We start from the raw sequence: 57,671 nt of genomic DNA, 5'->3' as shown, positions 1-57,671 counted from the left end.
ACATCAGCATCATCTGCGTGGTCTACGATTGCCAGTGTACTATCCAGATATTCAGAAAGGCTTCTAGCACGTTGGACACCACTATTTTTTGGTGAAACAACAACAATATCATCCCCCGTCAAACCAAGTTGACGATAATAATGAGCAAACAAAGGCATTGTAAATAAATTATCAACAGGGATATCGAAAAATCCTTGTACTTGGACAGTGTGCAGATCCAAAGTCAACACACGAGTTGCACCAGCTTCTTCAATTAGATTAGCAATCAATTTCGCTGTGATTGGTTCGTGTGGTTTTGCTGTGCGGTCTTGTCTTGCATACCCATAATAAGGTAGTACGACATTGATCGTTTTGGCGCTTGCACGTTTCATCGCATCGATCATGATCAATAATTCGAGATAGTGATCATTTACAGGCGCATTGGTCGACTGTACGATGTACACATGATCGCCACGGATACTTTCTTCAATATTGATCGAAATTTCACCATCACTAAATTGTTTTACGACACTTTTTCCTAGTTCTGTCCCAAAGACCTTCGCAATTTTTTCTGCTAATGGACGATTCCCATTCAAACTAAAGATTTTCAACGTGTCATCCTGATACTTTTTACTCATGTAGTCCTCCCCAAACTTCTCTATTCTTCGATAGTTTAACATACTTTGCCAATATTTTCTGGTAATTTCTGCAAATAATTACGGAAGGGAGACTGTTCCATTCCCCCAACTTGCAGGAATTATTCGTTGATAATCTCCCCAATTATCGTGGACTTTATAAAAACGTTCACCAGAGACAGATTCATAATACGCATATGCTGTCACCCAATGATTACCATAAGGACTGCCAAGTATCTTCAAAATCCCAACCATCACTGGTTTTCCTTGACGAATTCTTTTGGTGGCCCGCTGCCAAGAACCGATGATCGTATTTCTAGCAGAAAAAGGATTGTCTGTTTTTTTCAAGAATCTCGATAGCCCACCACTTACTTGAAGTGGAATGGTCGGTAATCCTAAAGGCTGGATCATTTTTTTCAATTCACTGCTGAGGGGCTCATCTATCGGTGATCCTTTTTTTCGAATCTCTTCAGGAAGTGATAACTCATTGCGAAAGTCTTGATAATAAGCAAGTAAAACAGCTGCTGCATAAGTTCCGCAAAGATAGCCCGAAGGTGTGCGCCATTTTTTATAAGAAGCGAAACGTTTTGCGGGTACCCCCACCCAACAATCGAGCAGATATGCTTTGCCTTTTTTTGTTCGATTCCATTCCAGTGCTTTTTCTAGCAAATCATTTTCTTCAGAAAAACAACTTGTCTTTTCTGCCATCGCAGTAAAAATGGTCGAACGCCCAATAGCATCAACGTACGTATCTTCTGTCGGGCAATACTCTACTGGCTTTCCAGTCTGATCAACAATAAGATAGCTTTCATTCTGAAAGATCATGGCTAGATACACCTGTCCCTGATCCGTGAGCAACTTTTCTGTCGCCGCCACGCTCTTTGCTTCACCATCTATTATAAGATACGCAGATCGTTCGACTTTATTTTTCAAGCTCAATCACCTCCGTTTCTTTCATTATAAGGGAAATAGGGGCAAAAACAAATCAGTTTGACTAGGGAACAGTGCCTTCTCTTTTCATAGAAATCCCCATTATTTCTAAACTTCTATTCCTTTCCATTGTTTATTCAGTGATTTTATACGATAATAAAAACATTAAATAAAAAGGAGCGATGAGTAAATGAACAAAGAACTTTTAAAACAAGATTTTTATGAAGCAGTAAATGAAGAATGGCTCAAAACTGCCAAAATACCAGCGGATAAACCCGTTACTGGCGGATTCCAAGAATTGGTTGTTGGGATCGATGACCTATTAATGAATGAAATTGACGAATTACTCGCACACCCCGAGTTCGTTCCATCTGAAAAAATGGCTCATTTTCTTCGCTTTTACCAAATTGCAAATGATTATGATAGAAGAAATCAATTAGCAGAAAAACCATTACTTCCACTGCTTGAACGTATTGAAAAAATCAACTCATTTGATGCATTGAACCAACAACTTCCAGAATGGGTACTTGATAGTTTACCCCTCCCATTTTCACTTGACGTAGATGCGGATATGAAAAATGCACAAACAAATGCCTTTTTTGCTTATCCACCTTCTTTATTCTTACCTGATAAAACATATTACGCACCAGAACATCCAAATGGTGCAGAACTATTAAACGTGTTCTTTGATATGATGGTCCAATTATTGGAGCTTTCTGGAAAAGATAAAGGTCAAGCTGAAGCAATCGTCGAACAAGCCATTCAATTCGATAAACTGATTGCTCCTCATGTAAAAAGTGCGGAAGAAAATGCGGACTACAGTAAAATGTACAATCCTCAATCATTTGAAGAATTTATTGGTCATACAGCTACGATCGATTTAAAAAAACTATCTGTTGGCTTACTTGGAACAACACCAGATAAAGTCATCGTGACTGATCCAGGATATTTTGACCATTTAGCTGAACTATTAACGACTGAACATTTTCCACTGATCAAAAGTTGGATGATCGTGCGAACGGTTCGCTCTTTAAGCAGCTATTTATCAGAAGAATTCAGACAAGTCAGCGGCATTTTTTCTCGTACACTTTCCGGTACCGAAGAAGCAATGGCTCCAAAGAAAGCTGCGTACTATTTGGCTTCTGGACAATTCGACCAAGTCGTTGGTGACTATTATGGGAAAAAATATTTTGGTGAGATTGCTAAAAAAGACGTAGAGAATATGATCAAAGAAATGATTCGTGTGTATAAAAAACGTCTAGAAGAAAATAGCTGGCTTAGTCACGCAACCAAAGAAAAAGCTATAATCAAACTAGATAAATTAGGTGTTCAAGTTGGTTATCCTGAGAGCATCCCCGCTCGTTTCGATGCATATAAAACAGTCACTGCAGAAGACGGCGGCACACTACTCTCCAATGCCTTAGCTTTTAGTAAAATCGAAGCTAAAGATCGTTTTAGCAAATGGAATAAACCTGTTGATCGTTCAGAGTGGGAAATGAGTGCAGATACTGTGAATGCTTACTATCACCCATTTAGAAATGTCATTGTTTTCCCTGCGGCTATCTTACAAGCCCCATTCTACAGTTTAGAACAATCAAGTTCCGCAAACTTTGGTGGGATCGGCGCAGTGATCGCCCATGAAATTTCACACGCTTTTGATAACAACGGTGCCAAGTTCGATGAATTTGGTAATTTGAATAACTGGTGGACAGAAGAAGATCTGGAACAATTCCAAAATAAAGCCCAAGCGATGATTGACGAATTTGACGGTTTATCACTTGCAGATGCCACTGTGAATGGTAAGTTGACCGTTTCTGAAAATATCGCTGATGCTGGTGGTTTAAGCTGTGCTTTAGAAGCTGCTAAATCTGAAAAAGATTTTTCATTTGAAGAATTTTTTGTCAGCTGGGCAACGATCTGGCGTACAAAAGCCAAAAAAGAATACCAACAATTACTTTTACAAATCGATGTCCATGCGCCAGCTAAACTAAGAGCCAATGTCCAACTACAAAACATTGATGAATTCTATGAAACTTTTTCAATCACTGAACAAGATGAAATGTACCAAAAACCAGAAAAACGCGTGCATATTTGGTAAAATGGTGAACAACATGCCTTGACCAAAAAGAGAACGAGGGACAAAAGTATTCTGTACTTTTGCCCTCGTTCTCTTTTTTAACAAATTTTATTTTTTCAAAGTTATTCGTATCATGCCTTCTTTTTTTTCCTTGTCATGTAAAGCACGACTGCACAAATGAGCGTTACGCCCAATGCTGTGATGAAGTAATTCGTTTTTTCACCAGTAGTTGGCAATTTATTTTTGTCTGTTTCATTTTCTTTAGATTGCCCTGTCTCTTTCCCTTTATCTGATTCATCGGTAGTTGATTCTGTTGTTTTTCCTGCTAAGCTATTGATTTTTTTCTCTTGACTTACTCTATCAGCGTGCTTGATCCATGTCATTCCATCAAATATTTCTGTACGGTACCACACAGAAAGAACATATGCCCCCTGCCTAGGCGCAGATATTGTAGCGAGTGAATCCGAAAAAGCTCCGGACATACCAGCTTCATCGATACGCCATTCAACAGGAAAGTAACGCATGTCGCCTTTAACTGCTTCTAACGGATCCGCTGGAGCAAAATCAGCTACCCACACTGTAAATGGTTTCTGTTCTGTAATATGTTTCTCCGCTTCTTCTCGTATCCCATTGGCTTCTTTTATGATAATGGGATTGTTCTCTTCTGTCGGCTGTGTCTGATTTGGTTCGCGCTCCTTTTCCAGTTCAACTACTGGATAATCCGAGAATGGTGAACTTGTTTCGTCCAAAATAGCTCCCACAGAAAGAGGAACACCGTTGTTTTTCTTTCCGTCTGTTCGTCGAAATTCTGGCTTTATCTGCATCAATCCAAAGACGTTGATGCTCCCATTCTCATATCGAGAAACCGGTTCTTTCGTTTCATCTGAAGTGTCTAGATGGTCGAACCACTCCTCTAAAATTTGACTGCCTAAATGATTTTCAGAGCGCTTTGTCTGTTCATTCCATAAATAGTTCAATTCATGGAAAACATCCTCTTTTTCTTGCTTCAATAGTTGGATCTGTTCCCTTATATCTAACCCTGTTGTTCGAAATGATAGAATTCCTGATGTTTCGAAAGCCGTCTCACTGGCTGACGAAGTATAGAGCGCAACATTGTATGAACCATTATTAAAGCTTGTGCTGCTTTTGACGATGATGTCCGTTCCGCTATTGGAATCGATTCCTTTCGCCAAGTTTTCAAAAGAAAGACTATTGATCAATTCGTGCTTTCCAGAGAGTGAGGAACCTCCCATTTTAAAGCCGTTCCCATTCCCTTCTCCGTTGACCCCAGGAATCCAGCCATTTCGATAAGCAACCGAATTTTTGATCACTACTTTCCCGATTGAGCCTGTTTCATTTTTCGCAAATAGATCCCAACCGTCATCAGCATTATGGTAGGCAATACAGCCATCAAATAGATTGCCTTCTCCAACTGTCAATTTTGCCGCAAACCCATCTGCATCTTCAAATCCTGGGTCAGCATTTTCGAAAGAAGTACAATTTTTGATCAAGTTATGTGCTGGCCATGCTTCAAACGGGTCGTTTGAGCTGCCGCTGATTTGAATTCCTGTATTTCCATTGCGGTATGCATGGATATCCTCAACTACATTGTAATTACCAGAGATTTGCATCCCTTTTTGCATCGCCGCACTATTTGTAATGTCAAATCCTCTTAGTATCCAATGGTTGCCCCAAACAGTCAACCCATTACCCGTGCCACAAAAATCAAAAATAGGGCGCTGATTCTCCTTATTCTTTTCCGCAATCAAATAGATTGGTAATTCCTTTGTGCCATTGATACCTTTTGGGATACTGAGTCCGTTAGGTAAAGCATATGTCCCTGAACTTAGGACAATGATTTGGCCTCCACTAGCATATTTGAGTGCTTCCGTTAATGAAAGGGGATTTTGTTTACTTCCACTCCCAGTTGCTGTCCCCGTTGGTGTGACATAGAGCGTAGAGTAGCTGTGCTGTTGATGGACCACGGTATGCTTGATTTCTTGAGTATCATAATTCGCCAGCACTGTATAATCTTCCGGCGGAAAGTTTTTGTCTGGTGTAAAACGAAAAGTAAAATGATTTTCTCCGGTCATTAATTTTGTTTCAAATTGTTGTTCTTTATTTGCTTGAATGGCAATATCTTTCGCCTCACCAATGATTTCATTGGTTTGTCGATTCACGATCGTCAGCTGTCCGTCCGCATTCGTTTTAAAGGATAGCACGTGGTTCGCATCTCCTGAATAGTTGCTTGACGTGACACTATAGATTGGCTCGATGATTTTGTTTGGTCGTTCTTTTGCTGGAGGATCGGTTGCTGGATCTGAAAAAGTCAGATCGATCTCATCCACTTTGATCGTCATATTTCGTGCTGCTGCAAAACCGACATAGATTTCCTCTTCAGAAGAACCATACAATTCTTCCCAATCGTACATGATCTCGTTTGCCAGTTCTTTGCCTGTGCTGCTGTCATAGTAATAGGCTTCAAACCCTGTATTCGTTTTTTTCATTTCTACAGAGATTTTCGTTAGATTATCGGTTGCTGGAAATAGATTACCGTTGCCATTACCAAAAATATTATACGAGCCAGCTTCTTTTTCCTGTAGCCCAGCCGAAGTTTCCATTGGTGCTGTTTCGACTTTGACACTGCCAGGGGCTGGGGCTGATTCTGGACTATCAGGAGATATCCCTGTGATCGTCCTGCTTCCCAAGCCTAATCGCATGGTGTATTTACTGCCATTTCCACTAACTACTTCTTTTGTATCTGAATTCCAAAGATACTCGATTCGACTTCCCAATAAAGAAAACGAATTAGAATAAAATGATTGCCCGAATAGATTTGATTTTGGGATGCTATCTCTGACCATGACCGCAAAACCTTCTTGGGCATTCGTGTATGTCCAAGACTCGATCTCAATCGTGGCCTTCAATGAAAAATTCGTTTCTTTGCTTACTGGATGATAATAATACGTGATACCATCTGACCCGCTAGATTGGAATTTTCCCCCGTTATTCGTGGAAGATAACCGCACGCTATTATCCGTTGACTCAATCTGATATTTGCTTGCACTAGTACTTTCACCGAAGACGACTCCTTGCCAACGTTCCTCAACAACCGACTCCTGTTCAAGATTTGGTTCTGTTTCAAGATCTGGTTCTATTTCAACTTTCTGTGTATTTTGGTCATCTACTGCTTGTTGATTCGCTTCTTCCATTTTTTCCCCTTCATCGCTATACCTTTCATTGTTCACGTGTGCATTATTTTCAATAAGAATAGGATCTTCTGTTAAAGCTTGTGTGGCACTGGTTATCATAGGTGTCGTTACCAAAAGAAAAGTTGAAGCTAGTATAACTGTTGTTTGCCATTTAGTCTTCAAAAAATAACCTCCCTGAAAATTAGTAAGCGCTTACTCTAGGAGTATTACGTACTTTTCAGTTTATGTCAACAAAAAATAGATTAGTAACAACAGTTATATTTCCGAAAGATTTAAACATCACAAAATAAGCTTTATAAAGACTGTGTACCCTAGAAAAACATAACAAAAGAGGAAGAATGTGGGACAAAACTAAAAATCAGTTTTGCCACAGACTCTAACTCCGAATAAACGGTGGGAGCAGAAGTTCAAAAAAATAATTCAAGTTTCACACTTCGATCCTAATTTCTTCCATTTCATGAAATCCGTTAACTATTTTCATTCCTCTGACAATTGAATGCAGCGTGGAAGAACCTATTTTCGGATGATTTTCGCCCCTAAAGTAGTCTCAAAATGTTTCAATGCCCACGCATGTCCGATTGGATCAAAGCTTGCAACAGCATCTTCATAAATGAATAATTGATAGCCTAAATTATAAGCATCCACCGCTGTATGCAAGACACAAATATCTGTACAAACACCAGTCAAATAAAGGTCAGTGATTTTTCTTTCCCGTAAACGGATATCCAAATCTGTTCCGCTAAAAGCAGAATAATGTCGCTTATCTATCCAATAGACATTTTCTCGTTGCTTATTTTCATCATACAGATCCTTCAATTTGCCGAACAAATCCCGGCCACTAGTGCCTATCAGGTTATGTGGTGGAAACAACTGATTTTCCGGATGAAAATGATCTGCACTATCATGTCCATCGATTGCGAATACGACAAACTCTCCCTTATCGATAAAGTCTTTCGTGTGTGCAACCAGCTGGTTTTCAATGGCTTGGCCATCTTTAGCGGTCGTCAGCTTTCCATCATCTGCAACAAAATCATACGTGTAATCTATCGAAATCAAAGCTTTCATATTAGCCTCTCCTTATACAAGATGTTTGACAAATTCAATAACCATCTCAGCTGAACGTTTCCCGGCATCTTCGATAAATTCGTCAAAGCTTTGTGTCGCTGAATGATCTGCTGTATCACTCATTGCTCGAACGATTAAAAATGGGATATTGAACTGGCGAGCTGTTTGTCCAACCGCTGCCCCTTCCATTTCACAAGCAAGTGCCTCTGGGAAATTAGTCAAAATTTCTTTTACTTTATCTGGCGAGTCGACAAAAGTATCCCCTGTAACGATCAACCCTTCTTTAACATTAAGATTCGCTGATTTGGCTGCTTTAGCCATCTCTGTTCGCAAATAAGTACTTGCTTCATAATATAGCGGCATGCCTGGTAATTGTCCCGGTTCGTAGCCAAATCCAGTTGCATCCGCATCAAAATAAGCTACTTTATCAGATATAACAATATCACCAACACTTAAGCCTTCACCGATTCCGCCAGCAGAACCAGTATTGATCACCATATTTACACCATATTGTTGGATCAATAAACTTGTTGTCACTGATGCCAATACTTTACCAATTCCTGAACGAACAACGATTACCTCATGTCGTCCGAGTGAGCCTGAAATAAATAATGCTCCTGCTCGTTCCCAAGATAATGGTTCACTTAAATTTTTTCTTAAGATTTTTACTTCTTCTTCCATAGCGCCAATAATACCGATTTTCATTTCATTTCCTTCTTTCTAAATAAATGCCACTGCTAAAAATACAGCACACAATAGTACAATAACAATAATCAAGGATTTCATCAAAAATGAATTCCATTTTTTTGTTTTTTCACGTTCACTGACACGCGTTTTTGTTATGGGTTTATTTTTTTTGTTTTCTTTACGATAAAAACTAGCGATCTTCTTTTCTTCTTGTTGGTACGCGGCCTCTTCTTTTCTTTGCCTCTTTAGTGATTCTTGGGCTTGCGTCTGCTGTCGTCTACGTAGTTCACTTCTCGTAATCAGCGGTCCTTTGGCCATCAACCGATCCCTCTTCCCTTCATCAATAATTCCCAATATTGAACAGCATAAATCGTTTTTGCATCACAGATCACTTGATCCGCCATTGCTTGCTTTGCTTCTTCTAACGTAAGAGCATATAATTCCAAAACTTCATCTTCATCTTGCGCAAGTGGCTGTGCTATTTTTTCTAAATCAGTTGCATGATAAATATGCAGCAGTTCATTTGCAAACCCCGGTGACAGATACATAGACGTTAAATGCGTCAGTTTTCCAGGGCGATAGCCCGTCTCTTCTTCGAGCTCTCTGGCAGCTGTTCGCTCCGGTTCCTGTCCTTCACCTGGATCTATTTTGCCTGCTGGAATTTCTAATATCACTTTTTCTAATGGTTTACGGAATTGCTTTACTAAGAGCAATCGGTCAGCTGTATCAAAAGCGATGATCCCCACTCCGCCAGGGTGAAAAACCAATTCACGCTTTGCCGTTTTTCCGTCTGGTAATCTAACATCATCCAATGCCACGTCGATGATAGCACCATGATAGATTTCTTTACGATTGATCGTCTTTTCTTCAAACTGTTCAAATTTAAGCATCGCTTTCCCTGCTTTCTTTTGTAATGATAACTGCTTTCGTTTATTTTTTCAATTTTTCTTGAATCGTCCTATTTAGTTTACCATAGCAAAGCTTAGAAATTCTCTAAATCTTTAAAATCCTTCTTTAGTCCGATACTATTTATGACAGCTATTGTGCTAAAATAAGGATGTAGATGATAAGAGGAATTCAGTTACTCATGAATGTAAGAAAAGATGGAGGGCTTAATATGTTAAAACGAAATTGGCGATGGATAGTAGCTTTACTAATAGCTTTTTTTTATATCCGTGTGAGTGGTTATTCTTTGATCACGCTACTGCTGGTAGTAGGAACAGTTTTTATCATTTGGGGACTATTCGGTTCTAGCAAAAAGAAAAAAAGACCGGCAGAAATACCTGATCTTTCAAAAGAATTAGAAGCACATTACGAAGAAAGCGGGATGACCCCAAGCGAAATCACTTTTTTCAGACAAACAATGAATCAGACAAAGACAGAGATCAGCCAACTACAACAAAATATGCAGCAAACAGCAAAACTTAAATCAATCGATCTTCGACATGATACGGTCAAAGCAGCCAAGGCACTCTTTAAAGAATTAGTGAAAGAGCCCCATCGTTTGCATGAAGCAAGTCAGTTTCTTTATACACACTTGCCAAATCTAATTGATTTGACCAATAAATATATCGAGATCAATGATCATGAGATCAAAAATAAACAGACTTATGCAAAACTAGAAGAAAGTGCAGTGATCATCGATCAATTAGCTAGTCTGATCGCGCAAGATTATCAAAAATTCGTATCCGATGATCTAGATGATCTAGATGTAGAGCTATCAATTGCCAAACAAAGCTTAAAACGAGATAATGAACTAGAACGAGAATCGAATCAATAGAGGCAGTACGTTACTCTTTAGCCCCTAAATCAGAAAGAGCGTGGGACAAAAGTAAGAAACACTTTTGTCTCATTCTCTAAAAACGAATAAACGGTGGGAGCAGAAGCAACTCCTTCTTAAATAAGCCGAAATTCACAAAAATTTGAAAAGCAATTTTCGTGAATTTCTTCTTATTTCTCGGAGTTAAACACTTCTGTCCCAGCCTCTTCTCTTATTTATTCTATATCCGATTCGCCCGTTATGCGCAAAAATATGTCACTTAAATCCAAAATAGGATGTTTGATCCACTATCACGTGATTGCATTCCTATCACTTTATTTATATGATGAAAGAAAGTAGTTTCAATGAACCACAAGGAGGAGTTTTAATGGTAAACAATCATCCAAGCGAACCGAAAGATATTACCCCTGTCAATGATACGTTAGAAGACTTATTGAACAATCCGTTTTCTACTCCGACAGATAAATTGACCCAAACGCAACAGAACGAAATCAATGCGCTTCAAGAACAGCAAACAGCGACACGGCTAATTGATAAATTACCTGCTGAAAGACAAGAACAAGCCAAAGAATTAGCAGCAAAAATCGATGCAAATGATGCGCAGTCAGTCATTAGTTATGGTTCTGCCGCCCAAACAAAATTGAGTGAATTCTCGCAATCGATGCTGAACCATGTCCAAGCACAAGATATTGGTCCGGTTGGTGATTCTTTAACGGAATTGATGTACCGCCTTCAAGAAGCAAATCCAGATGAACTGCGTGCAGGCGAAGGAAATATTTTTCAGCGGGTCTTCGGAAAAGTCAAACAATCCATTTATGAAGTCACTGCAAAATATCAAAAAATCGGTGCACAAATTGACAAGATCTCTATTAAATTAGATAAAGAAAAAGATGGCTTATTAAAAGACAACTTGATGTTAGAGCAACTTTACCAAAAAAATAAAGATTATTTCGATGCACTCAATATTTATATCGCTGCCGGTGAATTAAAGATGGAAGAACTTCAAACAACGATCATTCCTGAAGCAATGAAAAAAGCGGAAGAAACAGGAGATCAAATGGATGTACAGATTGCAAATGACTATACGCAGTTTCTAGATCGTTTAGACAAACGCACACACGACCTACGTTTAGCAAGACAGATCACGATCCAACAAGCACCACAGATCCGTTTGATCCAGAACACGAACCAAGCATTGGCAGAAAAAATCCAAGCATCGATCGCTACAGCGATTCCTCTATGGAAAAACCAAGTGGTCATTGCCTTAACGCTTCTTCGACAAAAAGATGCGGTGACTGCACAAAGACAAGTATCTGAAACAACAAACGACTTATTGAAGAAAAACTCAGAAATGCTTAAAATTTCTGCTATTGAAACTGCAAAAGAAAATGAACGTGGGATCGTTGATATCGAAACATTGCAAACCACTCAAAATGATTTGATTGAAACAATCCAAGAAACCCTACGTATTCAACAAGAAGGAAAAGAAAAACGTCGTCATGCAGAAGTTGAATTAGGCAACATGGAAGATGACTTGAAACAAAAATTATTGGATCTGACACAATAAACTCGCTCCTCTTCCTTTGAAGAAGAAAATTCAATCTAGTAATAAAAAGAAGGAGAATGACAAAAAACTTGTCGTTCCCCTTCTTTTTTCGTATAGTTGGCGAGAAATAGCTTTTTCGAATCAGCACTAATAAGGCATCTCTTTTATTCATTCATCTTACTGTGTTTATACCCGTAACCAAAATAAATGATCAAACCAAGCACCATGACGATGCCAAAAACAAGCCAAGTTATAGGTTGTAATCGTAGCATCAAAATGAAACACGTGAGAATTGAAATGAGTGGCAGGATAGGGACAAAAGGTACCTTGAACTCACCTGCTTTGGGTTTTCCAAACATTTTTCTTAATTTCAAAAGTCCCAAGCTGACTAGCATCAAATATGTCAGCGCCATGATGTTCGTTAATTCAGCTAAGATGTTCAAAGGGAAGAAGCCCGCAAAGAATAATGCTGCAACCCCTGCTACATACGTCGCTTTTCTAGGCGTTCGATGCTTCTCATCGATTTCTGTCATAAATTTAGGTAATAGTCCATCTTTACTTACAGCAAATAATAAGCGAGCTAAAGAATACATCATCGAAATCGTTACGGTGAGTAAGGTCAAGATCGCGCCAACCGCGATGATTGCACCGATCGTTCCATGACCAACATAGCGCATCGCAAATGCCACTGGGTCTGTTACACCTAATTCTGTGTAAGGTACGATCCCAGTCAAGATCAACGTCACGATAATATAGAGTGCCGTAGCAATCAAGATCGACCCAATAATACCTCTAGGTACATCCTTTTGCGGATTCTTCACTTCCTCCGCTGCCATCGCCACAGAATCAAATCCTAAAAAGGCAAAAAAGACTAAAGCAGCTCCATCTAAGACACCAGAAAAGCCAAAAGGTGTAAAAGGCTGCCAATTTTCAGGTTTAACGAAGAAAATACCAACAACGATGAATAACGCGATGATGCCGAACTTCACGAATACCATCAGGTTGTTCAATCGTAATGCTTTTTTCGCTTCTAAAGAAACGATATACGTGACAAAAATCACGACAAGCACTGCAATCAAATCGATATAAGTTCCATTCTCAGAATTGTAGCCCCCAGTCAATGCATGTGGCAAGCCGACCCCTAAACTCTGTAAAAAGCCTTGGACATAGCCTGACCACCCTGAAGCAACGGATGAGACAGCTAATAAAAATTCACCAATCAATAGCCAGCCTGTTAGCCAAGCAGCAAATTCACCAAATACCACATATAAATAGGCATATGGTCCACCGATCACTGGGACTCTTGAGGCAAATTCAGCAAAACTCAGTCCTGATAAAATGACAACGATTGCAGCCAAGACAAATGAAAGTGACAGTGCTGGACCCGCATTTTGATTGGCCGCAACCCCTGTCACTACAAATATTCCCGTACCGATGATTGCACCGATACCTAACATGATCAAATCCGTTGTTTTAAGATCTTTCTTCATCCCACTCGTCTGATTGAGATTGATTTCCTTCTTACGAAACAAATCCATTGAAGTTCCTCCCCATTTTAGGTTGGAAAACAGCAATTAAGCCGTTTTCATATACCCTAAAAGGATACCACCTAAAATGACTAAAAGGCAACCAACAATAACATAAACAAGTTCTTTTTTCGTTTTCTTTTCTCCTAAAATGAAAATACCGCCTAGAGTAGAGATGATGATCCCCATTTGAGAAAGTGAGAAACCTACAGCTAAACCAAGAGATTTCACTGTTATAAGCATGCACACGTTCCCAATTCCCCACAGCAATCCGCAGATCATGTTTTTCCAAACAAATTGATCGACTTTTACTTTACGGAAAGCAAAGAAACTTGCACCTAAAATCATCCCGATGCTTTGAGGAAGGATGATTGACATCGCATCCAAATTAGCCCAGTTGACAATGATCGTATACACACCGTAACCAATCGTAGAATAGATCAATGCTCTAAAGCCTTTACCAAAATCAAGCATTTTATTGTCTGTATCTACTTTTCCTTCATCATCTTGGCGCGCGGTTAAATAAGCACCGCTTACAAGAAGAGCTAAAGCAATAATACCGTATACATAATCTTTCGTTTGTGTCCATTCATGGAAGAAGACAGCGCCCGCAATCGTATTCAAAATCAATTGAAAACCAGTAGAAAGTGGTAATCCAACAGAGACGCCCATAAATTTCATCCCATGGAATTGACCGTTTTGTCCAACACTCCAAGCAAGACCAGATAAAAAGCCGATCAAGAAAATCCAAGGTGTGATCGTAGGACTAACAATGAAAAAGACAACTAATGAAAAAATGAATGCGCCAATCGTCATTCCTAATGTTTGCTGATTGGCATCGCCACCAATTTTTCCACTTACTAAACCGATACTACCCCATGCTACCATAGGGATTAATGCTATTAAAATTTCCATAACTAATCTCCTTTTATTTCACATGATAAGAAACTTATCAGCGAAAACGTTCACAACACAAGAAGTTTTTTTCGATTCTAACTGTTTTCTAACGTTTCTCATTATAGAAATTTAAAATTGGGAAAAATAGGGTCATTGTCGTCCCTTCTCCTTCTGTCGATTCAGCGATTAGTTCAATACCGATTTTTTCAGCGAGGGATTTGGCTAAATAAAGACCCAATCCAGTGGAATGAGTTTTACTCAGTCGTCCGTTTGTGCCAGTGAATCCTTTATCAAAGATACGAGCTAAATCTTCTTTGGGAATCCCTATTCCCGTGTCTTTGATGGCTAAAGACACGCCACTTTTGCCTTTTTCAATTGAAATAATGATTTCTTTGTTGTCAGGAGTGTATTTGATCGCATTACTAAGGATTTGTTTGAAAATAAAGGTCACCCATTTCGCATCAGTCAATACTCGCTGATCTTCGCCCACGATTTCATAGCGCAAGTTTTTTTGGATAAAATAATTGGCTTGGCTACGCATCACTGGTTGGATAATGCTCTTCAATTCATACTCTTGGATCAAATAGTCCTTTGAAAAACTATCTAATCGGGCATAGTACAGTACCTGCTCTACATACTCATTGATTTTTGCCAATTCATTTTCTAAAAGTGTATATTTTTGATCGTCGATATCAAATTCGATCGAGCGTACTAATAATTCAGAGGCTGCCAAAGGTACTTTTATTTCATGGACCCATGAATCAATATAATCCTTTTGATCTTGTTGGTTGGTGATCGCTTCTTGCATAACTGTTTGGTGTTCACGGATCAGTTGATTGATGTATTCTTCCACCAATTTTTCTTCTTCTGTATGGCTACCACTCAAGTAATTTTGTAATGGCGATGTCTGCTGTAAATTAGCTAATTTCCCCCACCAACGGCGTTTACTCAAATAATTGACAAATAAATAAAAAATCAAAAAGACTCCTTGGATCAAGGCGAGATATCCCACAGTTCCCCAGTCGATCATAATGTTCGGTGCCAACCACATGACGAAGATCGTCAGTCCAACAAAAAAAAGCCAGCCTAAGATCATAGACCACTGATCTTTTAAATAACTTAAAAATTTCATCTTCTACTGCTCATCCTTTCAGGGAACGATATACCCCTGGCCGACTTTTGTTTCGATATATCCATTGATACCCGCTTGTTCGATTTTTCTACGCAACCGATTGATGTTCACCGTCAATGTGTTGTCATCAACGAATCGTTCGTCATCCCACAATGCTCGTAACAGTTTTTCTCGGCTTAGGATCTTTCCATGTTGTTTCATGAGAATAAATAGCAAGCGATATTCATTTTTACTCAAATCGATGATTTCTCCATTGATTTCCATGCTTCCGTTATCGACATTCAGTGTGATCCCATTGTGGCTCATCATTTCACTAGACAGTTCAGCATAATTATAAGAACGGCGAAGTAGTGCATTGATTTTAGCAATCAATACATCGATTTGAAATGGCTTGGTCACAAAATCATCTGCCCCCATATTCATTGCCATGATCATATCCATATTTGTATTTCTGCTTGAGATAAAAATGATCGGTACTTTTGAAACTTCCCGGATTTTCTGACACCAATAATAACCATCAAATACAGGTAAATTGATATCTAATAACACTAGTTGTGGTTCTTCCTGTTCAAAATCTGTAAATACTTGATTGAAATCGGTTGTACCATATGTTTCGAATTGCCATTTTTCCAACTCTTCCATGATCAACTGCCGAATGATTTCTTCATCCTCTACCACCATAATTTTCGCCATGATGTAGCCCCCCTACTTTTTGCTTATTTTTACCATATCAAAGAAGACGTGATACGACAAGCAAGTTTCTTTTTCTATTTTCCTGATTGTTCAAGAATAAAACAAGAGACTTCAGACCGATTTTACTTTCTCCTATTCATTTTTAGATTTTTTTAATTTCTTGATTTTTCTAAAAATAAAATAGCTGAAAAGTAGCAAAAATAATAATGCTCCAGCCGAAAGCAAGACGGCTAGCCAAAATTGATAGTTTTTTGTTCTTTTGATTCGTTCATTGGCAGATCCATCCATCTGCGTTCTTTTCGCAGTGACAAGTAAGCGATGGGTGTTGACCGCATAAGGGGTACAGGTAACTAGTGTGACCAAATCTTGATTTTTTTTGATCGATAATTTTTCCACGTTTGTAGGTAGCACAACGGTTTTTTCAACGACTTTATACGCTAATTTTTCCCCCATCACGTCTAAATAGAAAACGTCCTCTTTTGCTAATCTATTTAAATCAGTAAACAGCTTCTTTTTACCCATTCCACTATGGGCAGTAATAACCGAATGCGTTTCATTTCCGCCAATTGGAAATGAACTACCTTGTAATACAGTGGCACCTTTTTCCAATAATTGGTCATTCGTTTCATCAAATAAAGGCAAACTCACCTTGATTTTAGGAATATAAATCGCTCCGATCAAATGCTCCTTGTAGAGATTTTTTTGGGATCCTTTTTCATTTTTCACCGCTTGTTTAAACGGATCTTTGACTTTACCCATGCCTAAAAAGCGCCATTCTTCCGCAAGTTCTTGGTTTTTAGCTTGGTACTCTTCTAGTATTTTCTTTTGTGTCGCATCTTTTTCTTTTGCGATTTGTTGTTGGTAGCTTGCAATTCGTTGCTGATCCCAATAATTACTGATTGCATTTGCCAAAAAAGGATATGTAAAGACCGCTGCACCGATAAAAAAGGTCACTGCCATCATCAATTTTAAACATATTGTTGCTTTTTTTTCTCGCTGCTTTTTTTTCATTTCAAGCACTTCCTTAAAAAATCGCAGCAGCTAATCACTTTAACTGCTGCGACTTCGGATTTATCATTTTTTTCAATAGTAGCCGATTATTCTGTTGCTTTTGATTTTCTATACCATGTATAGGCGCCGATCATTAGACTCAGTCCAACCAGTAAGAAGGCGAAAATACCATTGCCCCCAGTTGATGGTAGATACCCTTTTTTAATGTTCGGAATACTTTCTTCCCCAGGATTTACTTGACCTGAAACAGATACACTTTCATCGTAGCTTCCAAATAAAACCGTGAATGTTGTAAATGCTTTATCCCCAGCCGGCAAAGCATAGCCGCTTGGTGCTACGACTTCTTTTGCATGATACGTACCGTAATCCAATCCTTGTACTTCAAATTTCCCTTGGTTATCAGAAGTGAACTTCGTTGCAGCAACTCCTGATCCTGAGTCTGACCAAACGATTCTATCTGCATCCGCTGCATAGGTTTCTAGTGCTGTTGTTCCTTTGTAAAAGACCGCAAATTTATCCTTGTTACCATTCCAGATCTCAAATTGGGCACCACTCAGCGTCTGTTTACTTGAAGCATCATATTTTTCAAACTTTCTACCGCCAGTGGCTACTTTTTCGTCTGGAATCACTTTTTCATTGTAATCGTAGGCATCATTACGTCCGATCAAGATCGTTGCAGTGTTATTATGAAATTCATCTGCTTTAATCGTTGCTGTCACTAGCATATTGTAGGTGATCGTTAAATCGCCTCCACGTCCTTCGGCTAATTTAGCTAACGTTTCTGCATTAGCCGCACCATTTGTTTCTGTTAAGATCGTTACTGCAAAACCATTACCGCTTTGTGCGACAGAATAATCTGTTCCCTTAACTAATTCTTCCTCTCCGACTTTTACCTCTATCTCTTGATCAAAGTAGCTTAATCCTGCTGTTGGTGTATCTGTTATTACGAAGTTTTTAATGACAGCAGACGAATCACCATTGATCGAATCAATAAAATAAGGAATCGGTGCAGTGATCGTATATGAAACTTGTTTTCCTTTTTCTAAATCAAGATATGAAATCGTTTCTGTACCTTCGTCACCTTTATCGAGGATAACTTCTCTTAGTTCATCACCAGCAGGTACATTCATTTTTTTATCTGCTTCTCGTACTTCATTTTTGGGGTAGAGATGGACATCTGTGTTGAATGTGTCTTTCCAAGAGCTACCATCCCACGTGCCATCAACCACATTTGGCATCATCACTGGCATCATCACGACCATTGGCGCAGCAACTTTAGAAATATGGGCTGGCGAATAAGTTTCTAAAAACAGATAGACTTTATCTTTCCCATCGTCATCACTGACTTGTACATTGTTAAAGACTGCTGTTCCATTATCGGTTGTGGTATGACTATCAATTGGGTCTACACCATTAAGGATCGTGTTCCAATCTTTGTAATCTTTTTTTTGCATCCATGCAATTGCTGCAGCAGCAGTCATCCCATCATCAACATCTTGCGTATCTGGATCATCCTTTAACAAGCCGTAATACACCGCAGACACATCGAATTGCTCAAAATCCACGCCAGCTATATTCTCTTCTCCAAATTTATCCGAAACCAGACCACTATTCGCTTGATCAGCTGGTAAGGACTCAAAGCCCTTTTTGTGTAATGTGATCGTGATCTCACTTGGTTTTTCTGACACTTCTGCGGCTTTCGTATCCTGGCTATTCCCAAATCCCACAGTTGCAAGTAACAATATACTGAACCCTTTTATCAAATTCAACTTATTCATTTTTTTCTCCCCGTTCCTTTTTTAGTTTTAAACCCGCACCTATGATCAAGACTATTCCGATTAATGAAATCAATGATTTTGTCTCATTTGCTTTTGGATAACTCAACCAAGTGGATTCCTTCGGTTCTTGTCGATCTGGTGTAAGATTCGCTTGCTTGTTGCTGTCTTCGGTAGTTTTTTTGTTCGTTTTTTCATTGTATACCCGTGGCTTGGCTTCGGTATAAGCTACTTTAGGCACATTCCCGGATTCTAGTTCTGCCATTTCTTGTCCATTGACTGTGACATAGTTTGGTTGTCCATCGGCATTCTGCCAAGACCTTGGAATCACTACTTCGATTTTTTGATTTTCTTTACTAATGGTATAATCATCCACACTTTTCAGTTCTTCAAAATAGTATGTGCCTGCAGGTAATAATCGCCCACCTGTGGTGACTAGACCATCTTTATCAGAAATGAATTTACTAACGTTCACATCCCCCAATGGATCGTTAGCTTGTGGCTCAATCCATTTATTCTTCAAATCAGTCGAAGGTGACATATCTAAATAGTATTTCTTCCCCTCAATCAGTTGATACAATGCAAAGACCACGCCTTGCAATGGAACTCCCGTTTCTTGTGATCCTTGTTGACGCCCGTATTTAAAGAAATACGGATCACGTAGATAGCCGACGTTTTTCGGATAGATATGAATCTGTGATAGTTCATTTGTGTGGTCCATTGGATCCACGATTGGCAAAACGGCAACAATTGGGATTGCATGTTGATCCAAGTCAACATTTAAGCCAGTTTCTCGGTCGATCGATTCTTCAAAAATCAGATACACAGCATCTCGGTCTTGATTTTTCTTAGGTGCAGTGATTCGAGCAATCCCATCCCCTAAATTTCCTACCTGATCGAATGCCGTGGTAACTGGCGGACCTACTTTTTCTAAATTTTCGCTCGCAATCAGTTCGTTGATCGTTGAGCGATCCATTGCAGCAAAATTTTGTACAAATTCTTCGCTCGTCATTTGGCCTTTTTGCTTCTCATAATAATCAGTCAGTTCGTACATCTGGAAAATTGCACCATTCAATGGCTCAGTTTGCGAGAGTAACGTGTCTTTTTGGTCAGTAGCAATCTCTAATCCATCATTTTGATGAAAGACTTCTTCTGTGTAATCCACATCGCGGACCATTCTCTTATGCAAAATGAATTCAACCGTGTTTCCCGTATTTTCTTGCGCATGACTCTTAATAGAAAATAACGTTGTTATGATTGGCAAGAAAACAAGTATTGGGAGAAGTAGCATGCCTACTTTTTTCATGATCAGACCCTCCCTTTCCTATGACTCTTAACATACAGTACGCCACCAATCAGCGCGGAGACCCCTATAAGGAGTGCCGCAATGATGAAATAGAGGTAAGGGCCTGTTCCACCAGTAGCTGGTAATGGCTTCTCTGGGTCATTTCCAATATTCACTAATAATTGGATGCGGTTGTCTGTTGTCAACTCATAGGTTACTTCTTGCGTAACTGACGGGTCATCCGTTCCACCATCTGGATAATAGGCTATTTCGGCTTTCAAACTGCCTTTTTCTTTTCCAGGGATAACTTCTCCTCCTGATGTTTCCGCCGTTTCTCGATAACTGATGGTCAAAATAAAATGTCCCGGCAAACGCATGTATCCGTCTGGAGCTGTTTCTTCTTTGATCCGGTAATTTCCTGCAGCTAAATCTTGTGAAAGAAACTTCGAAAGGTCGGCTTGATCTGGTGTCAAGCCATCAGCAATCAATTCATAGTCTCCAGCCACTTCACGTTCAAGTGAGAATGCAGCTCCTGGCAATTTTTGATTATTCGTACTATCTAGCTTGAATAGCGTTAAATCAAGCGGTGCGAGTTCATTTTTCAGCGTAACTTGTAATACGCCATCAATAATCGCATAGTCCTCTCCTAAATCGGCTGTCTCATCAGTGATCGCCACTCCATTGATCACAAATTGACCTTCTTCATTCAATCCAAATGAAGCAGTCTGACCAGAGAGTTGGTAGCCATTTGGTGCAACTGCTTCAGAGATTTCATACTTACCCACAGCTAATTTCAAAGGATCGGTATATTCAAGATCCTCATATTTGTCGAGACCAACTCTATAAAGATAGAAGGAGCCAATGCCTGGTTCTTGAGGAGTTGGATCGCGTGGATTGCCTGTATAAGCTCGATACAGTGGGAATCCTAGATCGTCTGTCTTTTTGATATCGAAGCCCGCCCCATCTAATGGCTCACCATTTTGATCGACTTTTTTCACTTTGACTTCACGGTATCTAAAGGTGTTATACACCTCATAATCGATCCACAGCAGCCCGTCGTCGTCCTCGGTAAATGTTAAGTAGTGCCAACCTTCTTCATTTAACCGCTGATATTTGATCGTTCCCTCACTGTTTCCATAGATTTGCAAGAGCCAACCATCATTTTCTGTAGGATCTTCGAAGCCTTCTGGACTTTTTGTTTCTATAATCTTGTATTCTGCATACTTATCGCCTTCATCGCCATGTTCAAATGAATCGGGATCACCAAATGGATTAATAATTTTATTATTAGTTTCATCTAGGATGTAGTTTCCTTCTCCATTGACACGATAGAGCGTCAAGAGCCCTTTTTTGTCTTCTTTTACATTAAATCCAGAAACACCTTTAGCAATCGCATTTCCTTGTGCATTCCCTTCGCCATTTGTCTTGTAGACTTCAAATTCTGCGCCATTGATTGGTACGTCACTATCTTTGACCAGCTTTTCAATATTCAAGTGAACAGGTTTGAACTCATTACGTATTTCTAGTTTGACGTAAAGATCTTTATAATCTGTTTCCTCATCGTTTGGTTCTTGCACAACTGAAAATGTGTGGTGTGCTCCTTTATTAGTAGCATTTTTGTCTTCGCCTTCAGGACCACCAACTCGTTCTCCTGAAGTACTCGCATTCACCAATTCATAATGTCCTAATTTCTCCCCCACACCTGCAATGTATTTTTTTATTTGAAACGAATACGTCTCATCAATCAATTGATAACGTGGCGGACCTGAGATTTCTCTTATCCAATAAACATCACTGTCTGCGCCGCCTTCATCTCCAAGTATAGGAATCTTGGTTTCAAAAATAGCCAGTCCGTCATTCGTCGTCCGTCTTATTTCAATCGGTTCTACTTCACTTTTATCAGGATCTTCATCATATAAAGCAAAATCTACACCCGCCAGTGCTTCACCATCTTGCCCAGTCTTTTGGATTTGCAGATTTCGATCCTTGTGTTCATATCGAATCGACGGAGCTGGCAGATACATTCGCCCTGTCGCTCGATCGTTTTGATAATCCTCTAGATTTTGTAGATAAGCCATATTATTCACTGTGTAGAACTTACCATCTTGTGCCCCCCCATCTAATTTGACTTGGTACTTGATCCGAACCATTTCGCCTTCTCCTAACGAAATCGGAGAAAACGCATATGCATGATTCTCATGTCCTTGATATTGTGTTGGTGTTGCTACAACATCTGGTGGCTTCGTTCCATGTTTTGATACATCCCAAACTTCTGGTGCTTCATATTTTGTCCCTGATTCGCTGTTCTCCAAATGGTAATACTGGATTTCTGCCGAATTCCCGCCCCCAAACAGTGAAACATTGAATCCCGTTTCATCATATAGCGTCGCCTGTTCGATCGTTTTTTTGAATGTTGCAGAGATATTTTCTAAAGCATCTACAATTTCTGCTTTGTTATTGGCATTATAATAATAAGGATCTGTCCCATTCGGCTTCGTATCAGCAATATTTTTCAACACATTTCGACCAATCGCATCTAATCGCTGTCTACCAGAAACATTTCCTTCAATTCCTAAACCAATCGTAAAAATATTTGGCGGCGATTCATAGGTATTTTTTAGCCAATGATGATACGCCACGGTATTGATTGCTGAAGATTTTTCTTGAGTAGTAGCCGCTCCAGTCGTATCATTATCTGCGCCTCCAGTTCCTGCCCAATGCGTTGCTTTACTGTCGCCATCTTTTACTTCTCCATAACGATATTGAATTTGATTCGTGTTAGCTGGCCGGTTGAAATCTGTCGCATAGGTTACAGGATACGTAAAACCAGCATTAGAAGTATTTCCGGAAAAGGTTTCAAAATTTTTAAAGAGGGTCCCGTTATCTATTGCCAGTTTATCTGGCATCACATTCCAACTGTTCCAATTATTGCCTCCCCTCGAAGTTCTTGACTGAATCGGTGCATAGCTAAAGGTAGGGGTACCATCCCCCACAACAATCAAAATCTTCTCAGCATTCCGTTCTTCGTCCGCATCATTCTTGTAGAGAACCTCATAGCCTTTTCTCAACCCTAATGTCAAAGGCGTTCCTCCAGAAGGTGTCCTTGTCAGTGCAGTGCTACTAGCTATTGAATTGATGTTATCTGTCATCGCTAAGGTATCTGAATTGATCATATCCTGATTATTAATCGCTGTACTTGAATGATAAAAATTGACTAACCCGATGCGGACATCCATTTCCGGAGCAGACAACAAATTTCTACTGATTTCAATAACTGATTCGCGTAATGCGGCATCTTTACTTTGACTTCCTGCTGAACCTGTCGTTCCTTCACTCATACTTGCTGATTTATCAAGGACGAATACTACATCGACCGGTGTGATGCTTTTATCTTCTCCACCAATCACATCTAAATAAACATTGTAAAGTGTGGTTGCGTCTTGTGGAGAAACACCCTCTTCTGTAGTACTTGGTAAAACTGGTTCCACCCATTTTTTCACATACGCACCATTATAATCTAAATAACTATTGGCAAAATTCCGTTCCGTTCCCCAAAGCTGAACTGTTTGAGCAGGGAGATTTGTATCTCCTTCGGTGGCAGTAGAACCATTATCCGTTGCGTAATTATAATTCCGCCAGTTTGCGCCCCCAATCGAATAATCAGAATCATCGATCAATTGATTATTATCGTAAAGCGAACCTTTATCTCCACTGTAGACTTTGCTGCTTTGACTCCAGTTATCTAACACACTAGTGAAGTCATTCGTGGCAAACAATGGATACCGATTTTGTTCGCTAGTTGCGGGACCTTGTGGATAAACATAGGTATATGGATCGTCAGTCGCAGTCGGACCAAGACGCGCTAAAATACCACTGAACAATGGACTCTGGATTCTAGCTAAGGGTTGTCCACTCGGAATGATCGGTTCGTCTGATTCTACAGATGTGTCATCTCGTTGCGTTTCAGCGGTTTCTTCTTTATTTTCAACAGCTTCTTGATTATCAGTTCCTTCGTTATTGTCAGCTGCTTCATTATCAGTTACCTTAACTTTCTCATCTACAACGACTTGAAGAGGCAACTCTCCTTCTTTGGTGTCTGGTAATTTTTCTGTTTCAAAAATCAACATTCCAGTTTCTTGATTCTTTGAATACACTTTTCCAACATACCATTCTTGTTCATTGATCGTTTCGGTTTTTAATTCTGCTCCCTCTTCGTCATAAGAGGCTAATCCGCTCCCACGGATATTGGTTACTGTGCCAATACCAGCTGCAGCGGTATCGATGGCAATACGGATCCTCCCTTCATTGTCACTTTTTTTCTTTTCAAATTCCAATGTCCATTCTAGGGTGTCTTCTTTTTCAACATATTTTCCTTCAATCTTCGCATAATCTTCATCTAGATAAACTTTCTTTTCTGTATTTGCAACGGTATCTGCAATTACATCTCGATCAGCTAGATGAATGATCGATTGAAAGGAGGGGCTCACCAACATACACATAGCAACAAACTGTAGCACCTTCAAGCCGATTTTTTTCACTTTTTTTACTCCCTTCCTCATAATTAAAAAACATGCGTGTTTTTTTACATAAATTAAAATGAATAAATACATAAACTTTCTCTTTTAATTTTAATTCATTTTTAATCATTATTCAAATGATATCCTAAACGCCGATACCTTCGCATTTATAACCGAGCAAAAATGAAAATAACTCTAACTATATTAAAACACCTTAGTATAAGGAATTAAAACCTAACAACAACAAAAGAATAATAGGCGTTTTATAGAATGTTCCTCATCAATAATATTAAAAAAGAAAATCAGTAAAAAAACTAAAATGAGAATAAAGAATAAATGATTAGAAAAATAAAATAACAATAATTCAAAAAGTTTGATAACTATCAATTTTATAAAATTTTTTCTATATTTTTATATTCGTTCTATCTACTTTCTTTACACGCTTCATAATCCTCACTTTATTCTTGCTTTTACCACTCAGTTCACCCTCAAAATTATTTATAAAAAAAGAAAAATAACTTTTTTGTTTCCAGATAACATGTTTTATACTACAAAAATGATTTAGCAATCGTTTTCTTTGATATTTTCCTCCATTCGTATCACAATAAAGAGGTATCAAAAAAAGATTAGGAGGAATTTTGATGTTCAGACACCAAAAAGAATTGCAGTTTGAAGCAAAACCAGATCGTCCCAATCCGTTGATCGCGAAATATTTACAAGAACTTATCGGTGGACAGTATGGAGAAATGAGTGTGGCAATGCAATACCTTTTCCAAGGATGGAGCTGCCGAGGAGAAGAAAAATACAAAGATATGCTGATGGATATTGCTACCGAAGAACTTGGCCATGTGGAAATGTTGGCTACGATGGTCGCACGTCTATTAGAAGATGCACCTGTGGAAGATCAAGAAGAAGCAATGAAAAAAGATCCAACGATTGGTGCGATTATTTCAGGAATGAATCCGCAACAAGCAATCGTTGCCGGCTTAGGACCACGTCCAGCAGACAGCGTTGGTAATCCTTGGAGCGGTAGTTATATTATTGCAAGTGGCAATTTACTTGCTGATTTCCGTGCCAATCTCAATGCGGAATCACAAGGACGCTTGCAAGTCGCGCGTATCTATGAAATGATCGATGACCGCGGCGTGAAAGATTTACTCTCTGTGCTACTTGCACGAGACAGCTATCACCAAAATCTATGGGCTAGCGCAGTAAAAGAATTAGAAGAAAATGAAGGTTCGATTCTTGTTCCAAGTACCTTCAATCGTGAAAATGAACGTAAAGATATCGCCTACGACTTTTATAATTTTTCCGAAGGTGATGAAAGCAGTAAAGGCCCTTGGGCTAATGGTAAAGCATTAGACGGTGAAGGCGAATATCAATGGTTGGATGAACCAAAGATCGAAGGAGCTAAGCCTAAGCTAAAACGTGTCACACCGAAAATGTATGGCACCCCTCCAGCTAAAAAGTAAAAAGAACGCCTCTAGCAATCGGTTTCTGATTGCTAGAGGCGCTTTTCTTTTATTCATTTATGATCAAACGACCGTAACTTCTACATCGATATTTCCTTTGGTCGCCTTGGAGTAAGGACAATAGTCGTGCGCTTGCTCTGCTAATTTCATTGCTTCTTCTTCACTGACATCCTCTACACGGACTTCTAGTACCACCCCGATTTTATATCCGCCTTCGTCAAGGGTATAAAGGGATACACGTGCCTTGACAGTAGAATCAACAGTTAGGTTCGCTTCTTTGATCATATGCTGTAACGCACCGTTAAAACAAGAAGCATATCCTGCTGCAAATAATTGTTCTGGGTTGGTTCCGTCCGCGTGTATGCCTGGGGGAGTGATCTTCATGTGCATGGAACCATTCGGTGCTTCAACTTCCCCTTCTCGCCCACCGTGATTGATCATCGCTGTTTCGTATAATTTTTTCATTGTACTACTCCTTTCGATAGTTCACTTCATATTACTAGTGTAAGTATATTCAGGAGTTTATACAAAGATTCTGCTTGTTATTCGAAAAGTAAAATACCATCTTCCACCAATTTTCCAAAGAATAGAAAGATGCCACTTGTAAGCAGCAATGTCATATTTGTTCCAAAATAAATGGCGATTTTTTCTACATAATCCTTGATATGATTGATTTTAAGATACATGAAAACCAAAAAATTCACCCCGTAGACCAACACTGTTAAAAAGATGATCATATTCATAACCATTTTTATCCCTTCCCCTCACTTTTTACCCTTCATCCTCCGCTAATATCAGTGGCTCAACATCTGGAAATGTTGCTAATTCTCGCGAGAGCACTTGTAACGCTGTGCTATTTTTTCCCTTTATATCATTTTCAATTTGTAAAACTAATAGAGGTTCATGGAGACTTGGACGAAGTAAGAACCAACCGTCGCCATAAACTCCTTTCAAATCATAACGAATGCCTTCTTGATTTTCTGGCTGTAATTTCATTCCCGGATATTTTTTTAATGCATCGGACAAACGCTGAATGATTTCTTTTCCTCTTTGTTGTGGATGATCGCTAGTCAACCCTAAGCGAATTTCTTGCACTTCAACCGGTTGCCTTAATCCTTGAATGATTGCTTCTAATGTCAACTGCTCCTCTTTTAATCTTGGGAGAAGCATCAATATTTTGGCGATCACGTAGGCACCATCATCTAAAAAATAATTTTCTTTAAACGCCGCATGTCCACTTGTTTCAATGGCTAACTGTGCATCGACACCTGATTCATTTAATGCCAACGCTCTGTTGATAACATTTCGATAGCCTGAGATATAGCGATCTTGTTTTCCCCCTTTTGATTCAATAAATGCTTGTAAATGTGTCGATGTTGGAGAATTCGTCACTATCGTCGTTCCTGGATGCTCATTCAAGACAATCATACTTAATAAGGCAATCAAATTATTTCGATTGATCACTTGGCCATTCCCACTCACTACTGCTGAACGATCCACATCTGTATCAAAGATCACACCTAGATCCGCTTTATTTGCCAACACTGCTTTTTTGATACTAGCCATTGCTTCTTGATTATCAGGATTAGGGATATGATTTGGAAAATGACCATCTGGCTCTAAGAACTGTGAACCAGTCGTATCCGCACCCAATTCTTCAAGAACAAGTTCAGCGAAAAAACCACCTGACCCATTCCCAGCATCCACAATGATTTTCCAACCGGCTAATGGTTTTTCATTTGTCGTTCCGATACCGTTCCTGATTTTCTGGACTAGATCTTTGGCATAGATAGTTACTAAATCTGCTTTACGTACCGATCCTGTATATCCATTTTTATTCTTTTCAGTGGCTTTTGTCAATATGAAAGCGATATCTTCTTTTTCGGCTCCACCTTGCATTGTAAAAAATTTCATGCCATTGAAGTAAAAAGGTAAATGACTTGCCGTCAACATGACACTCGCATCGCACTGGAATTGTGAGAACTGAGTTGCCATGAACATGGCAGGAGTAGTGGCTAAGTCAAAGTCGATGACATTGACTCCCTGATCGACTAGTCCTTTAATCAACGCTTCCTTTAATAGTGGTCCACTGATTCTGCTGTCACGCCCAATGCCGACAGTCAACTTTCCATCTTGATACTTTCGTCCATTTGCTTTTTTTAGCCAGGTAACAAATCCACAACTGATTTTTTCCATCTCTTTCGCTGTTAGATTTGCATCAAATTCCTCTGTTGAAATAGCAATCCCTCGAATATCCGAACCACTCTGCAGCGCTTTCATAAAAGACATTTCGTATCTTCCTCCTTTATTCTCTCATTTTTTCTAACTTTTCTGCAAATGCTTGTGCATCTTCTTCAGAGCGACAAATCACGATAAATGTGTCTACACCAGCAATTGTTGCAGCAACTTCTGGGTAGGCTGCTTCATCTAACCAATTCGTTACGACATCTGCGCCATCTTTTTCTGTTAACACGACAATCATGAATTGTACGATTTGAATTTTTAACACTTCTCTTTTGACAGCTGACTTTAGTCGTTCTTCATTCAATGTTTCAGATGGTTGACTAAATAATGCATAACGTACTTGCTTATTCTCATCATGGGATTTCACCAGCTTCATTTCTCGAATATCGCGGGAAATCGTCGCTTGAGTTGCTTTAACACCAACTTCTTGTAATTTAGCTAAAAGTTCTTCTTGGGTACTGACCGGTTGTTCCGTAATGATTCTGCGAATCAATGATTGTCGTTGGATTTTTTTCATACTGGACACCTCTCGTCTTTATTATAGCAAAAAAAAACTGATTTTTTTGTTCTTTTTAGTATTTTTTACTTTTATTTTCTATGAATCAACGAATCGATTTTGGAGCAATTGACACACGCAAAATCGTCTTCATTTTTTCTGGATTTGCTCTACGTGGATCACTCATATAGATTTCTTTATGCTCTTTAGACGTCCGTTCATAGCCTTCTTTTTGAATAAAATCAGCCAACTTTTTAAATGCTGCGGGTTCATCATCATATGGACCGACGTGTACCATTTGCGCAGTCAATCCCTCTTCGATCGTTACAAACTGCAATTGGTCTATCAGCTCGGACGGTAGTTTATGCGCACTTCGGACAAGAGCCTCCTGTGCCACTTCTTTGGTTACAAAACCAGGTTGTTTGATCATTAATTGATAAGCAAAATGTTTTTTTTGCATTACTTTTTCGTTGAGGTACTTCTCTTGTATTCCCCATAGACCTTCTAGTGGATACACCGTGTAAGGTTGATAGTTTGGAATAACCCAATCTTTCTTTGGTGACATCCGAATAGCATAACTCCATGCGTAAAGAGAAGCAACACGTCGCTGGAAATCTTCATCATTTGGGTCACCGACCCCATTGATACTAAAAAAATGCTGCTCAGGTAATACTAAGATCTGTGGTCTTTTCTTTATACTATAACCAGGCTCACTTTTTTTCCAATCGATTTTTTCCATTCCGTCCTCCTGTTATCTATCCATTCCATACTATCATAACTCTTTTACTCAGACTTGGCTAACGTTGTTGACACTAATTTTCATTCTATGCTAGAATATGCGATGTAAACAAATCGTACAGATAACACGTCACTGGCGTGTCGAGAGAGAGGCGATTTCTATTTTTTTAAATAGAAATCACTCTCTTTTTTTACGAAATTTTTTTGAGGTGAACACGATGACAAAACAAAAACATATTCTATTAGTACCTGCGGTGATCGCTACAGGTATGATGTCCTTTGCCGGAGTGTTGATTGAAACGGCAATGAACGTAACCTTTCCAACTTTGATCAACCAATTTCAATTAACTACAGCACAGGTCCAATGGGTTACGACTATCTATTTATTGATGATCTCGATCATCGTCCCCCTGTCGACTTATCTTACTAAAAATTTTAGTATACGCAGTCTTTTTCTACTGTCCAATCTACTGTTTTTAGCTGGAATTATCGTTGACTTCTTTTCTCCAACTTTTTTGATTTTACTCCTTGGTCGACTTCTGCAAGGAGCGGCGACAGGAATCGCATTACCTTTGATGTTCCATATTATTTTAACTTTTGCTCCGATGAATCGACGTGGCGCAATGATGGGAGTCGGGACTTTGACTACCGCTATTGCTCCTGCAATCGGACCGACTTACGGTGGTATTTTAACTTCGAATTTTACTTGGAATCATATTTTTCTTTTTCTTATTCCCGTATTACTGCTTTCATTAGTCATTGGGTTAGTTGCTATCCCTACTATTCCAGTTAAAAAGAGTGGCCGTTTAGACCTAGCAAGCGTCTTAGGTTTATGTCTCTTTTTTAGCGGAAGTTTGACTTTCTTGAGTATGTTAGGCACAACGGTGGGTTGGCTTGCGTTAGTTATCGCTATCATTGGCTGTTTCATTTTTTATCGACGCACAAAAAAAGCAGCATACCCTTTGATCCAATTGACTATTTTCCGCAACAAAACCTTTCGTTTATTTTTGTTTAGTTTTTTGATTTATCAGTTCTTATTGTTGGGTATTTCCTTTGTCCTACCTAATTTTGTACAGATTGTTCAGGGAAGTAGTCCATTCATCGCTGGCATCGCTATGCTTCCAGGAGCAGCTGTAGGAGCTTTGTTATCGCCTTTTTCTGGAAAATTACTAGATCAGTACGGACCTAAAAAACCGATTCTAGCTGGGTTGCTCCTTGCGCTTATCGGTTGGTCTGCACTTGTTCTTCTCATCGGACATGTTTCTCTGCTATTCTTGGTTCTTTGCCATGTGATCTATATGGTGGGTATCGGCTTATCTTACAGTAATATGATGACTACCGGGATGAATGCGTTGCAGGCAGATGCACAAAGTGATGGGAATGCTGTATTCAACACCTTACAACAATTTTCTGGAGCTGTTGCAACTTCTCTAGTAGCGATTATTATCAATCTTATCCAAGACCATACAACATTAAACTACCGAGATGCTACTACCTTAGGATCAAAAGTTGCTTTAGGCGTATTGCTTTTCTTACTGATAATCAGCTTTATCCAGTTCATCCAGTATAGTTTAGCAAAAAAGAAAGCATGATTTCTCTGTAAACTATTTCCCAGCAGTTTCTTACCTAGACGAGTACTTTTTCTCTAATCAACACTTCAGTCGTCTTAATATAAAGCACACACTGTTTCTAATAAGGAGGAACTGTCTCAACACTTTCTTGATCGACGAGTTTATGGAAAAATAGAGACTGAAAAAAGGAGGCTTTCTTTATGGAAAAAATTGCCATTATCGGTGGTGGGATCATTGGAATGACTTTAGCCAATTATCTTGATACAACAAAGTTTGAGATCGTACTTTACGATCATGGAGTAGGTCAAGCAACAAAAGCTAGCGCCGGGATTATTTCTCCTTGGCTCTCCAAAAGAAGAAACAAGAAATGGTACCATTTAGCAAAAGACGGCGCCGCTTTTTTCCCGAAATTAGTTCAAGATTTTTCACTTGGTCAATCGATCTATGCGCAGTCTGGTACCATCATACTCCGTAAAACGGAACAATTAGCCGAACTAGCTGATTTGGCCGAAGAAAGAAAAAAAGAGGCACCAGAAATCGGCAAGATTCGTTTACTGAAACCTGAGGAAACATCTGAACTTCTTCCTCTATTGAAGCGAACGCCCGCTTTGTATATCAGCGGTGGTGGAAAACTTGATGGAAAAACATTTTTAAATGAACTGTCTAAAAGACTTACTCATAAAGGGATCAAACAACTCCATGAAAAAGCGCACTTAAAGAGAGCTCAGGATGATTGGGTGATCGAAAGTGAGTCAGGAAAACAGAACTTCGACCGAGTGATCTTATCACCAGGACCTGCATTAAAAACCTTATTGGCTCCTTTAGGTTATCAGACAGATATCCGGCCTCAAAAAGGACAACTTGTGGTATTTGATACAGCTTCTTCCCAGAGCCAGGATTGGCCTGTCGCGATGTTGGATGGAGAAGCGGATTTGATCCCCTTTACTGATGGAAAAATTTTATTAGGCGCGACCCACGAAAATACTGGTGGTTGGGACTTGACCCCTACTGAAGAGGCTTATCGACAATTGAGTGAAAATGCTGCTAGTTTTTTGGAAGAACCACAAAAACTTTTTGCTCAATCACATCATCTCCAAGTGGGCACTCGTGCTTATACATCTGACTTTGCTCCATTCTTTGGTCCATTGCCAGATGATCCAGGACTCCTTGTTGCTAGCGGTCTCGGCTCATCTGGATTAACGACAGGACCCTTTATTGGTTATCTTTTAGCTATGTATCTGAATACTGGCTCTTGGCAAGGGGCTGATTATCAAAAGGAAATCCATACTTATATTAAAAAATGATCAATCAATAAAAAGCCGAGATACCCAGAAATAATGATACTATTTCTGGGTATCTCGCTTTTTTTATTATAGCTTATCTATCCTACTGAACAAATCAAATCCAAGTGCTATTTTGCTAATTGGATAATCAATTGCTCAATACTTTCTACTGCTTCTTTTGGCAACGAATGATAGGCATTTAATGAGCGAATATATTGTGTGCGTATCCGTAAACGTTCCTGCAATAGTTGTCTATATGCTCTATCATCAAAAGGCACTTCCATTCCTTCAATCGACAAGTAAGAAATTCTAGGTAGCATACCAAATGGAATAAACTTCCCAGTTTCGCGAACAATTTTCTCGATACTCCCTAAGGTGATTGCTGGTGTTACTTTTTTTCCATTATAATTTCCTGTATTCAATACATAGCATTTGGTACGACCTGATTCAAAAAGCGTTCGAAATGCCTGATAGTCTTCGCCTAATGGATAGGCACGGAAGGGATTGGCAAAAGGTTCTATAATTAGTTGGTTGGTGTCACCGTTTGTCACATTTTCTGCACTCGAACGTTTCGTAGCTAATGTCGCTCCAAAAGCGGTAGCTAATGTGGGATCATCGATTCTTAAAACGGGTGGTAAAGAGTCATCTTTCATGATCCAAAAAACAGCGTCTATCGGTTCAGCCAAATGGTCTACGCGATTTGGAGTGACGAAACGTGATTTCACTGTCCGACCATTTCCATTACGAATATCTTGTGTGATGATTATTTTTTCTTGCATTTCATTCGTTGTCACTCCCACATTTTGACAAGTAAGAAAATAGGCGATGGTAGGATCATCGGAAGAATAATCTTGTGTTTTATCAAAATAGGAAGGTTCCAACGCAGTTGTCGACCCTTTTTTTCGAGAAATAATAAACGCATCATCATGAAGGATCTTTACGGGTAGATCTTCTGCATGTTTTGCTAATGTAATCGTGGATTTTCCAGAGCCAGATAAGCCAAAAACAGCCATCGTATAAGTTCTATCATCTAAAGAATATTGCTTCATTCCCCCATGGCAAGCAACAAATCCATTTCTGTTTGCCATCGCCCACGCTAGCGTCAATGTAGCTTTCTTCAGCTCCCCAAAATAGCGCAACCCTAAGACAGCTGCCACGTTATGATGAGGATCAAACAATACTAAGCCATCAGGATGCTCGCTGTCTGTCCAATAGGGATCACAAAAAATATAAAGGTCCCCTTCATCATAAACAGTGGAGTTTTGATAGACTTTTTCAATCTCATCCGTAGCAAATTGAAAATTCAACAGATAAGAATAGAGATTGTTCTCGAACCCTTCAGGAATCAGTAAGTGTGATTTGACTGAAAACTCATTGTCCAACCCAACGATTACTTCACCATGATAAAATGCTCTCTTTCTACTTTGATAAACAGCTTCACGTAAAATACCTTCATATTTCTTTTGATCAATTGTCGGTTCTCCGATAACTCGTCTTGCTGATGCTGTTCGCCCTACGACCTTACCGTCATTGAACACTAGTATTTTTGCATCTTGTGGTAACTTAAATTCTTCAGCATGCATGATTGGTAGATCTGTGACAATCGTTCCTGGGCTTTCTTTTGCTAACTGATAAGCGGTCTGCAAGTTGGGGATTCGCTCGACATTGTTTCCATAGAACGCCGTCTCAATTATGGTACGGATACCTGATAGCAGTGGATTCTCAGGCTCTATATCTTTTGCCTGTAAAAATGATTTTGTACTCATCCTATCACCTCGTTTATACTTTTTAGATTAAAACGTTTTCTTAATTATAACGTAACTTCTTCCTTTCTTACCAATCATTTCCTGTTTTGGGTGTTCTAACAGTGTTCTATTACAAAAAAACCAAGAAATCGCTGTAACGATTTCTTGGTTCATCTAATTATTTATTATTATTTGCTAGACTCGACTTAGTACCAGCCGTTTGCTAACCAGAATGCTTGTGCAGCATCCCATGAACCATAACGTGAAGTAACGTATTGGTCAGCTACACGTTCTTGGTTTTCAGCAGAGTAGTCACCATTCAAGTATGATGCATCTAATTGGTAACGTCCGATATAACGACCGTTAGTTGCTGTATAAGAACCGCCTGATTCTTTATTGGCAATCCATTCTTTTGAAGAACTTGTATTGCTTGGAGTTGTTGCTGTTGCAGCAGCGGGAGCAGCAGGTGCTACTTCAACTGTTTCAACTGGTGCAACGTATGTATATTCTTGCGTTGCTGTTTCAGTTGTCGCTGGAGCTTCTACTTTTGGTGTTGCTTCAGTTTTTGCTGAAGAATCGCTAGAAGTTGGGATCGTTAATTCTTCACCAACGTAAATGCGGTTAATGTCTGCAACATTATTTTTTTCAGCAATTGCTTTGATCAATGAATTGTCACCAGCAAATTTTTGTGAAATCTTTGATAGTGAATCACCAGATTGGATTGTATAGACTTCATCGGCATGCGCATTTGTTGTTCCTACAAACATAGCAGTTGCACCAGCAGCAAAAGTTGTACCTAAAACGATCTTTTTAATTGAGTTCATATTTATCTCCTTTATTTTCCCATGTATTTATCAACGTCATTAACTTTATCATCTAAAAATATTTCATAGGTAAAAGAAGTGTGACATTTAATGACAAAATCGGCGAATTTTTAATATTTGTAACATAACTCAAAGTAAAAAAAATACAGAATTCTTACAAAAGCCTTATGTATCAAGTGAGGAAACGCTTTTTAACTATTTCTTAATTTGTTTAGAAAAACTTATGTTTTGTAATATAAGCTCATTTTTAAAGCTTATTTTTTTCCATTTTTCTTTAAATAACTCTCATTTTTTTAAAAATTTTACTAAAAATGCAAAAAATCCAGCAATTGTTACAACAATTACTGGACAAAAATCATGGTTTGTGGAAGAAACCTCTTAACTATTTGGTCGTTTTTCTTTGTTTTTCTTTTGTAACATTGTGATTGCCTGTGCTATTTCTATTGAAACTTCCTCGTTATCTTCTTTTTGATCGACAACTTCTAAAGTTTCTATCCATTTTTTTGGTTCTTTTCTCCCTAAGCGACCAATTGCCCAAGCTGCCGTTGCACGGATCACAGGTCTAACATCCGTCAAGCATTTCTCGATCTCAGGTAAAGCAGAAGTATCGCCTAAATTGGCTAAAGCAATGAGGGCATTTCTTTGCAGTGGTTTTTTTCCACGCCACGAACCGGCTAAATGACCAAATTGTGCGTTGAACTCCTTATTTGATAATTGGAGCATTGGTTTCAATTTGGGATAAACTTCATCGACTTTTGGTTCCATCTCGTCATGGAAATGGAAATCTTTTCCTCTATTATAGGGACAGACGAGTTGGCAAATGTCACAACCATAAATGACATTACGCATTTTCTTCCGATATTCTTCAGGCATTAATCCTTTCGTCTGTGTCTGATACGACAAGCACCTTTGAGCATTCATCCGTCCATCACCTAATAATGCTTTCGTCGGACACGCTGTGATACAACGTGTGCAGTCACCACAGCCAAATACACCGGGCTCATCAGGTTCAAATTGGATATTTGTAACAACTTCTCCAAGATACACAAATGAGCCGTATTCTTCTGTGATCAACAAGCCATTTCTGCCAATAAATCCTAATCCAGCACGTTGCGCCACCGCTACATCGATCAATTCTCCTGTATCGACTTGCGGTGCAAATCGCCAAGCATCCTCTTGTTGCCATACAGCTGCTCTTGTTTTGATGAAATCGATCAGTTTATTTAAGCGGTCACGCAAGATATCATGATAATCGACTCCCCATGAGGCACGTGCAAATTGCCCACGTTTTTCATCTTTGGGTACTTCTTCATGAATTTTTGTAGGATAAGCTAAAGCAATCGAAATGATCGACTGCGGAGATTCAAACGTTTTTTCTATATACAAACGTTCATCAATCACTGGATGCTCAAAACCAGAAGTATGTCCCGCTGCTTCCTGTGACTCTAGCGATTCCTTTAGATGGTCAAATGGTTCAGCTGTAGTAAAGCCGATTTTATCGATCCCTAGACGCTTGCTCTCTTCTATGATTTCATCTTTTAATGTTTTTGTCATTTCCCCCACCTATCTATCATGACCGTCAACGACTATATAATCCGTAGTATAAACGGTCTTTTTTTAGTTGGACAAATTGGATTTGCTGATCTGCAATTTTTCGTTCAGCCATCCAGCGTTTTCTCGTGGCAAATATTTCCCAATAATTGACAGAAATCCATTTTCTTTGGTTATCTAATGCCTGAAAAAAATTGAGAGAAACAGGTTTAGTATGCAATAATTCATGGAAGCGAACTTGTTCTTCCTGAGAAAAAGTGGATAGATCTCTCGAATAAAGTGTTTCTTCATACAGACATTTTTGTTGTGTATACGTAAACGTTTGGGGGATTTTCCCTGGACGTGCAATTTGGACTAGTCGATTATAATAGCTATTCATCAATTTACTATTTGCGATAAATGCACTTTTGTAATAAGCCGATTGTATTTTCTCAATCACACCTTCTGTTCCCATCACTGAAAACAATGCAGGCCACGCCTTGATAGTCACTTCATTATTTTGTTTGACTAAGACGCCTGGGACGAAACCTCCAGAAGAGATCGAAACGAAATAGCCGATTCCTGTTGTTTCATCTAATGACTGAAATTCATCGAAAAGCCACTTCGCAGGATAATGCTCTTCATTATCCGCTTCATTTGGATTTGCTATGAATAATTTAGCCATTTCGGATTCTAAAAATTGTAGATCTTGATCCTTTTCAGAGTTTTCATGCTGTTCGATCAGCTTAATCACTTCTTCTTTGATTTGATGCTTGTCTTTACGCGTAAAATTCATAGCTCCACCTTCCTTTCATACCTCTAACTATAACGGAAATCCGCTAAAAAAGGTATCTGTAAGCTGTAAAAAGAAAGATTTTTTAGTCATTTTTTCGTGAAAAAGAAGCGAGTGGGACAAAAGTAAGAAACACTTTTGTCTCATGCTTTAAAAACTAATAAACGGCGGGAGCAGAAGCAACTCCTTCTTAAATAAGCCGAAATGAACAAAAATTTGAAAAGCAATTTTCGTTCATTTCTTCTTATTTCTCGGAGTTAAACACTTCTGTCCCAGCCTCTTCTTAAAACATGTCAAATGTAGGCTTGCACTATACATCAAAAAACAAGGTATACAAACTTTTACTCCTCTTTGAACATCTTGTCGCCACATCTCTTTGTTGAACAAATCGCTTACCTAATGTGCTTCCTCCGGTTTTTCTTGACTTAACCCATCATGGATCGTCTGGATATTCCACTGCATCATCTTGTAATATGAATCGCCTTTTTCACCTTTTTTATCAATCGAATCCGTGTACAATTTGTCATAGATCGTTAGTCCCGTTTCTTTAGCGATACGTTCCATACTTCTCGGATCTACACTCGTTTCGACAAATAGAACAGGCACATTTGAATCCCGCACTTGGTTAACGATCGTTTTCATCTGTTCAGGTGTCCCTTGACTTTCAGTATTGATTTCCCAAATATAGGCAGCCGGCACATCATACGCTTTTGAAAAATATTTGAACGCTCCTTCACTAGTTACAAGCAATCGTTTATCTTCTTCGATCGAACCAAGACTGTCTTTTGCTTGCTGATCTAATTTTTTCAATTGTTCGATGTACGCTTTGCTGTTTTTTTCATACTCTTTCTGATTATCTTCATCTTTTTCAGAAAGAATCCTTGTTATTTCTTCTACGTACTTCATCCCATTCGACAAATCTAACCATGCGTGAGGATCTGCCTGAGTTTTAGTAGCCCCTTTTGCCAAATAGAGTGGCGTAACTTTTTTACTTACTGCAAAATAGTCTTTTCCTTCCTCTTTTTTCGCTGTTTCCATCAAATTCATAAACCAGCCGTTCCCGGTTTCTAAATTTAACCCATTGTATAAAATGACATCTGCATCACTTGCCTTTTTGATATCTTCCGGCAACACCTCGTGTTCATGGGGATCCGTGCCCACCGGAACAATACTATGAACAACTACATGCTCTTTTCCTATTTCTTTAGCCATATCTGCTAAGATCGAATTTGTTGCCACTACCGTTAATTGATTCTCCTGCTCTTTCTCGGTTGCTTGGCTCCCACAACCGGCTAAAAGTAAGAACCCTACAAACAACAACCAGTAAATCTTTTTTTTATTTTTCATTGTGCCACCTCTTTTACTTTATTTTTTTAATTTTCTTTGATCGTAATTATGCTTGCTTTGAGCGAAATAAAATTCCTTTTGTTGGTGAGAACAAGAAAGCAAGTGTAAAGAACAGCGCACATGCCAACACGATCGTAGCACCAGAAGGCCAGTTGTAACTATAACTGAAAAAGACACCGACAATAGCACTTAAAACGCCGATAGTTGCCGATAGAATGATCATTTTTGCTAAATTGTTCGTTAACAAATAGGCTGTCGCAGCTGGAGTGATCAGCATAGCGATCACTAGGATCGTTCCTACTGTCTGCAAACTAACAACTGCAACTAAAGTCAAGAAAAACATCAGTACATAATGGATCAACGTAGTATTCAACCCATAGGCTTTGGCCATCATTGGATCGAATGATGTGATCTTCAGTTCTTTATAAAAAATAAAAATGAACAATAGCACGATCCCACTCACGATAGCAGTCATCTGTAAATCACTTTCTCTAACCGCTAACACATTTCCAAATAAAATATGGTAAAGATCGGTTGCACTTTGGGCAAATGAAATCAAAATGATTCCAAGTGCAAAGAAAGAGCTGAATACGATCCCGATCGCCGTATCATTTTTTAACCGACTACGTTGCGTTACAAACCCAATGATCCCCGCTGTCAACATTCCAAAAGCAGTCGCACCGACAATGTAACTGAACCCAAACATATACGAAATAGCAACCCCTGGTAAAACCGCGTGAGAAATGGCATCTCCCATCAATGACATCCCACGTAATATAATAAATGCGCCAATCACTCCTGAAGCCAATCCAACTAAAATTGACGTAAGCAATGCGTATTGTAAAAACTGATAATTCAGCAGACCTTCATAAAAAGATTGAATCATTTCTTCTCTTCTCCCTTCACTAATTGACCGATCACTTCGCCATAGGCCGCTTGTAGATTTTCTGATGTGAACGTTTCAGCCACAGGACCGCTGGCAATCAAGGTTTTGTCCAGTAAGATCAATTCATCAAAATACTCTTCTACTTTATGTAGATCATGATGAACAATAATGATTGTTTTCCCACTTTTTTTCAATTCTTTTAAAAGAGAAAAAATCTTCTTTTCACTTACCGCATCTATTCCGACAAAAGGTTCGTCTAAAAAAATCCATTCTGCACCTTGAGCAAGTGCACGTGCTAAAAAAACACGTTGCAGTTGCCCGCCAGAAAGCTCACTGATCTGTCTTTTTTCATAATCGCTCATCCCGACTTTTTCTAACGCTTGCTTTGCTCGCATTTTTTCTTTCTTCCCTGGGCGCTGTCCTATCTTTAATGAAGGATAGGTTCCTAGTAATACGACCCCTGATACATCAATAGGAAAAGAGAGATCCAACTCATTGCGTTGCTCGACATACGCAATTTGTTTACGTACTTTGCGGATGGGTTGCCCACAAAAAAAGATTTCACCCGATCGCTTGGGGATCAATTCAAGGATAGCTTTCATCAAAGTTGATTTTCCTGCACCATTCGGGCCGATGATCCCAGTGATCTGTTTTGGCTGGATATTTAAATCAATTGTTTCTAACGCTGATTTTCCTTGATAAGCAACTGATAGATTTTGAATTTCAATCATATATTTCGACATGCACAATCTCCTTTTTAGGTTTACCTAACTTTTAATTTAAATGTAGTTTAACTTAAAGCGAAAGCATTTTCAAGTTTTCAGCAAAAAAAAAAATTAAAATTCACTCGCATTTTACGCAAAGTTTCTGTAAAATCACATCAAGAGTCGATAAGCGAATTTATTTTATTTAATACTTGTTCTCATCTGAAATATGCGTTGCAATTATTAGTATTTGCTTGTTTTACTCAAAAATCGAAAGGAGTTTTAGTATGGAAGAAGAAAAATTAACTCGAAGTCTTAGCGCACGTCATATACAGATGATTGCGCTAGGCGGGACTATTGGCGTTGGATTGTTTATGGGTGCTTCCTCAACCATTCGCTGGACTGGTCCTTCAGTTATGATTGCTTACGCAATTGCAGGATTCTTTTTGTATTTGATCATGCGCGCGCTTGGCGAGATGCTTTATATCGATCCTTCAACTGGGTCCTTTGCAAATTACGCTAGTGAGTACATCCATCCTGTTGCCGGTTATCTAACTGCTTGGAGTAACATTTTTCAGTTTGTCGTAGTTGGAATCAGTGAAGTCATCGCTGTAGGTGAATATATGAATTATTGGTGGCCTAACTTGCCAACCGTTATTCCAGGAATCCTTGTTGTCCTTTTTTTGATGCTTGCAAATCTAATCTCTGTTAAGGCATTTGGTGAATTAGAGTTTTGGTTTTCAATTATTAAAGTAGTAACGATCATCTTGATGATCATCGCAGGTCTGGGAGTCATTCTATTTGGATTTGGAAACCATGGTGTGGCTGTAGGCGTTTCAAATCTGTGGAAAAATGGTGGCTTCTTTACTGGTGGTGTAAAAGGATTCTTTTTTGCTTTGTCGATCGTTGTTGCCTCTTATCAAGGAATCGAATTGATTGGCATGACAGCAGGAGAAGCAGCTGAACCGAAAAAGACGATCATAGAAGCAGTGCAATCAACACTTGGTCGGATCTTGATCTTTTATATTGGTGCGATTTTTATCATTGTAAGCATTTATCCATGGAATCAATTAAGTGAGATCGGGTCACCATTTGTTCAAACATTTTCTAAAATCGGCATTACTTTTGCTGCTGGTTTGATCAATTTCGTTGTTTTGACTGCTGCATTATCTGGATGTAATTCAGGTATTTTCAGTGCAAGCCGAATGATCTATGCTTTGGCTGTCAACGGCAAGATGTCAAAGAAATTTTTGAAACTTACAAGTCACGGTGTCCCATTTTATCCAGTTGTTGCAATCTCTGGCGGTATCTTCATTGGATTGATCCTAAATTATCTATTACCGATGGTCGTACATCATTCAGAAAATCTGTTTGTTTTTGTTTATAGCTCGAGTATCCTTCCAGGTATGGTTCCTTGGATCGTTATTTTGATCAGTGAGATCAAATTTAGAAAGTCACATCCTGAAGAAATGGCTGATCATCCGTTCAAAATGCCATTTTCTCCTTACACGAACTATCTTTCTTTGTTATTTCTCGCCATTGTTTTAGTCTTTATGTTTATCAATCCTGAAACAAGAATCTCTTTACTTATTGGCTTGGTTTTCTTAGCTTACATGGCGATCCATTATTTTATTCGAGAACGCAGACTAGCAAATAGAGCTTAGAAAGAGGACTGAACAGATGTGTTTACACGCGTTTAGAGCACAACTTTCATTCCCTCGATATACTCTATAAATCACCTCCCCTTCAAAAGGGTGGTTTGCACTAGGGCTATTACCCCTTAACACCGGCCAGCGCCTAAAGACGCTGGCTTTCTCATTTCATGTTCAAGCCATATTGCCTTTGCCACTTTTGACTACCTTTAAAAAGGTATTTGTATGACTCGCTAACCCTTGAAAAGGGATATTTGACTGCTGACGAATGTCTTGCTTTACAAGATTTACTCACTCTTAAAATCACAGAAATTTTCTCTGATAAAGAAAAAGTTGAAGAAATAAATTTTTATCTTAATTTAAGAGAAAAATTCGTTTCTTTTCATAAATTTTTTTGTCCGTGTACATTGTACTTGTAAGAACCAACAATTTAAGCTAATATAAAGAAAAGGGACTATGCGTGAACATAGCCCCAATGTAGAACCGTTAAAAAGACGGTGGCATAGGTTTTATAATTTTTAACCATCTAACTTCTAGCCAAAGTGATTAGATGGTTATTTTTTTTGGCCTTTATGGTCAATAATCAGCAAAACCAATGTCGCAAACGCGATCATCAGTTGAATTGCTTCAAAAGTTGACACTTGCTTACTCCTTTCTAGGGATAAAGCGATGAACCATAGGCATCACCCCTTTTTCAAGAGATTAGCCACCATCTTTTCACTTTTCTACCTGTCAATTATACCATAACTTTATAATTCGATTTATTAGTAAAAAAATTATATATGTGTCAACAGTTTTGCGGTAAGTTTACATGAAGACCATCCTCTTTTTATTAGTGTCCGTTAACCTTAACAATTAGAATAAGGATCTTCTTTTTATTTTTCTCTCCCTTACCGCAATTTATTTTACACTTAGACTGCCTCTTTTTTTATTTTTCAACAACGAAACAAATCGTTTCTGACTCCTCTGTAGCTTTCATCCCGCGAATATCATCAAAAACTTCACTGCTTCCAAAGCCTATAGTGCTTAATTCCATAAAGAGCTGTTTCTGCTCAAAGACTGTTTCCCAAATGAAAAATTCTTTGATTTTATCTGGATAAAGCAAATAATGCTGTTCCAAATAGGTATTGGTCCCGAAATAATTTTTTTGTGCTGTTAAGTGTACGCATATTTTCTGCGTCCAAAAATTATTTTTCTCCAGCTGCCAAGTTCTCGCTGCTTCGAAGTCTATATATTTCTTCGGAGTGAAAACATCAAAAATAAATCTTCCGCCTTTTTTTAACGCCGCATGGACCTTTTGAAATACTCGTTTTCGATCCTCTGAAGAAAAAACACCCAAATCACAATAGATCAAGACGATAATGTCGTAGACCTCACTCCCTAATTCCTCTTTCAAGTAGTCTCCGCATTGATAATCAATGACGTAGCGCTTTTCTTCAGCTGACTTCGTAGCATGAGCAATACTCAACTTAGAAAAATCGATTCCTTTAACTTGGTAACCAGCCTCATAAAATTTTTCAGCATAGATCCCAGGGCCACAACCTAGATCCAGCAGCTTGGGAAACTCTTGTGCTGGACATTTTTGTGTCAACCACGCCATCGATTGATTTATATATTCCGCATTTCTTGTAGCCCCATCAAATTCGGTATCTAAGTGGGCCGCTGACATTTGAGGAGCTAAGTGAGCATCTAACCAAATTGAATCCTTGCTGTGACTAAAAATCGGGACATCCTGTTTAATCCATTCCATAATTTTCTATTCCTCTTTCTCACTGACGACAATCCAATAGACAACAAAAAAACGTAAAAAATTTCTGTACAACAAATAAACTGTCTTTTTATCCGAAAATTTTCAGTTTATTCACTGTCAGAATACTTTTCCACGTTTCACTAAAATCCTGCAATTACGGACTGTATAGTGCGCCGGACCAAAATCGCCTCTTATCTACTTTTTGTGATTGTCGTCACGATAAGTTTAGCATAATTTAGTAAATAATACGCATACAATGAACTCCCGGTATGGTCGATTTCCCAATCTGATTTTTAGTTTTACCCTACTCTCATCTTTTTTTATAACTATTTCTAACTATTAACACTAAAATAAGTATAAACAATTAGTCCAACAGCAATGATCCCTAAAAAAATCAAAAATATATTTGCCCATCGTTGGTATTTCACATTAATCTTATTTGAACTTCTGCTTCTCAAAATAATAAGGAAAAAGATAAAAGCCCATACATAAATCATGATTTTCCTCCTACAATTTAGTATCTTCAGAATATATTAAAGAACCACAAAAGAAATAGTAATCCCCCTACTCTCATGTGTTTTTTCACTTTTTTTAACATATTTTAGCTAAGTGTAATGATCTAAATACATATAAATTTTTCCATTTGAAAAATAAATCCATCCTTTACCTCACTACTAATAACAGTAACAAATGATTTAATTATTATTTACGTATTCTTCTATCCCACAATTGAAGGGTATAGCCTAAAACATTTCGACCAAAATATATGGTTAAACAGAAGAAGAAACATGGCAATAGAATTAGCCAATTCATTTCAAAATTTCTAATAAGTGTTCTTAGCATTGACAGCGCAATAGTGCCAAATAACAAAAATAAAGAGATATTCATTAAGTAAACTAATACTGCCAACCAAAATGTCATTCCATATTTTTTTTGTTTACTTGCATCATAATTAAATAAATCATCTGAAAATATAAATATCCATGATAGTAGTTCTACAATAATTTCGATGGATTTCTCCCCCCTACTATGTTAATTCAATCCAACCATTTCCTGGAATTTTATCATAGCTACTATTATCAATCAAATTAGCAATATAAGTTCCCGGGTCCAGTACAACAACGATAGATTTACTCAAGCCTCCAATGATCTTGTTTAACTGTGAGATTCTTATAGTTGCTGCTACACGACTTTGTAATTGGTTTACTAACATATTCCATCCTTTTTTCTTCACATAAGCTGAAATGGAACCGCCTGTAATGAATGATAAAGCGGTATTAATCACTGTTGCTAATACACCTACTGAAATAAGTCCATGTGAAGAACGTAGCATCGTTCTAATGTCTGGTTGAATACCAAACTTTTCCATTAATTCTATTTGCATATCTGCTTGAGCTTTTGATAGATTTTGGTAATAAACTGAAGAAGAATCAAACACTCCTAACATATATTTTGTTGCAACTGCCTGTTGTTCACTAGTTTCAATGTTTTCAATACTCTTTGTAGATTCGCTAACTACCCGTCTGAAGTAGTCAGCTTGTTCAGAAGTCATTTTTTGGATATCAATTGCTGTACTGTCATTTGATTCAATCAACTCACTTTGCATTGTGTCCTCAATTTCAACATTTGAAATCAATCTATTCTCACTTAGTTCTGAATTTACAGTGATTTTATCTGAATTATTCGTAGCCTCTTGATCGCTATTCAAAGTTGATTGACTAATAATATCATCAGCATAAACAATTCCATTTGCAACGGTTGGGGTTACTGCGGTTAACATTGCTCCTAAAGCCATTCCAGATACGATAAACTTATTGATTTTCATGTAAAACATCTCCTTTCGTAAGTAACTTTACTTTATGTATTTTTTAAAATTACATAAATATCCTAGAACGTTAAAATCAAGTCTTAAAGTAAGCGTTTTTATTAAATTACGATTAAAAACTTTTTCAATTCATTAAAAATCGTTTCTTTCACTCATACTGTGACCTGTTTCGTAAAACTCTTTTCGTTTTTAGATTTGATTGTTCATTTTCATTAGTATGTTTCGATCGGTTGCTGTGAAGAGAAAGGATTGTAGAGATACAAAGAAAATAAAAGGGAATGTGAGATAAATCTAAAAATCAGTTTTGCTAAAGACTCTCGAATAAACGGCGGGAGCAGAAGCAACTCCTTCGGAAATAAGCCGAAATTCACAAAAATTTGAAAAGCAATTTCCGTTCATTTCTTCTTATTTCTCGGAGTTAAACACTTTTGTCCCAGCCTCTCTCAAATAAACGGCGTCCAACAGTCAGGTTTTTCGGAAATTTCAAAAAAAACGAGCAATACAAAAAAAAACGAGCAATACAAAAAACGTATTGTTCGTTTTTCTCTCCAATTTCTCAAACCTAAACGGCTTTTGTCTCGACTTCATTTTTAGTGTGTTTAATCAATTCAGTTTCAAAACTTCTCCCGGATTTAAAAAGTAGTCGTCCATTGTCATGCCATTCAAGGATAAAATCGTTTCTACTGGAACCCCTGTTCGTTCCGCAATTTGGTTTGGTCCTTCGCCTTCTCGAACAACTGTTGTTGCCGCCGAAGCACTTTGATCTGCACTTTGTGAAGAAGAAGTTCCTTGTGCATATTGATCAGTGGACATTTGGCTTTCTGTTGTTGACTCCGTTGTTTGTGCTGTTGTATTGGTTTCAGTTCCACTTGTTTCCTGACTTGTAGATGATTCAACCTTCAAAGAAGCACTCGTACGCAGATAAATATCTGATATTCTAGCAACTTGTGCAGTGTACGTTGCAGAAAGTTGATTGATCATCGTATCAAGATCCACACCATCTTTTGCATGCGCTGTTTGATACTTTTCACGTAGTTTGCGGATTCCTTCGTCAGAGATTGCTTGTAACTCACTCGCTTTTTGGTTTGCAACAGTGGATAGTCCCGTGAGCCCATCCTGATTCTTTTGGATCTCCGTCTGGTATTCTTCAATCAGAACAGGTGTCTGATCTTCGATTTTTTTTGAATAAGTTGTAAGGATCGTTTGTAACTGTTCCTCAAGTGTCCCCTCAGCGGATGATTGTGTCGACTTCATTGTTTCTTTTGTTTTCGATGTTTCCGTTGATGCTGACTCTTTTTTCTTTGCTGTTTTACTTGTACTTATAGTTGTACTTTTGGCACTAGTATCATTCTTATTGTGGAGATAAAGCCCAGTAACAGCCCCCACAAGCAATAGAACGACTGCAACTGCAGAACCTACTTTCAGCATACGTATACGGGACTCTTTTTTTTGTTGTTGCCGACGGGCCGTACGGACATTTTCTCTTTGTTCGTTTTTTTCGTTCATTTTGTACCACCACCCATTATTCATAAAATAGCGTTATCAATTCTCGCATATGTCCATTGTAGCAAATTATCCGAGTAATGAACATTTTAAACTGTGTTATTTAAATGAAAAATTCACCATTTTTGATGGTTCCAAGATTCCCCATCGATCTCTCCTTGCAACTGTTCCATCCGTTCAGTTATTTCAATCACCAATTGCTTGGTTTCATGTAATAATGCTTTTGTTGGATAATCAGCCGCTCTGCTTAATTCATCCAATTGGCTCAACACCCATTCTTCTGTCATAATCTACTCCTTTAATTCGCGTAATGTAAATGTCAGATCTTCAATATCTTCTTTTGCTTTCTCTAAATAATCGATCACGTATTCTTGCATTGGTTCCCCAATTGATTTTAAGGTATCGTTGGCTCTCATTTGTGCAATAAACCAGTCAATACGATTTGTCAAAGTAGGTTTCTCCTTTAAAGTTAAATACTGTTGATACGCAATCAGCCGTTCCCATTTTTTTTCCTTTGATTGATACATAAATTGAGACATGACATATGGTGGTAAAAAAGACATCATCAGTTTGTTCGCGATTCGTTGATACGGCCGCAAAAATTCTGAAATCGTATACTCTTCTTTCCCTCCGGATTGATACTCTTTTTCGGCAACTCCTGTCGTCAAAACGATCCCTAGCTCTTTTCCTCTTAGTTCTAGCGATGTATGCTCCAAAACAGTATCTTGCCATAATTTTAAATGTGCTGGGGCACTGTACCAGTAAAATGGAAATTGAAAAATGATACGATCATGTTCTTTCAGTAATTGTAACTCTAAGGCTAAATCTATCTGACCATCAGGATACATCTCTTCCAGATGATGCCAAGTAGCATTCGTTCCGTTCATTGCTTCTTTAAAAAATTGTTGGTTCAATGATGTATCGATTGCGGGGTGGCTCACGATGACCAAACTTTTCATGTCAAAAACTCCTATCCTTCATTGTGTTCTATATAGTTTAGCATAAAAAGAAAAAAGGACATTTCTGTCACGCTTGTCTCTAAGTCGTCCATGATACAATTTCTTGCGTTTCTAATTGTTTTTTTAAGGCTTCCAAGGAATGGTATCTTGATTCCTCATTTTTCATTCGTTTCCGATAACTTGTCGCTGTTTCGCCAGTTGTTTTTTTGAACATTCGACTAAAAACGACTAAACTATTGAAGCCAACTTGATAAGCGATATTCTCTACTGAGCTTTCTGTTAATGAAAGTAAAAAAGCCGCCCGATTGATACGTACACCAATCAAATACTCTTTGATACTCGTTCCCAAATGATTTTTGAATACTCGCGACAAATGGCTACGATTGACGGATAATCCTCGAGCAATTTCTTCTACTGTCAGTTGTTGTGCATAATGTTCTTCGATGTATTTCACTGTATCGATCACTAAAGGAGAATACACTTTTTGCTCTCCTAATCTCACTTTTCCCCCATCTTTCAATAGAGTTGCCAAAAGCCGGTAAGTTAAAGCAGTCAATTCTAACTCATCTGCTACATCTTCTTGCGAGTAATGGATACATTCCAAAATAAGATCGACATACGCAGAGATACCTGCTGACACCATCGTATATTGGTCATCTTTAAATGGTGAGCGCCGAATGATCTCTTCAGCAGCTGCTCCTCCAAATGATAACCAGCAGTAGACCCAAGGATCTTCTCCATCTGCTAAATAAAAGGTAGACTCGCCTGGACGTATCAAAAAAAGATCCCCTTTTTTCAATTCATATCGTTGTTCCCGGACATGGTATGTTCCTTTCCCCTCCATTATGACATGCAAAATAAAATCTTGTCTGATCGCAGGACCGAAAGAGTGAAATGGCAGCGTTTTTGAAAAACCACAAAAGTCAAAATTCAATTCTTTTTTTATCTGTTGTTGTTCCTTTTTTAGAAAAATAGCCTGTTCCATTGATACACCTCCACACTTCAACTTTACTCTAGTCTTCTAAATATGCAACAAAAAGTTAAATAGTAGTCACAGAAATATATTCATTAGGAAGCGTTTTCTTGATAAGGTGTAAATAAATAAAGGACCGTTCTTATTCATTTTAATCGCTTATTGTTTGTAAGCTGAATTAGAACCAAGAACTTTAGACAGCTCATGTAGCAAAAAAAGGTGTATTTGCCGTACTTCAATACGTAAAGAAAGGACGTTTATTATGTCAATCACAATCAAAGATTTTGGACAAGGATATCATTTACTTGTTTTAACAAATAAACATGGACTACGATTAGCGGTTACCGATTTAGGGGCGCGTATCGTCAGCTTGAAGGCAGAAAACAGAGAATTAGCATTAGGGTTTGACTCCGCTCAAGAATACCTAGAAAAAGATGTCTATATTGGTGCCTCGATTGGTCGAACAGCTGGCAGAATCGAGGATGGGCATTTTACGCTTGACGATCGCACGTACCAACTAAGTGTTGATCCAGCTACTGGTCATTCCTTGCATGGCGGTTCTCCTGGTTTTGAAACCAAGAAATGGTCTTATCAAACGATTGAAGATGAACAAGGAGATTCTGTTCTCTTCACTACCGAAAGTCCTGACGGAGAACATGGTTTTCCAGGTAATCTAAGAGTAGAAGTTCGCTATACATTGACTCAAGATGATATCTGGCGGGTAACCACTCGCGGTATAAGTGATCAAACGACCCTATTCAACCCGACAAATCATGTCTACTTCAATTTAAGCGGTGATATCACCCAACCAATCGATCAGCATGTTCTTTGGTTGGACAGTGAAGAGTACGCCCCTTTGAGAGCAGATAGTATCCCATTAGGAAAAAAATCTTCGGTAGCCAATACGCCATTTGATTTTCAAGAGCCGAAACAGCTTGCGACTGTTTTTGAAAGTGATTTTGATCAAAAAGTGCTTGTCGATGGCATCGATCATCCCTTTTTCTTAAAGGAACAAGGATTAGACAAAGTAGTAGCTTTTCTTGTCAGTCCAGATAAAAAAATCAAAGTAAGTGTAGCAACAGATGCGCCAAGTATTGTGGTATTTACAGCAAACTTTGGAGAAAATACACCTGAAATGCGAGGAAAAAATCTGAGTGATCATGGTGGGATCACGTTTGAAACGCAAATTGCTCCTGGGGCAGAACAGTTCTCGGATTTTGGAGATATCAAACTTCCACCAAATACTCCCTTTGAAACAACAACAGAATTTAAAATCGAAACAAGAAAGGATTTTTAATAATGGAAATCAAACGCAGCTTAAATACAAAATTTGCAGAAATCTTCGGGCCTAAACAGACAGCTCAATACTTCTCACCCGGAAGAATCAACTTGATCGGTGAACACACTGACTATAATGGTGGGCATGTCTTCCCTGCTTCGATCACTTATGGCACTCAAGGTGTCGCAGCTTCTCGAAAAGACAATAAAGTCTTAGTGTATTCAACAAATTTTGAAGATGACGGCGTAATCAGCTTTACATTGAATGAGTTAGATTATGATAAACAAGCTGGTTGGGCAAACTATGTCAAAGGAATGATCCTAAAGTTAAAAGAAGCAGGGTATACATTTGATCATGGCTTCGAATTATTAGTGGAAGGAACGATCCCTAATGGTGCTGGCTTATCAAGTAGCGCTTCTTTAGAATTATTAGTAGGTGTCGTATTAGAAGATTTGTTTGATCTGGCTATAGATCGTCTTGTATTAGTACAAACAGGAAAAAAAGTAGAGAATGAATTTATCGGTGTCAACTCAGGGATCATGGATCAATTCGCAATCGGCTTTGGAGAAGTGGACAAAGCGATCTTACTCGATACAAATACCTTAAAATATGAGATGGTTCCAGTGAAATTAGATGGCTATGCAGTGGTTATCATGAACACAAACAAACGTCGTGAATTAGCAGATTCTAAATACAATGAACGTCGAAGTGAATGTGAAGAGGCGCTTAAACGTCTACAAACACAATTAGCGATCGATGCATTAGGTGACCTAGACAGCGAAACCTTTGAAGCTCATACAGATTTGATCAACGATGATACTTTGATTCGCCGAGCACGCCATGCAGTAACAGAAAACCAGCGCACACTAGAAGCAAAAGCAGAATTAGAAAAAGGAAACTTAGCTGCGTTTGGCAAGTTATTGAATGCCTCTCATTACTCATTGCGTCATGATTACGAAGTAACTGGGATTGAATTAGACACTTTGGTAGATGCTGCCCAAAAACAAGAAGGTGTCTTAGGCGCTCGAATGACTGGTGCTGGATTCGGCGGATGTGCCATCGCATTGGTCAAAGAAGAAAACATTCCAGAATTTGAAAACAATGTCTACGATGCTTACTTGAAAGTTGTTGGTTATGCACCAGAGTTTTATGTCGCTCATATCGGTAATGGCACGACTAAAATCGATCCTGATGTAGCCACTGCTTGATTTCAGTCGAATTCAAATCAATACTAAAAAGAAGTAGAACGATCCTAGATTATCTCTTGGATTCGTTCTACTTCTTTTCTTAGTGAGCTTCGATCTACTTGATTGGTTTTATTGAAATAAATACGTATTGTTTGTCTGTTCTTCAATCGTCTTCTGCCACTCCGTATTCACACAAGACTCTTGTTTTTTTTCTGTGAATTTATACGGTCCTAAGTCAAAAAATTGTTTTAGGATTTGGTTGACTTGTTGATACAGCTCTGGGGCCTCAATCACATTTTTGACAGTCAACGCTTCATGATCCTTTTGAAAATGAATTAACCCATCTTCTTGCCGAACCTCCACGCATTTTCCTGCATGTTTTAATTGCCGTATCTCTCCAAGCATCTCGTAAATATCTTCCCCCTCAAATCCCTCTAACAAGGCCAAGCTATCAACTAATGATCCTACGGACAATTCTGCTATTGTTGCTTTTTTCCCACCTAAGTCAAGCTGATAAATCGTAGAGTCAATGATTCCACACGCATTACAGCCACCTTCTGTCAGATCACTTTTCTTGGTTAATTGAACTTCTTTCATTATGGACTCCTCCTTTTTTATGATGATTTAGATATTTTTTTGCTTTGTAGTTCTTCCTTCTCTTCATTTCTCGTCTTGCAGCGTCTCTTAAACAACGAACCTGACAGTCGACATACGACAATACGATCTCATCTGATTCTTGTTCAAAGCCCCAAAAAGACATAATGATCCTCCATTCCCATTTATTTATACGAAGAGGCTGGGACAGAAGTGTTTAACTCCGAGAAATTTCGGCTTATTTAAGAAGGAGTTGCTTCTGCTCCCACCGTTTATTCGTTTTTAAAGAATGAGACAAAAGTGTTTCTTACTTTTGTCCCACACTCTTTTTTACTTTTACTATACCATTTCTCATTTTTTTCAGCATAAGAAAAAAAGTTCCACTAGTCAATAAAGAAAAACAAGTATAAAAAAATAAAATAGATATATTTGTTTTGATTATGAACAGATACATTCAATAAAAATAAGGAGTACCGCAAATATCATCTCATTAGATGATAAAAAAAAGAAAACACGCAAGGCAAAAGCAAGGAATGCTTTTACCTCACGTGCTAAACAAGAACAAATGGCAGATGCAACTCTTTCTCAAATAAATCGATAGCCAATCCGGCAAGAAATTTGCATGTATCTTTCTTCTTTCTCGGAGTTAGCCTCTTCTGCCACAACCTCTTTTCGTTCAATATCATTCCTTCCTTCTCATTCAAAAAAGAATGATTGGCGAAAAGTAAACAGCTGCTTATAATTTTTCTACTAATTCTTCTAGTTCATTCAAGCGTTTTTCAAATATGACCATTGCATCTTCGATATAATTTGCTTTCGTCATATCAACACCCGCTTTTTTCATTACTTCAACGGGATAATCACTACTTCCAGACTTCAGATAAGTAAGGTAGTTTTCTAATGCTTGTGGTTCTTTCGTCCAGATTTTCTTCGCTAAAGCAGAGGCAGCTGAAAATCCAGTCGAATATTGATAAACATAGTAATTGTAATAGAAATGAGGGATACGTGACCATTCATACTTGATTTCTGGATCTTCTTCTACAGCTGGTCCGTAATATTTAGTATTCAGTTTCCCATAATTTTCACTCAAGTATTCACTTGTCAACGGAGTACCTTTTGCATCCTCTTCATGCATAAAATGTTCAAATTCTGCAAATTGAGTTTGACGGAATATCGTACCTTTGAATCCATCAAGGTAATGATTCAAAACATACGCCCGTACTCGAGGATCTTCTTCTGTTTCCAACAAGTACTCCGTTAAAATATTTTCATTCGTTGTTGATGCAATTTCAGCTAAGAAAATCGGATAATCACCATACACATAAGGTTGGTTTGAACGAGTGAAGTAACTGTGGACACTATGTCCCATTTCATGTACCAATGTAAATAGTTGATCCAAGGCATCATGCCAATTCAATAGAATGTATGGATTTGTATCATAGCTTCCTGAAGAATACGCGCCACTACGTTTGCCTTTATTTTCTATTACATCGATCCAACGCTCAGAAAAGGCTTTTTCAACGACTGTCAGATATTCTTCACCCATTGGTTTTAAGGCTTCCAATGCTTTTGCTTTTGCTTCTTCATAGGTAAACTTGATTGGTGCTTCACCTAGAACTGGTGTATATAGATCGTACATGTGTAGTTTGTCTACCCCTAAAAGACGTTTACGAACAGACATATAACGGTGTAATAATGGCAAGTTTTTATTGACAACTTCCACTAATGTATCATACACGCTTTCTGGAACATGGTTGTTACTTAAAGAAGCTTCACGAGCTGACTTGTAATGACGGATTTTTGCTTTATAATTATGACCTTTGATATGCGCACTCAACGTAGATGCAAATGTATTTTTAAATTGTTCATATACACTGAAAAAACCTTTGAATGCTGCTTCGCGAACATTGCGATCCGTACTTTCCATTAACTGTCTGTAAACACCGTGAGAAAGTTGGATTGCTTTTCCATTTTCATCTGTGATCGTAGGAAACTCTAGATCAGCATTGTTCAATACCGCAAAGATATCACTAGAGGAACCAAATATTTCGCCTGCTCCTGCAAGTAAAGACTCTTGATCAGCAGACAGGACATGCGCTCTATTATCTACCATTTGTTGGATATAATGGCGATAAAGTTCTAGTTTTGGTTCTTGTTCAAAGTACTGCCAGATTTGGTCATCTGAAAGTTGAAGTACTTCTGGTTCGTACCACGAAATAGCTTCACTCACTTTTGCTAATAAACTGCCAGATCGGGCATACAATGCTTGATAGGTTGTATTTGCAGTATCTTGATCATTTTTCATACTAGAATAAACATAGATCCGTTCGATTTTTCGATAAACATCTAAAACAAATTCAAGTGCATCCAAAAATTCTGTGGCACTATTTGCCAAAGTCCCTTTATATTTATCAGAATTTTTTAATTCTTCAGTCAATTTTTCATAAGCCTGATCGAATTCTTGATCATTTGCAAAGATTTTCGTTAAGTCCCATGTTAGTTCTTCAGGTAATTCTTCTCTTTTTGGTAATTTGGTCGTTTCACTCATTGAATACACTCCTTTTTTCCATTCCTATCGCATCTTTTTTACAATCAAGATGTTCACCTTCATAGCACTAGCTATTGAAGTCCATTTTAGCACAACTTAATTCGGTTTACACATAGAATATAGGCGACATTCTTCATAAAATGAAGAATAAATGATTGATTCCCTAACAAGGGGGAATTGCCAGCTTTTTTTATACGCAAAAAGTTTTTGTAACCATCTTAGGTATCGCCCATAATTGCTTTTATGTGCCTCCCTAATAGAAACCTCCTCGTACAAGATTCGATAAAGAAATACTAACTCTTTAAAATAGAAGAAAAAGTAACTATCACGATACATCCAATCTGGCAAATACAGCAAGTGCCTTTGATAGGTGTAGCAGATACCTTGTAACTTGATATATTTAGGATGTCGCGAAAATAGTTGCTGCTGCAGCCATCTTTTATAGGTTACTCTTTTAGATAATATTTCAGGTTTTATCTCGCCAACGGTTTCATTAAAAAGCTTTGGCAGTACACCACTGAAAAACAACCACGATTTTTTTTCATAGGTGATTTTACCATTGATCGTTTCTTTCATATGATAACGCAGAATCAATTGTCTCTTTTTCCAGTCCAATTGCCATAGATGAAGCCCACAACTTTCATTAAATGCACAAAAGCGTTTTTCGATCATCGTCAATTTTTTATTTTTTAAAAAGTTGTTTCCTATGATCCACCACACCACATAGCCATTTTTTTGATATGTGTTAGTTCGCTCTTCAAATCTTCTGTATGGTAATGTGGAACACTGAATTTCTATTGCTAATGTTTCGTAAAGAACATCCGGTCTTTGACGAATTTTCGGTAAGTATCCCTCTAGATGAATCACTGAATTTGTTGAATGTCGCTGAAGCCAATCGAACACGACTTGTTTTAAGTTTAGGTGTTCTTCCGTTTCGCCTTCACTAAAACCAGTACATACTTTACGGCTTTTATGCGCAAAGTGCGCACTTTTTTGTTTCCCATTTTTTAAAATCACCCGCCCTTGACACACCGGACAAAAAAGCAAATGCTCTTTCGTCACTTTTTGAGCAGGAAACTGTTTTCCCTTCTTATCGATGGCATAAAGCATTATTCTCACCTCCAAAAAAACATACGCAAAAAAGGATCTGATCTTTCGGATCAAATCCTTCTTATCTATTCCAAACAGGTGGAGAAATTTTATTTTTGATCAAGCAAAATAAAATCGTGTTCGTTCTAATGCATTTCTTTCCATAATGAGTTTGGCATACTCATTCAGTGTTTCATTTGTACGATCGCTTTTTTCTGCGTACTCCAAAACGCGTGCAATTTGGTTTTCAACGTCCATTTGGGATAAATTTTCCATCCAAAAATGAACCACTAAGTAGTACACATCATCTAATAGGTAGATATCCGTCCACGCTGATTCTAGTTCTACATTATTCGCCAATTGAATCATTTGTTCAAAGTCGTCAAAAGCAAAAATTGCTTGGTGTTCAATTTCATCGGAAATGCGTTCGTCCGATTCTTCTACTTCATTATTCAGAATTTGTTGTTGAATAAACTCAGTCACATCATCAGAATCCAACGAATTTTCATCATTTTGGAGCATTTCTTCATTCGGAAGATTTTTGCTGATAAAAAGTTCTAAGCCATCTCCTTTTGGCAACACCTGAAAAGTAACAGCCTCACTGCTGCGAAACTCATCTTCAATATCCACTTCTTCCAGAATACTATAGAAAAAGTTTTCAATTTCTCTATGGTTTCCAAGTAGGTCCAAAAATGAGACTCCTCGCTCTTCTAAGTCTTCATGCCCAATCATTACTCGTATTGTGTTTTCGTTAATATGTTCCATTTCCATTTTGCTACACCTCACTTTGCCACAACAGTCAATATACCTTCATTGTATCGAAATAAGCTTAAATGTAAAGAAAAATAATTATCGCTTAAAAACAAACTAAATTTTTTCCATTTACTTGACACTCTTGGCAAATCCCTCTTCTTTTCTCTCATGCTACCATCCAAAAAATGATTGCTTTTTTAGTATTCCATCTGTTGATCATAAGGATATAAAAAAAAACTTAGAAAAACTATTTGAAAGTTTTTCTAAGTTAAGATTTTTTTCTATAAACCAGCCATCAATTGTGCTTGACGCAATTCTAACTGACGTACATCTCGTGGTAAGAAACGACGGATTTCATCTTCATTAAAACCAACTTGCAGACGTTTGTCATCAATCATGATTGGACGACGCAACAATCCAGGGTTATTTTGTACAAGTTCCAATAATTCTTGCAACGGTAATTCATCAAGATCCATGTTTAGTTTTTGGAAAACTTTAGATCGTGTTGAAATAATTTCTTCTGTGCCATCTTCTGTCATTTGTAAGATTGCTTTTAATTCTGAACTGTTTAGAGGTTCAGAGAAGATATTACGTTCAACAAATGGAATCTGATGTTCTTGCAACCACGCACGAGCCTTTCTGCAGGAAGTACAACTTGGGGAAGTATATAGTGTTAACAACGTGCACCACTCCTTTTTGTGGCTATTGCCACTTTTTTGTAACAGAAGATCATTATAATCTTCCATCTGTTTCTATTATACATAATCAACTTTTAAATAGCTACCTTTTTTCATAAATTTTTTTTAAAAAATGAAAGTTATCTAAGATTTATATTCCGTAAAACCAGCGTTTAGACCTTGGTTAACCATTTAAAAATGAGAGTTTTCAAATCTAATTCAAATAAACAAAAACAGTAAAACAGCTATTAAATCTGTATCATTATTTTATATGAGCTACTATTAGGTAGCGTTTTCATTAGAATAATTATGTTTTTTATTTATTTTTATCCAAAATAATCTTGATTTACAAGTACAGATTAGAATTAATATAACGCTTATTTTCTCAATAATACAACTGATTTTTTTTATTGCTGGATGTATCAGATAAAGTCCATATAATTGTGTAAAAGATAAAAGGCCATGTAACAGCCCTTTTACGGTACAATGTTTTTAACCACAA

General features: G+C 38.2%; 48 protein-coding genes and 1 pseudogene (1 of these 49 running past the window's edge). 9 read left to right on the top strand and 40 right to left on the bottom strand.

The annotated features are described in order from the left end of the window. Both FGQ66_RS08755 and FGQ66_RS08750 read right to left on the bottom strand, forming a co-directional pair. Positions 1-617 carry the 5' portion of a ribose-phosphate diphosphokinase gene (locus FGQ66_RS08755; protein ID WP_081134590.1) on the bottom strand. The gene continues 358 nt to the left of window position 1, outside the view, so the window shows 617 of its 975 coding nt (coding positions 1-617); the start codon lies at positions 615-617; the stop codon falls past the left edge of the window. Positions 618-695: 78 nt separating this feature from the next. Next, positions 696-1,547 (bottom strand): dihydrolipoamide dehydrogenase, encoded by an 852-nt coding sequence (locus tag FGQ66_RS08750; protein WP_138302223.1) that lies wholly within the window; start codon positions 1,545-1,547, stop codon positions 696-698. A gap of 187 nt (positions 1,548-1,734) precedes the next feature. On the opposite strand from FGQ66_RS08750, the gene FGQ66_RS08745 reads away from it, so the two are divergent. After that, complete coding sequence (locus tag FGQ66_RS08745; protein ID WP_138302222.1) at positions 1,735-3,642, top strand: M13 family metallopeptidase; 1,908 nt, start codon at positions 1,735-1,737, stop codon at positions 3,640-3,642. A gap of 110 nt (positions 3,643-3,752) precedes the next feature. Here the strand turns inward: FGQ66_RS08745 and FGQ66_RS08740 are convergent, their stop codons facing one another. From FGQ66_RS08740 to FGQ66_RS08720, 5 genes are all read right to left on the bottom strand, one after another. Further along, entirely contained in the window at positions 3,753-6,995 is a 3,243-nt protein-coding gene (locus tag FGQ66_RS08740) for a right-handed parallel beta-helix repeat-containing protein (protein ID WP_138302221.1), read from the bottom strand. A gap of 351 nt (positions 6,996-7,346) precedes the next feature. Then, on the bottom strand, positions 7,347-7,898 hold the full coding sequence (locus FGQ66_RS08735; RefSeq protein WP_138302220.1) for a cysteine hydrolase family protein: 552 nt from the start codon (positions 7,896-7,898) through the stop codon (positions 7,347-7,349). A gap of 12 nt (positions 7,899-7,910) precedes the next feature. Further along, complete coding sequence (locus FGQ66_RS08730) at positions 7,911-8,603, bottom strand: 5'-methylthioadenosine/adenosylhomocysteine nucleosidase (protein WP_081135837.1); 693 nt, start codon at positions 8,601-8,603, stop codon at positions 7,911-7,913. A gap of 15 nt (positions 8,604-8,618) precedes the next feature. Beyond that, complete coding sequence (gene macP / locus FGQ66_RS08725) at positions 8,619-8,903, bottom strand: cell wall synthase accessory phosphoprotein MacP (protein ID WP_081135834.1); 285 nt, start codon at positions 8,901-8,903, stop codon at positions 8,619-8,621. Continuing rightward, positions 8,903-9,475, bottom strand: a complete 573-nt coding sequence (locus FGQ66_RS08720; protein ID WP_016176934.1) for an NUDIX hydrolase — start codon at positions 9,473-9,475, stop codon at positions 8,903-8,905. Before FGQ66_RS08720 ends, macP begins: the two co-directional genes overlap by 1 nt. Positions 9,476-9,702: 227 nt before the next feature. Here FGQ66_RS08720 and FGQ66_RS08715 point away from each other — a divergent pair, with 227 nt between their 5' ends. Next, the gene (locus tag FGQ66_RS08715; protein ID WP_081135829.1) at positions 9,703-10,365 is read left to right on the top strand and encodes a 5-bromo-4-chloroindolyl phosphate hydrolysis family protein; all 663 of its coding nucleotides are present in this window, start codon (positions 9,703-9,705) and stop codon (positions 10,363-10,365) included. A gap of 367 nt (positions 10,366-10,732) precedes the next feature. Beyond that, positions 10,733-11,932 carry a toxic anion resistance protein gene (locus tag FGQ66_RS08710; protein WP_115235178.1) on the top strand — a complete coding sequence of 400 codons (1,200 nt, stop codon included), beginning with the start codon at positions 10,733-10,735 and terminating at the stop codon, positions 11,930-11,932. A gap of 143 nt (positions 11,933-12,075) precedes the next feature. On the opposite strand, the gene FGQ66_RS08705 is transcribed toward FGQ66_RS08710, so the two are convergent. The 8 genes from FGQ66_RS08705 to FGQ66_RS08670 all read right to left on the bottom strand — a co-directional run bounded on the left by FGQ66_RS08705 (position 12,076) and on the right by FGQ66_RS08670 (position 24,768). Next, complete coding sequence (locus tag FGQ66_RS08705) at positions 12,076-13,449, bottom strand: APC family permease (protein WP_005879347.1); 1,374 nt, start codon at positions 13,447-13,449, stop codon at positions 12,076-12,078. A gap of 36 nt (positions 13,450-13,485) precedes the next feature. After that, complete coding sequence (locus FGQ66_RS08700; protein ID WP_005879350.1) at positions 13,486-14,352, bottom strand: GRP family sugar transporter; 867 nt, start codon at positions 14,350-14,352, stop codon at positions 13,486-13,488. An 88-nt stretch (positions 14,353-14,440) separates the two neighbouring features. Next, positions 14,441-15,466 (bottom strand): two-component system sensor histidine kinase SapS, encoded by a 1,026-nt coding sequence (gene sapS / locus FGQ66_RS08695; protein ID WP_005879352.1) that lies wholly within the window; start codon positions 15,464-15,466, stop codon positions 14,441-14,443. Positions 15,467-15,484: 18 nt separating this feature from the next. After that, on the bottom strand, positions 15,485-16,159 hold the full coding sequence (gene sapR / locus FGQ66_RS08690) for a two-component system response regulator SapR (RefSeq protein WP_005879354.1): 675 nt from the start codon (positions 16,157-16,159) through the stop codon (positions 15,485-15,487). A gap of 132 nt (positions 16,160-16,291) precedes the next feature. After that, positions 16,292-17,170, bottom strand: a complete 879-nt coding sequence (locus tag FGQ66_RS08685) for a class C sortase (RefSeq protein ID WP_138302219.1) — start codon at positions 17,168-17,170, stop codon at positions 16,292-16,294. A gap of 86 nt (positions 17,171-17,256) precedes the next feature. Then, the gene (locus tag FGQ66_RS08680) at positions 17,257-18,948 is read right to left on the bottom strand and encodes a SpaH/EbpB family LPXTG-anchored major pilin (RefSeq protein WP_138302218.1); all 1,692 of its coding nucleotides are present in this window, start codon (positions 18,946-18,948) and stop codon (positions 17,257-17,259) included. After that, positions 18,941-20,251: a pilin N-terminal domain-containing protein gene (locus tag FGQ66_RS08675; RefSeq protein WP_138302217.1), complete on the bottom strand. Its 1,311-nt coding sequence runs from the start codon at positions 20,249-20,251 to the stop codon at positions 18,941-18,943. The genes FGQ66_RS08680 and FGQ66_RS08675 overlap by 8 nt, the downstream gene beginning before the upstream one ends. Positions 20,252-20,253: 2 nt before the next feature. Next, the gene (locus FGQ66_RS08670; RefSeq protein WP_138302216.1) at positions 20,254-24,768 is read right to left on the bottom strand and encodes a VWA domain-containing protein; all 4,515 of its coding nucleotides are present in this window, start codon (positions 24,766-24,768) and stop codon (positions 20,254-20,256) included. A gap of 620 nt (positions 24,769-25,388) precedes the next feature. Between FGQ66_RS08670 and FGQ66_RS08665 the strand changes: the two genes are divergently transcribed. Beyond that, positions 25,389-26,219, top strand: coding sequence for a manganese catalase (locus tag FGQ66_RS08665; RefSeq protein ID WP_138302215.1), 831 nt, complete (start codon positions 25,389-25,391; stop codon positions 26,217-26,219). Positions 26,220-26,282: 63 nt separating this feature from the next. Here the strand turns inward: FGQ66_RS08665 and FGQ66_RS08660 are convergent, their stop codons facing one another. The 5 genes from FGQ66_RS08660 to FGQ66_RS08640 all read right to left on the bottom strand — a co-directional run bounded on the left by FGQ66_RS08660 (position 26,283) and on the right by FGQ66_RS08640 (position 29,698). Then, entirely contained in the window at positions 26,283-26,684 is a 402-nt protein-coding gene (locus FGQ66_RS08660) for an organic hydroperoxide resistance protein (RefSeq protein WP_138302214.1), read from the bottom strand. Between the two features lie 77 nt (positions 26,685-26,761). Beyond that, a complete protein-coding gene (locus FGQ66_RS08655; protein WP_005879368.1) occupies positions 26,762-26,968 on the bottom strand; it encodes a hypothetical protein in 207 nt (68 codons plus the stop codon). A 22-nt stretch (positions 26,969-26,990) separates the two neighbouring features. Beyond that, entirely contained in the window at positions 26,991-28,508 is a 1,518-nt protein-coding gene (locus FGQ66_RS08650) for a phosphohexomutase domain-containing protein (RefSeq protein ID WP_138302213.1), read from the bottom strand. Positions 28,509-28,524: 16 nt separating this feature from the next. After that, positions 28,525-28,980 (bottom strand): arginine repressor, encoded by a 456-nt coding sequence (gene argR / locus FGQ66_RS08645; RefSeq protein WP_081135640.1) that lies wholly within the window; start codon positions 28,978-28,980, stop codon positions 28,525-28,527. A gap of 85 nt (positions 28,981-29,065) precedes the next feature. Beyond that, positions 29,066-29,698 carry a GyrI-like domain-containing protein gene (locus tag FGQ66_RS08640; protein WP_138302212.1) on the bottom strand — a complete coding sequence of 211 codons (633 nt, stop codon included), beginning with the start codon at positions 29,696-29,698 and terminating at the stop codon, positions 29,066-29,068. A 217-nt stretch (positions 29,699-29,915) separates the two neighbouring features. Here FGQ66_RS08640 and FGQ66_RS08635 point away from each other — a divergent pair, with 217 nt between their 5' ends. Together FGQ66_RS08635 and FGQ66_RS08630 are read left to right on the top strand one after the other, a co-directional pair. Continuing rightward, positions 29,916-31,289, top strand: a complete 1,374-nt coding sequence (locus FGQ66_RS08635) for an MFS transporter (RefSeq protein WP_138302211.1) — start codon at positions 29,916-29,918, stop codon at positions 31,287-31,289. 179 nt (positions 31,290-31,468) lie between these two features. After that, complete coding sequence (locus FGQ66_RS08630) at positions 31,469-32,572, top strand: NAD(P)/FAD-dependent oxidoreductase (RefSeq protein ID WP_138302210.1); 1,104 nt, start codon at positions 31,469-31,471, stop codon at positions 32,570-32,572. 107 nt (positions 32,573-32,679) lie between these two features. On the opposite strand, the gene FGQ66_RS08625 is transcribed toward FGQ66_RS08630, so the two are convergent. The 7 genes from FGQ66_RS08625 to FGQ66_RS08595 all read right to left on the bottom strand — a co-directional run bounded on the left by FGQ66_RS08625 (position 32,680) and on the right by FGQ66_RS08595 (position 40,419). Then, entirely contained in the window at positions 32,680-34,317 is a 1,638-nt protein-coding gene (locus tag FGQ66_RS08625; RefSeq protein ID WP_138302209.1) for a phosphoenolpyruvate carboxykinase (ATP), read from the bottom strand. A 185-nt stretch (positions 34,318-34,502) separates the two neighbouring features. Next, the gene (apf, locus tag FGQ66_RS08620; protein WP_005879382.1) at positions 34,503-35,120 is read right to left on the bottom strand and encodes an aggregation-promoting factor; all 618 of its coding nucleotides are present in this window, start codon (positions 35,118-35,120) and stop codon (positions 34,503-34,505) included. Between the two features lie 378 nt (positions 35,121-35,498). Further along, positions 35,499-36,674: a tRNA epoxyqueuosine(34) reductase QueG gene (queG, locus tag FGQ66_RS08615; protein ID WP_138302208.1), complete on the bottom strand. Its 1,176-nt coding sequence runs from the start codon at positions 36,672-36,674 to the stop codon at positions 35,499-35,501. 25 nt (positions 36,675-36,699) lie between these two features. Further along, positions 36,700-37,446: a hypothetical protein gene (locus tag FGQ66_RS08610; protein ID WP_005879387.1), complete on the bottom strand. Its 747-nt coding sequence runs from the start codon at positions 37,444-37,446 to the stop codon at positions 36,700-36,702. 393 nt (positions 37,447-37,839) lie between these two features. Then, entirely contained in the window at positions 37,840-38,790 is a 951-nt protein-coding gene (gene efaA / locus FGQ66_RS08605) for an Mn/Fe ABC transporter substrate-binding lipoprotein EfaA (protein WP_138302207.1), read from the bottom strand. Between the two features lie 46 nt (positions 38,791-38,836). Continuing rightward, positions 38,837-39,676, bottom strand: a complete 840-nt coding sequence (locus tag FGQ66_RS08600) for a metal ABC transporter permease (protein ID WP_081134938.1) — start codon at positions 39,674-39,676, stop codon at positions 38,837-38,839. Further along, complete coding sequence (locus FGQ66_RS08595; protein WP_138302206.1) at positions 39,673-40,419, bottom strand: metal ABC transporter ATP-binding protein; 747 nt, start codon at positions 40,417-40,419, stop codon at positions 39,673-39,675. The genes FGQ66_RS08600 and FGQ66_RS08595 overlap by 4 nt, the downstream gene beginning before the upstream one ends. Before the next feature lie 248 nt (positions 40,420-40,667). On the opposite strand from FGQ66_RS08595, the gene FGQ66_RS08590 reads away from it, so the two are divergent. Then, entirely contained in the window at positions 40,668-42,044 is a 1,377-nt protein-coding gene (locus FGQ66_RS08590) for an amino acid permease (protein ID WP_081134933.1), read from the top strand. Between the two features lie 542 nt (positions 42,045-42,586). On the opposite strand, the gene FGQ66_RS15815 is transcribed toward FGQ66_RS08590, so the two are convergent. The 8 genes and pseudogenes from FGQ66_RS15815 to FGQ66_RS08560 all read right to left on the bottom strand — a co-directional run bounded on the left by FGQ66_RS15815 (position 42,587) and on the right by FGQ66_RS08560 (position 49,054). Next, positions 42,587-42,673, bottom strand: coding sequence for a putative holin-like toxin (locus FGQ66_RS15815; RefSeq protein WP_227260122.1), 87 nt, complete (start codon positions 42,671-42,673; stop codon positions 42,587-42,589). A gap of 287 nt (positions 42,674-42,960) precedes the next feature. Then, complete coding sequence (locus FGQ66_RS08585; protein WP_230315273.1) at positions 42,961-43,782, bottom strand: class I SAM-dependent methyltransferase; 822 nt, start codon at positions 43,780-43,782, stop codon at positions 42,961-42,963. 1,027 nt (positions 43,783-44,809) lie between these two features. Next, positions 44,810-45,607, bottom strand: coding sequence for a hypothetical protein (locus tag FGQ66_RS08580; RefSeq protein ID WP_138302204.1), 798 nt, complete (start codon positions 45,605-45,607; stop codon positions 44,810-44,812). Positions 45,608-45,924: 317 nt separating this feature from the next. Next, positions 45,925-46,044: pseudogene (locus FGQ66_RS15685) on the bottom strand (DUF3788 family protein); the annotation flags it as partial. A 166-nt stretch (positions 46,045-46,210) separates the two neighbouring features. Next, a complete protein-coding gene (locus FGQ66_RS08570) occupies positions 46,211-47,113 on the bottom strand; it encodes a LysM peptidoglycan-binding domain-containing protein (RefSeq protein WP_016176916.1) in 903 nt (300 codons plus the stop codon). Positions 47,114-47,226: 113 nt separating this feature from the next. Further along, a complete protein-coding gene (locus tag FGQ66_RS15190) occupies positions 47,227-47,397 on the bottom strand; it encodes a hypothetical protein (protein ID WP_005879399.1) in 171 nt (56 codons plus the stop codon). Positions 47,398-47,400: 3 nt separating this feature from the next. After that, on the bottom strand, positions 47,401-48,069 hold the full coding sequence (locus FGQ66_RS08565; RefSeq protein WP_138302203.1) for an NAD(P)H-dependent oxidoreductase: 669 nt from the start codon (positions 48,067-48,069) through the stop codon (positions 47,401-47,403). A gap of 79 nt (positions 48,070-48,148) precedes the next feature. Then, entirely contained in the window at positions 48,149-49,054 is a 906-nt protein-coding gene (locus tag FGQ66_RS08560) for an AraC family transcriptional regulator (protein WP_113845262.1), read from the bottom strand. A gap of 250 nt (positions 49,055-49,304) precedes the next feature. Between FGQ66_RS08560 and FGQ66_RS08555 the strand changes: the two genes are divergently transcribed. Beyond that, positions 49,305-50,339, top strand: coding sequence for a galactose-1-epimerase (locus FGQ66_RS08555; protein ID WP_138302202.1), 1,035 nt, complete (start codon positions 49,305-49,307; stop codon positions 50,337-50,339). A gap of 2 nt (positions 50,340-50,341) precedes the next feature. Beyond that, positions 50,342-51,529, top strand: coding sequence for a galactokinase (locus FGQ66_RS08550; protein WP_138302201.1), 1,188 nt, complete (start codon positions 50,342-50,344; stop codon positions 51,527-51,529). A gap of 108 nt (positions 51,530-51,637) precedes the next feature. Here FGQ66_RS08550 and FGQ66_RS08545 read toward each other — a convergent pair whose 3' ends face one another. The 5 genes from FGQ66_RS08545 to spxA form a co-directional block, all read right to left on the bottom strand. After that, positions 51,638-52,105 carry a DUF4809 family protein gene (locus tag FGQ66_RS08545; RefSeq protein WP_081134920.1) on the bottom strand — a complete coding sequence of 156 codons (468 nt, stop codon included), beginning with the start codon at positions 52,103-52,105 and terminating at the stop codon, positions 51,638-51,640. A gap of 733 nt (positions 52,106-52,838) precedes the next feature. Beyond that, positions 52,839-54,650: an oligoendopeptidase F gene (gene pepF, locus FGQ66_RS08535; RefSeq protein WP_113845258.1), complete on the bottom strand. Its 1,812-nt coding sequence runs from the start codon at positions 54,648-54,650 to the stop codon at positions 52,839-52,841. A gap of 96 nt (positions 54,651-54,746) precedes the next feature. Further along, complete coding sequence (locus tag FGQ66_RS08530) at positions 54,747-55,760, bottom strand: competence protein CoiA (protein WP_138302200.1); 1,014 nt, start codon at positions 55,758-55,760, stop codon at positions 54,747-54,749. Between the two features lie 99 nt (positions 55,761-55,859). Then, the gene (locus FGQ66_RS08525; protein WP_081134910.1) at positions 55,860-56,510 is read right to left on the bottom strand and encodes an adaptor protein MecA; all 651 of its coding nucleotides are present in this window, start codon (positions 56,508-56,510) and stop codon (positions 55,860-55,862) included. A gap of 263 nt (positions 56,511-56,773) precedes the next feature. Further along, a complete protein-coding gene (gene spxA, locus FGQ66_RS08520; RefSeq protein WP_005877288.1) occupies positions 56,774-57,172 on the bottom strand; it encodes a transcriptional regulator SpxA in 399 nt (132 codons plus the stop codon). Positions 57,173-57,671 lie beyond the last annotated feature (499 nt).

Source organism: Enterococcus sp. BSD2780061688st2 D3 (genome assembly GCF_005844145.1).
Taxonomy (GTDB): domain Bacteria; phylum Bacillota; class Bacilli; order Lactobacillales; family Enterococcaceae; genus Enterococcus_B; species Enterococcus_B durans.
This window is presented reverse-complemented; position numbering and strand designations above follow the sequence as displayed.

What these genes read in the sequence shown, in the direction of transcription:
- FGQ66_RS08700 (WP_005879350.1), bottom strand. Translation starts at nt 14,352, where the DNA reads ATGGAAATTTTAATAGCATTAATCCCTATGGTAGCATGGGGTAGTATC.
- FGQ66_RS08625 (WP_138302209.1), bottom strand. Translation starts at nt 34,317, where the DNA reads ATGAGTACAAAATCATTTTTACAGGCAAAAGATATAGAGCCTGAGAAT.
- FGQ66_RS08635 (WP_138302211.1), top strand. Translation starts at nt 29,916, where the DNA reads ATGACAAAACAAAAACATATTCTATTAGTACCTGCGGTGATCGCTACA.
- FGQ66_RS08555 (WP_138302202.1), top strand. Translation starts at nt 49,305, where the DNA reads ATGTCAATCACAATCAAAGATTTTGGACAAGGATATCATTTACTTGTT.
- apf (WP_005879382.1), bottom strand. Translation starts at nt 35,120, where the DNA reads ATGAACTCAATTAAAAAGATCGTTTTAGGTACAACTTTTGCTGCTGGT.
- FGQ66_RS08590 (WP_081134933.1), top strand. Translation starts at nt 40,668, where the DNA reads ATGGAAGAAGAAAAATTAACTCGAAGTCTTAGCGCACGTCATATACAG.
- FGQ66_RS08545 (WP_081134920.1), bottom strand. Translation starts at nt 52,105, where the DNA reads ATGAAAGAAGTTCAATTAACCAAGAAAAGTGATCTGACAGAAGGTGGC.
- FGQ66_RS08735 (WP_138302220.1), bottom strand. Translation starts at nt 7,898, where the DNA reads ATGAAAGCTTTGATTTCGATAGATTACACGTATGATTTTGTTGCAGAT.
- FGQ66_RS08680 (WP_138302218.1), bottom strand. Translation starts at nt 18,948, where the DNA reads ATGAATAAGTTGAATTTGATAAAAGGGTTCAGTATATTGTTACTTGCA.
- FGQ66_RS08640 (WP_138302212.1), bottom strand. Translation starts at nt 29,698, where the DNA reads ATGGAAAAAATCGATTGGAAAAAAAGTGAGCCTGGTTATAGTATAAAG.
- macP (WP_081135834.1), bottom strand. Translation starts at nt 8,903, where the DNA reads ATGGCCAAAGGACCGCTGATTACGAGAAGTGAACTACGTAGACGACAG.
- FGQ66_RS08630 (WP_138302210.1), top strand. Translation starts at nt 31,469, where the DNA reads ATGGAAAAAATTGCCATTATCGGTGGTGGGATCATTGGAATGACTTTA.
- FGQ66_RS08715 (WP_081135829.1), top strand. Translation starts at nt 9,703, where the DNA reads ATGTTAAAACGAAATTGGCGATGGATAGTAGCTTTACTAATAGCTTTT.
- FGQ66_RS08600 (WP_081134938.1), bottom strand. Translation starts at nt 39,676, where the DNA reads ATGATTCAATCTTTTTATGAAGGTCTGCTGAATTATCAGTTTTTACAA.
- FGQ66_RS08585 (WP_230315273.1), bottom strand. Translation starts at nt 43,782, where the DNA reads ATGGAATGGATTAAACAGGATGTCCCGATTTTTAGTCACAGCAAGGAT.
- queG (WP_138302208.1), bottom strand. Translation starts at nt 36,674, where the DNA reads ATGACAAAAACATTAAAAGATGAAATCATAGAAGAGAGCAAGCGTCTA.
- FGQ66_RS08685 (WP_138302219.1), bottom strand. Translation starts at nt 17,170, where the DNA reads ATGAAAAAAAAGCAGCGAGAAAAAAAAGCAACAATATGTTTAAAATTG.
- FGQ66_RS08595 (WP_138302206.1), bottom strand. Translation starts at nt 40,419, where the DNA reads ATGTCGAAATATATGATTGAAATTCAAAATCTATCAGTTGCTTATCAA.
- FGQ66_RS08660 (WP_138302214.1), bottom strand. Translation starts at nt 26,684, where the DNA reads ATGAAAAAATTATACGAAACAGCGATGATCAATCACGGTGGGCGAGAA.
- FGQ66_RS08710 (WP_115235178.1), top strand. Translation starts at nt 10,733, where the DNA reads ATGGTAAACAATCATCCAAGCGAACCGAAAGATATTACCCCTGTCAAT.
- FGQ66_RS08720 (WP_016176934.1), bottom strand. Translation starts at nt 9,475, where the DNA reads ATGCTTAAATTTGAACAGTTTGAAGAAAAGACGATCAATCGTAAAGAA.
- FGQ66_RS08570 (WP_016176916.1), bottom strand. Translation starts at nt 47,113, where the DNA reads ATGAACGAAAAAAACGAACAAAGAGAAAATGTCCGTACGGCCCGTCGG.
- FGQ66_RS08610 (WP_005879387.1), bottom strand. Translation starts at nt 37,446, where the DNA reads ATGAATTTTACGCGTAAAGACAAGCATCAAATCAAAGAAGAAGTGATT.
- FGQ66_RS08565 (WP_138302203.1), bottom strand. Translation starts at nt 48,069, where the DNA reads ATGAAAAGTTTGGTCATCGTGAGCCACCCCGCAATCGATACATCATTG.
- FGQ66_RS08560 (WP_113845262.1), bottom strand. Translation starts at nt 49,054, where the DNA reads ATGGAACAGGCTATTTTTCTAAAAAAGGAACAACAACAGATAAAAAAA.
- FGQ66_RS15190 (WP_005879399.1), bottom strand. Translation starts at nt 47,397, where the DNA reads ATGACAGAAGAATGGGTGTTGAGCCAATTGGATGAATTAAGCAGAGCG.
- pepF (WP_113845258.1), bottom strand. Translation starts at nt 54,650, where the DNA reads ATGAGTGAAACGACCAAATTACCAAAAAGAGAAGAATTACCTGAAGAA.
- FGQ66_RS08650 (WP_138302213.1), bottom strand. Translation starts at nt 28,508, where the DNA reads ATGTCTTTTATGAAAGCGCTGCAGAGTGGTTCGGATATTCGAGGGATT.
- FGQ66_RS08530 (WP_138302200.1), bottom strand. Translation starts at nt 55,760, where the DNA reads ATGCTTTATGCCATCGATAAGAAGGGAAAACAGTTTCCTGCTCAAAAA.
- FGQ66_RS08525 (WP_081134910.1), bottom strand. Translation starts at nt 56,510, where the DNA reads ATGGAAATGGAACATATTAACGAAAACACAATACGAGTAATGATTGGG.
- efaA (WP_138302207.1), bottom strand. Translation starts at nt 38,790, where the DNA reads ATGAAAAATAAAAAAAAGATTTACTGGTTGTTGTTTGTAGGGTTCTTA.
- sapS (WP_005879352.1), bottom strand. Translation starts at nt 15,466, where the DNA reads ATGAAATTTTTAAGTTATTTAAAAGATCAGTGGTCTATGATCTTAGGC.
- FGQ66_RS08655 (WP_005879368.1), bottom strand. Translation starts at nt 26,968, where the DNA reads ATGGTTATGAATATGATCATCTTTTTAACAGTGTTGGTCTACGGGGTG.
- sapR (WP_005879354.1), bottom strand. Translation starts at nt 16,159, where the DNA reads ATGGCGAAAATTATGGTGGTAGAGGATGAAGAAATCATTCGGCAGTTG.
- FGQ66_RS08580 (WP_138302204.1), bottom strand. Translation starts at nt 45,607, where the DNA reads ATGAAAATCAATAAGTTTATCGTATCTGGAATGGCTTTAGGAGCAATG.
- FGQ66_RS08665 (WP_138302215.1), top strand. Translation starts at nt 25,389, where the DNA reads ATGTTCAGACACCAAAAAGAATTGCAGTTTGAAGCAAAACCAGATCGT.
- FGQ66_RS08705 (WP_005879347.1), bottom strand. Translation starts at nt 13,449, where the DNA reads ATGGATTTGTTTCGTAAGAAGGAAATCAATCTCAATCAGACGAGTGGG.
- FGQ66_RS08730 (WP_081135837.1), bottom strand. Translation starts at nt 8,603, where the DNA reads ATGAAAATCGGTATTATTGGCGCTATGGAAGAAGAAGTAAAAATCTTA.
- FGQ66_RS08745 (WP_138302222.1), top strand. Translation starts at nt 1,735, where the DNA reads ATGAACAAAGAACTTTTAAAACAAGATTTTTATGAAGCAGTAAATGAA.
- FGQ66_RS08550 (WP_138302201.1), top strand. Translation starts at nt 50,342, where the DNA reads ATGGAAATCAAACGCAGCTTAAATACAAAATTTGCAGAAATCTTCGGG.
- FGQ66_RS08675 (WP_138302217.1), bottom strand. Translation starts at nt 20,251, where the DNA reads ATGAAAAAAGTAGGCATGCTACTTCTCCCAATACTTGTTTTCTTGCCA.
- argR (WP_081135640.1), bottom strand. Translation starts at nt 28,980, where the DNA reads ATGAAAAAAATCCAACGACAATCATTGATTCGCAGAATCATTACGGAA.